The organism is Caballeronia sp. ATUFL_F1_KS39 (genome assembly GCF_023630985.1).
GTDB lineage: Bacteria > Pseudomonadota > Gammaproteobacteria > Burkholderiales > Burkholderiaceae > Caballeronia > Caballeronia zhejiangensis.
The window spans coordinates 57,672-115,342 of record NZ_JALQDZ010000040.1 but is presented as its reverse complement, the minus strand read 5'-3'; the positions used below and the strand labels follow the sequence as shown (position 1 = coordinate 115,342).

At 62.2% G+C, this 57,671-nt stretch carries 53 protein-coding genes (2 of these 53 cut by a window edge); 21 read left to right on the top strand and 32 right to left on the bottom strand.

Annotated features, from left to right (window positions below; all coding sequences use genetic code 11):
* Positions 1–610: the 5' portion of a DUF3348 domain-containing protein gene (locus NCR93_RS20755; RefSeq protein WP_175980727.1), read on the bottom strand. The gene continues 77 nt to the left of window position 1, outside the view; 610 of the gene's 687 nt are visible here — the first part of the coding sequence; its start codon is at positions 608–610; the stop codon falls past the left edge of the window.
* A 107-nt stretch (positions 611–717) separates the two neighbouring features.
* Complete coding sequence (locus NCR93_RS20750; RefSeq protein ID WP_008347896.1) at positions 718–1,803, bottom strand: linear amide C-N hydrolase; 1,086 nt, start codon at positions 1,801–1,803, stop codon at positions 718–720.
* A 245-nt stretch (positions 1,804–2,048) separates the two neighbouring features.
* On the opposite strand from NCR93_RS20750, the gene NCR93_RS20745 reads away from it, so the two are divergent.
* Complete coding sequence (locus NCR93_RS20745) at positions 2,049–2,567, top strand: GNAT family N-acetyltransferase (protein ID WP_175980725.1); 519 nt, start codon at positions 2,049–2,051, stop codon at positions 2,565–2,567.
* A gap of 16 nt (positions 2,568–2,583) precedes the next feature.
* On the opposite strand, the gene NCR93_RS20740 is transcribed toward NCR93_RS20745, so the two are convergent.
* The 12 genes from NCR93_RS20740 to manD form a co-directional block, all read right to left on the bottom strand.
* Positions 2,584–4,053 (bottom strand): alkaline phosphatase family protein, encoded by a 1,470-nt coding sequence (locus NCR93_RS20740; protein ID WP_175980723.1) that lies wholly within the window; start codon positions 4,051–4,053, stop codon positions 2,584–2,586.
* Between the two features lie 142 nt (positions 4,054–4,195).
* Positions 4,196–4,567, bottom strand: coding sequence for a GFA family protein (locus NCR93_RS20735; RefSeq protein WP_175980721.1), 372 nt, complete (start codon positions 4,565–4,567; stop codon positions 4,196–4,198).
* A gap of 28 nt (positions 4,568–4,595) precedes the next feature.
* On the bottom strand, positions 4,596–4,988 hold the full coding sequence (locus NCR93_RS20730) for a tautomerase family protein (protein ID WP_175980719.1): 393 nt from the start codon (positions 4,986–4,988) through the stop codon (positions 4,596–4,598).
* 103 nt (positions 4,989–5,091) lie between these two features.
* Positions 5,092–6,258, bottom strand: a complete 1,167-nt coding sequence (locus NCR93_RS20725) for an ABC transporter permease (protein WP_175980717.1) — start codon at positions 6,256–6,258, stop codon at positions 5,092–5,094.
* Positions 6,259–6,267: 9 nt separating this feature from the next.
* Positions 6,268–7,422: an ABC transporter permease gene (locus tag NCR93_RS20720; RefSeq protein WP_008347884.1), complete on the bottom strand. Its 1,155-nt coding sequence runs from the start codon at positions 7,420–7,422 to the stop codon at positions 6,268–6,270.
* A gap of 6 nt (positions 7,423–7,428) precedes the next feature.
* Entirely contained in the window at positions 7,429–8,121 is a 693-nt protein-coding gene (locus tag NCR93_RS20715; protein WP_008347883.1) for an ABC transporter ATP-binding protein, read from the bottom strand.
* A 1-nt stretch (position 8,122) separates the two neighbouring features.
* Positions 8,123–9,277 (bottom strand): efflux RND transporter periplasmic adaptor subunit, encoded by a 1,155-nt coding sequence (locus NCR93_RS20710; RefSeq protein WP_239294906.1) that lies wholly within the window; start codon positions 9,275–9,277, stop codon positions 8,123–8,125.
* A 132-nt stretch (positions 9,278–9,409) separates the two neighbouring features.
* On the bottom strand, positions 9,410–10,216 hold the full coding sequence (locus NCR93_RS20705; protein ID WP_239294905.1) for a GntR family transcriptional regulator: 807 nt from the start codon (positions 10,214–10,216) through the stop codon (positions 9,410–9,412).
* 65 nt (positions 10,217–10,281) lie between these two features.
* Positions 10,282–11,580 (bottom strand): MFS transporter, encoded by a 1,299-nt coding sequence (locus tag NCR93_RS20700; RefSeq protein ID WP_175980713.1) that lies wholly within the window; start codon positions 11,578–11,580, stop codon positions 10,282–10,284.
* A gap of 91 nt (positions 11,581–11,671) precedes the next feature.
* On the bottom strand, positions 11,672–12,709 hold the full coding sequence (locus NCR93_RS20695; protein ID WP_175980711.1) for an L-idonate 5-dehydrogenase: 1,038 nt from the start codon (positions 12,707–12,709) through the stop codon (positions 11,672–11,674).
* Between the two features lie 55 nt (positions 12,710–12,764).
* On the bottom strand, positions 12,765–14,135 hold the full coding sequence (locus NCR93_RS20690; protein WP_175980709.1) for an MFS transporter: 1,371 nt from the start codon (positions 14,133–14,135) through the stop codon (positions 12,765–12,767).
* A 47-nt stretch (positions 14,136–14,182) separates the two neighbouring features.
* A complete protein-coding gene (gene manD, locus NCR93_RS20685; protein WP_008347871.1) occupies positions 14,183–15,391 on the bottom strand; it encodes a D-mannonate dehydratase ManD in 1,209 nt (402 codons plus the stop codon).
* A 121-nt stretch (positions 15,392–15,512) separates the two neighbouring features.
* Here manD and NCR93_RS20680 point away from each other — a divergent pair, with 121 nt between their 5' ends.
* Complete coding sequence (locus NCR93_RS20680; RefSeq protein WP_175980707.1) at positions 15,513–16,979, top strand: mannitol dehydrogenase family protein; 1,467 nt, start codon at positions 15,513–15,515, stop codon at positions 16,977–16,979.
* A gap of 94 nt (positions 16,980–17,073) precedes the next feature.
* Positions 17,074–17,895, top strand: coding sequence for a hypothetical protein (locus tag NCR93_RS20675; RefSeq protein WP_250532278.1), 822 nt, complete (start codon positions 17,074–17,076; stop codon positions 17,893–17,895).
* 24 nt (positions 17,896–17,919) lie between these two features.
* Here NCR93_RS20675 and NCR93_RS20670 read toward each other — a convergent pair whose 3' ends face one another.
* The 7 genes from NCR93_RS20670 to NCR93_RS20640 all read right to left on the bottom strand — a co-directional run bounded on the left by NCR93_RS20670 (position 17,920) and on the right by NCR93_RS20640 (position 25,328).
* The gene (locus NCR93_RS20670; RefSeq protein WP_175980703.1) at positions 17,920–19,401 is read right to left on the bottom strand and encodes a M81 family metallopeptidase; all 1,482 of its coding nucleotides are present in this window, start codon (positions 19,399–19,401) and stop codon (positions 17,920–17,922) included.
* Entirely contained in the window at positions 19,398–20,657 is a 1,260-nt protein-coding gene (locus NCR93_RS20665) for a Zn-dependent hydrolase (RefSeq protein WP_175980701.1), read from the bottom strand. The genes NCR93_RS20670 and NCR93_RS20665 overlap by 4 nt, the downstream gene beginning before the upstream one ends.
* A gap of 36 nt (positions 20,658–20,693) precedes the next feature.
* Positions 20,694–21,395 (bottom strand): ABC transporter ATP-binding protein, encoded by a 702-nt coding sequence (locus tag NCR93_RS20660; protein WP_175980699.1) that lies wholly within the window; start codon positions 21,393–21,395, stop codon positions 20,694–20,696.
* Complete coding sequence (locus NCR93_RS20655) at positions 21,392–22,159, bottom strand: ABC transporter ATP-binding protein (RefSeq protein WP_008347861.1); 768 nt, start codon at positions 22,157–22,159, stop codon at positions 21,392–21,394. Before NCR93_RS20655 ends, NCR93_RS20660 begins: the two co-directional genes overlap by 4 nt.
* Positions 22,156–23,145, bottom strand: a complete 990-nt coding sequence (locus NCR93_RS20650; RefSeq protein ID WP_235366230.1) for a branched-chain amino acid ABC transporter permease — start codon at positions 23,143–23,145, stop codon at positions 22,156–22,158. The genes NCR93_RS20655 and NCR93_RS20650 overlap by 4 nt, the downstream gene beginning before the upstream one ends.
* 29 nt (positions 23,146–23,174) lie before the next feature.
* Positions 23,175–24,035, bottom strand: coding sequence for a branched-chain amino acid ABC transporter permease (locus NCR93_RS20645; RefSeq protein ID WP_034470975.1), 861 nt, complete (start codon positions 24,033–24,035; stop codon positions 23,175–23,177).
* 84 nt (positions 24,036–24,119) lie between these two features.
* The gene (locus tag NCR93_RS20640; RefSeq protein WP_175980697.1) at positions 24,120–25,328 is read right to left on the bottom strand and encodes an ABC transporter substrate-binding protein; all 1,209 of its coding nucleotides are present in this window, start codon (positions 25,326–25,328) and stop codon (positions 24,120–24,122) included.
* Positions 25,329–25,540: 212 nt separating this feature from the next.
* Between NCR93_RS20640 and NCR93_RS20635 the strand changes: the two genes are divergently transcribed.
* The 3 genes from NCR93_RS20635 to NCR93_RS20625 all read left to right on the top strand — a co-directional run bounded on the left by NCR93_RS20635 (position 25,541) and on the right by NCR93_RS20625 (position 28,897).
* A complete protein-coding gene (locus tag NCR93_RS20635) occupies positions 25,541–26,377 on the top strand; it encodes a FadR/GntR family transcriptional regulator (RefSeq protein ID WP_008347857.1) in 837 nt (278 codons plus the stop codon).
* A 198-nt stretch (positions 26,378–26,575) separates the two neighbouring features.
* Positions 26,576–28,156 (top strand): sensor domain-containing diguanylate cyclase, encoded by a 1,581-nt coding sequence (locus NCR93_RS20630; RefSeq protein ID WP_239294903.1) that lies wholly within the window; start codon positions 26,576–26,578, stop codon positions 28,154–28,156.
* A 96-nt stretch (positions 28,157–28,252) separates the two neighbouring features.
* Positions 28,253–28,897, top strand: coding sequence for a LysE family translocator (locus NCR93_RS20625; RefSeq protein WP_175980695.1), 645 nt, complete (start codon positions 28,253–28,255; stop codon positions 28,895–28,897).
* A 130-nt stretch (positions 28,898–29,027) separates the two neighbouring features.
* Here the strand turns inward: NCR93_RS20625 and NCR93_RS20620 are convergent, their stop codons facing one another.
* On the bottom strand, positions 29,028–29,222 hold the full coding sequence (locus NCR93_RS20620; protein ID WP_008347853.1) for a hypothetical protein: 195 nt from the start codon (positions 29,220–29,222) through the stop codon (positions 29,028–29,030).
* 352 nt (positions 29,223–29,574) lie between these two features.
* Between NCR93_RS20620 and NCR93_RS20615 the strand changes: the two genes are divergently transcribed.
* From NCR93_RS20615 to NCR93_RS20590, 6 genes are all read left to right on the top strand, one after another.
* Complete coding sequence (locus NCR93_RS20615) at positions 29,575–31,518, top strand: sigma-54-dependent Fis family transcriptional regulator (protein WP_175980693.1); 1,944 nt, start codon at positions 29,575–29,577, stop codon at positions 31,516–31,518.
* Positions 31,519–31,724: 206 nt separating this feature from the next.
* The gene (pqqA, locus tag NCR93_RS20610; RefSeq protein WP_008347847.1) at positions 31,725–31,799 is read left to right on the top strand and encodes a pyrroloquinoline quinone precursor peptide PqqA; all 75 of its coding nucleotides are present in this window, start codon (positions 31,725–31,727) and stop codon (positions 31,797–31,799) included.
* A 66-nt stretch (positions 31,800–31,865) separates the two neighbouring features.
* The gene (gene pqqD, locus NCR93_RS20605; protein ID WP_175980691.1) at positions 31,866–32,147 is read left to right on the top strand and encodes a pyrroloquinoline quinone biosynthesis peptide chaperone PqqD; all 282 of its coding nucleotides are present in this window, start codon (positions 31,866–31,868) and stop codon (positions 32,145–32,147) included.
* 240 nt (positions 32,148–32,387) lie between these two features.
* Positions 32,388–34,127, top strand: coding sequence for a methanol/ethanol family PQQ-dependent dehydrogenase (locus NCR93_RS20600; RefSeq protein WP_175980689.1), 1,740 nt, complete (start codon positions 32,388–32,390; stop codon positions 34,125–34,127).
* 74 nt (positions 34,128–34,201) lie between these two features.
* Entirely contained in the window at positions 34,202–35,398 is a 1,197-nt protein-coding gene (locus tag NCR93_RS20595) for a c-type cytochrome (RefSeq protein ID WP_175980686.1), read from the top strand.
* Positions 35,399–35,643: 245 nt separating this feature from the next.
* Positions 35,644–36,693: an FUSC family protein gene (locus NCR93_RS20590; protein ID WP_175980684.1), complete on the top strand. Its 1,050-nt coding sequence runs from the start codon at positions 35,644–35,646 to the stop codon at positions 36,691–36,693.
* Here the strand turns inward: NCR93_RS20590 and NCR93_RS20585 are convergent.
* The 7 genes from NCR93_RS20585 to NCR93_RS20555 form a co-directional block, all read right to left on the bottom strand.
* Positions 36,690–37,838, bottom strand: coding sequence for a DSD1 family PLP-dependent enzyme (locus tag NCR93_RS20585; protein WP_175980682.1), 1,149 nt, complete (start codon positions 37,836–37,838; stop codon positions 36,690–36,692). The genes NCR93_RS20590 and NCR93_RS20585 overlap by 4 nt on opposite strands.
* Positions 37,839–37,931: 93 nt before the next feature.
* Positions 37,932–39,170 (bottom strand): CaiB/BaiF CoA transferase family protein, encoded by a 1,239-nt coding sequence (locus NCR93_RS20580; protein ID WP_175980680.1) that lies wholly within the window; start codon positions 39,168–39,170, stop codon positions 37,932–37,934.
* A gap of 1 nt (position 39,171) precedes the next feature.
* Positions 39,172–39,981, bottom strand: coding sequence for an enoyl-CoA hydratase/isomerase family protein (locus NCR93_RS20575; RefSeq protein ID WP_175980678.1), 810 nt, complete (start codon positions 39,979–39,981; stop codon positions 39,172–39,174).
* Between the two features lie 65 nt (positions 39,982–40,046).
* Entirely contained in the window at positions 40,047–41,336 is a 1,290-nt protein-coding gene (locus NCR93_RS20570; protein WP_008347831.1) for an MFS transporter, read from the bottom strand.
* Between the two features lie 253 nt (positions 41,337–41,589).
* Entirely contained in the window at positions 41,590–44,628 is a 3,039-nt protein-coding gene (locus NCR93_RS20565; RefSeq protein WP_175980676.1) for an FAD-binding and (Fe-S)-binding domain-containing protein, read from the bottom strand.
* 54 nt (positions 44,629–44,682) lie between these two features.
* Positions 44,683–45,447, bottom strand: coding sequence for a 2-keto-4-pentenoate hydratase (locus NCR93_RS20560; protein ID WP_175980674.1), 765 nt, complete (start codon positions 45,445–45,447; stop codon positions 44,683–44,685).
* Entirely contained in the window at positions 45,444–46,664 is a 1,221-nt protein-coding gene (locus tag NCR93_RS20555) for a pyridoxal-phosphate-dependent aminotransferase family protein (protein ID WP_008347825.1), read from the bottom strand. Before NCR93_RS20555 ends, NCR93_RS20560 begins: the two co-directional genes overlap by 4 nt.
* A gap of 164 nt (positions 46,665–46,828) precedes the next feature.
* On the opposite strand from NCR93_RS20555, the gene NCR93_RS20550 reads away from it, so the two are divergent.
* The gene (locus NCR93_RS20550; protein WP_034470980.1) at positions 46,829–47,584 is read left to right on the top strand and encodes a GntR family transcriptional regulator; all 756 of its coding nucleotides are present in this window, start codon (positions 46,829–46,831) and stop codon (positions 47,582–47,584) included.
* 78 nt (positions 47,585–47,662) lie between these two features.
* Positions 47,663–48,025 (top strand): hypothetical protein, encoded by a 363-nt coding sequence (locus tag NCR93_RS20545; RefSeq protein WP_175980672.1) that lies wholly within the window; start codon positions 47,663–47,665, stop codon positions 48,023–48,025.
* Positions 48,026–48,037: 12 nt separating this feature from the next.
* Here NCR93_RS20545 and NCR93_RS20540 read toward each other — a convergent pair whose 3' ends face one another.
* Positions 48,038–48,205: a hypothetical protein gene (locus tag NCR93_RS20540; protein ID WP_167561845.1), complete on the bottom strand. Its 168-nt coding sequence runs from the start codon at positions 48,203–48,205 to the stop codon at positions 48,038–48,040.
* Positions 48,206–48,365: 160 nt separating this feature from the next.
* Between NCR93_RS20540 and NCR93_RS20535 the strand changes: the two genes are divergently transcribed.
* Both NCR93_RS20535 and NCR93_RS20530 read left to right on the top strand, forming a co-directional pair.
* The gene (locus NCR93_RS20535; protein ID WP_175980670.1) at positions 48,366–49,289 is read left to right on the top strand and encodes a DNA-3-methyladenine glycosylase family protein; all 924 of its coding nucleotides are present in this window, start codon (positions 48,366–48,368) and stop codon (positions 49,287–49,289) included.
* Between the two features lie 193 nt (positions 49,290–49,482).
* Positions 49,483–51,453, top strand: coding sequence for an MFS transporter (locus NCR93_RS20530; protein ID WP_175980668.1), 1,971 nt, complete (start codon positions 49,483–49,485; stop codon positions 51,451–51,453).
* Between the two features lie 5 nt (positions 51,454–51,458).
* On the opposite strand, the gene NCR93_RS20525 is transcribed toward NCR93_RS20530, so the two are convergent.
* Entirely contained in the window at positions 51,459–52,568 is a 1,110-nt protein-coding gene (locus NCR93_RS20525; RefSeq protein WP_249798741.1) for a peptidyl-alpha-hydroxyglycine alpha-amidating lyase family protein, read from the bottom strand.
* Positions 52,569–52,713: 145 nt separating this feature from the next.
* Between NCR93_RS20525 and NCR93_RS20520 the strand changes: the two genes are divergently transcribed.
* Both NCR93_RS20520 and NCR93_RS20515 read left to right on the top strand, forming a co-directional pair.
* Complete coding sequence (locus NCR93_RS20520) at positions 52,714–53,139, top strand: hypothetical protein (RefSeq protein ID WP_175980664.1); 426 nt, start codon at positions 52,714–52,716, stop codon at positions 53,137–53,139.
* Positions 53,140–53,202: 63 nt separating this feature from the next.
* Entirely contained in the window at positions 53,203–53,757 is a 555-nt protein-coding gene (locus NCR93_RS20515; protein WP_008347818.1) for a TetR/AcrR family transcriptional regulator, read from the top strand.
* 1 nt (position 53,758) lies between these two features.
* Here the strand turns inward: NCR93_RS20515 and NCR93_RS20510 are convergent, their stop codons facing one another.
* Entirely contained in the window at positions 53,759–54,712 is a 954-nt protein-coding gene (locus NCR93_RS20510) for a D-2-hydroxyacid dehydrogenase family protein (RefSeq protein ID WP_175980662.1), read from the bottom strand.
* Positions 54,713–55,046: 334 nt separating this feature from the next.
* Here NCR93_RS20510 and NCR93_RS20505 point away from each other — a divergent pair, with 334 nt between their 5' ends.
* The 3 genes from NCR93_RS20505 to NCR93_RS20495 form a co-directional block, all read left to right on the top strand.
* Positions 55,047–56,066: a hypothetical protein gene (locus NCR93_RS20505; protein WP_308196632.1), complete on the top strand. Its 1,020-nt coding sequence runs from the start codon at positions 55,047–55,049 to the stop codon at positions 56,064–56,066.
* 171 nt (positions 56,067–56,237) lie between these two features.
* Positions 56,238–57,578 (top strand): TAXI family TRAP transporter solute-binding subunit, encoded by a 1,341-nt coding sequence (locus NCR93_RS20500; protein ID WP_250524216.1) that lies wholly within the window; start codon positions 56,238–56,240, stop codon positions 57,576–57,578.
* 27 nt (positions 57,579–57,605) lie between these two features.
* Positions 57,606–57,671, top strand: the 5' portion of a protein-coding gene (locus NCR93_RS20495; protein ID WP_175980656.1) for a phospholipase D family protein. It continues 1,491 nt past the right edge of the window; the window shows 66 of its 1,557 coding nt (coding positions 1–66); the start codon lies at positions 57,606–57,608; its stop codon lies beyond the right edge, outside the window.

The following is a 57,671-nucleotide window of genomic DNA, read 5'->3' as shown; positions in this document are numbered from 1 at the left end:
GCAGATCCTTGCGAAACACGTCGAGCCATGCATTCGGCGCCGATGTCTCGACAGCGGCTTGAGCGCGCTTCAGACGCTCGAAATGCTTGCCGAGCAGCGCGGGCACGTTGCCGAGCAGACTGCGTTCGCGCGCGCTCAACGCCTGTTCCATCACGGCATCGACGACGGCGAGACGCGCCATGTCCGGCGATTTCGTCGCGAGCGTCGATCGCAGACGCGTGCGCAGCGCACCGATGTCGGATTCCATCGCTTGCTGCAAGGACACATAGCGCTGACGAAAGTCCGCGTAGTCGATGGGCGCATCGTCGGACGACGGCTTCACCGGCGCACGATTCCTGCGGCGCACGGCCGCTTCCTCGCGTGCGAATGCGCCTGCGAGCGAGTTGCGCACGCGCGCGCACTCTTCTTCCACCTCGCGCGCAACGGATCGCGCGCCCGACGCGGCGGGCGGATCGGATGCGAGCGCAGTGGACAGCGCAATCGCATCGGTCCAGCCGAGCCATTGGCTCAGGCGGTCCGCGAGCGATTGAGCGGGTTCGTGAACGTCGAGATCGGCAAAATGTGCCAGCAGGCGAACGAGCGCCGGGCCGCTGAATGCCGTGCGCTTCATGCCTTGCACAGGATCACCGGGGGCAAAAGGACACTATTTTACCTGCGCGGGCGAAATCGATGCCCCGTTTCGTGCGGAGCCGCGACAACGTCGAGGCAAATGCTGGCTCATGGCGCCTTCGCGGGCATGAACGCGAAAGGCTGCGTCGCGACGAAGCTGCCCGCCGTCTCGCCGGAGAAGACCTGTCCCGAATCGATCGTCAGCTTCATCACCGGCGCGCCTGGATTCAGGTTGAGCTTCTTGAGCGACACCCAGAACGTATCGGGCCGCGTCGCTGAATCGAAGTAATAGATCAGGTTCTGCTGATCCGAGACCGTGCGCCATATCGTCGACGACAGATTCGGCTGCTCCGGCGTGCTGATGCCGAGCGGCACGCTCACCGAACGCATGAGACTCATCACGCTCGCGACGGCCTGGAACGCGTACGACTGCTGCGGCACGCCCGCCATGTAATTCGCATCGGCCTGCTTCGGAATCGCATCGAGCAGAAACGACGCGCGCACGAAGCGGTCCGCCGCGCGATTCGTGCCCGGCAAGAAGCCCATGCCGCCGACGCTTCTCCAGTAAGTATCGATAGCAAGCTGTTCATCGTAGATCGGCGAGTTGGTCATCACCTTGTACTTCTTGCCTTGATGAATGATGAGCTTGCCGTTGATGTACTCGAAGATCGCAGAGTCGCCGCGCGCATCGGAAAGAGAAAGATGGATCGTCAGCGGCTTGCCGTTGGGCAGGGGCGGCGCGATGATCTGGAACGGTTCGCGCGACATCACATACACGGCTTGCCCGACGGTCGCGAAGTTATCGAGCGCATACTGCGCCCACAGACTGATCGACATCGGGTCGCGCTTCGGGTCGGGCTTGCCGTAATCGGTCTCCGCGAGATAGAGCGCATTGGCGACGAGCCCGCGCTCGTTCATGCCGTCCACCGTGCCAATTTCATAACCCGACACCACCACGCTGCCGTACTTCGATTTCCATTTGATCGAGCGCGGCCCCGCGTTGCCATCGCGTTCGATGCCCGCGGGCATCACCCAGAGATTCGAACGCATGTCCTCGGACCAGTCCATCGAACGGCCGGTGATGACGAGGCCTTTGTCGCCGACATAGAGCGTGCGCGTGCAGGCAAGCGCGAGCGACGTGGAGAGCAATGCCAGCGCGAAGAGGAAAGCGAACGTTCGAATCAGACGGGTCATGGCCGTGTTCCCTTTTCGTTGGTTCGTGAAGCCGCCTTCAGAAATATTGGATTCGCCCTGCTTTGTAAAGCGCACCGGTGGCAACAAGGGCGTCGTCTTTATGATTACCCGATGGTGACAATTACCTGAAGACATTCGATCGGCGCATGGGCTAAGGATTTATTTCCGATTCGTCCGTCTGCGAAGAGGAGATGTGAGGCGCCCGGCTATCATGGATGTCTGCCCATTTGTTCATTGCATGCGTTATGCAGAATGCCATCATCCCGCCGATCAGACGCCTGACGCCCGCCGACGCACAAGCGTTCCGCGATATTCGTCTCGAAGGCCTGCAGCGTTATCCAACGTCGTTCGGCGCTTCGTATGACGACGAGCGCATGCAGACGCCCGACTGGTTCGGCGCGCGCATCGCGGATCACGCGGTGTTCGGTGGCGACGGCCGCGATGGCATGTTAGCCGGGGTAGCCGGGCTGCTCGTGCCGACGGGCGCAAAGCTCCGGCACAAAGGCGTTCTCTGGGGCATGTACGTGCGCGAGAGTGCGCGCGGCACGGGACTTGCCGCTGCGCTCGTCGATGCCGTGCTTGCGTACGCGCGGGGCATCGTCGACGAAATCAAGCTCGAAGTCGCGCCGGACAATCTCGCTGCAATGAGGCTGTATCGCGCGGCGGGATTCGTCGAATACGCGCGCGAGCCGCGTGCGCTGAAGATCGACGGCACGTATCACGATTCGGTCCTCATGACGCTCGACTTCGCGCGCGGTGCATAGCGCGTCGATCAGGAAATCACGAAGAAGGGAATCCCAGCACAGTTGCCTTGGCGCGCAAGTCGGCGAAGCGCCCGCCGGGCGTCGGCGTCTGCGATGCGCCCTCCGCTGCTTTCGCCGTCCGCGACTTGTCGATGGTCTCGAGACCCGATCCTGTCGACGCCGTGTTCGAGCATTCGAGTCCGAACGGCCCTTGCGCCACCGTAATCGCGGGCGCATCGGTGCGTGGCGCATCGCTCAGATCGAGCGCGTAAGCCATGTTGAACGTGGTCGGATCGCTCGCGCGCACGCCCAGCGGATCGAGCCCGAAGCGCCAGGCAAGCAGTTGATGGATCGAACTCGGATCGAACGGATAGCGCGCCACGTTGTTCGCGCGCACGCGCGGTCCGAGCAATACGCATGGCACACGAAACCCCAAGCGGCCGTCGTTGCCGAGCTTCTGTTCCGCCTCCGACAGCGACTTGACCGGCGGCGCGACATGCTCGAAGAATCCGCCCCACTCGTCGTAGACGACGATCATGAGCGTCTTGCTCCAGTTCGGGCTCGTGCGCAGCGCTTCGTAGATTTGCGCGAGCAGGACCTGGCCGTTGCGGACATCGGCATGAGGATGATCGTCGTTGGACGTGCCGTTCGCCTCGCCGGCAAAGCTCGGATCGACCATGCAGAACGACGGCAGATTGCCGCCCGCCGCATCGGACAGGAAATCGGAAAAGAGCTTCGAGCGGCCGACGTAACGCGTGCCGTAAAGCGCCGTGAACGGCACGTCATGAAAGTAATACTTCGACGACACGTTCTTCGCATCGAGCCGGTCCCAGATCGTCGATAGAGACGACGTATCGAGCGTATCGCTCAAGCGATCCGTTTCGCCGCTATGCAGATAGACGCGGTTCGGAAACGTGTCGGCGAGAATGCCGCTCATGTAGTAATCGCAGACGGTGTATTGCGTCGCCGCCTGTCGATAGAACTCGAGATCGCTGCCCGTGAAGTAACCGATCGGCAGCAGATCGCCGCGCGTCTTGTTCGTATCCGGCGTGAGCAGGAAGCCGGTCATCGCGCCGTTCGCGAGATGCGTGCGGCCTGCGTCGTAGGCGTGATCGGGATCGGCAAACTGGCAGCCTTGATAACCAAACGCAGCGTTGGCCGACAGCGCGAATGTCGATTGCACCGTGCCGAACGCATCGGTGAACTGCTTGCCAGCCTGCACGCCCTCCGCGCCCGGCACCCAGCCGAGCATGTGATCGAAGGAGCGGTTTTCCATCGTCACGAGCACGATGTGATCGATGCCCGAAGTCTCCGGCGCGGGCAACGCCGGACGCGGCAGATTCGCGCGATCGGACGGAATCGTGCCGATGGGACTCGTGGGCGTGACGGTGCCCGAGTCATCGTCGCTGCCGCCGCCACCGCAGGCCGACAGCATCGCCGTGCTGGCGAACGCGGCAAGCAGACGCCGGCGTACCGCGTCGGGTTCGTTGGAAGGCTTGTGTGCCATGACGGCGCTCCATGTGAGTGTTGTTATCGAACGCCGTTCTCGGAAACGCGGTTGCGCCTTGAACATCGAACGCGAACGGCTTGTGGGTGCCGGGTTGTAGCACGCCGCGTTCCCGGCACCCTTCACTCACATGGCGACGCTGCTATGCGCGCCCCACTACCGAACTGCTCGCGCCGTCCTTGACGGGTGCATCGAGCGAATACGCATCCACGCCATCGACACAGCCGAGGTTCACGCGCCATTCAGCAGGATTCGAACGCGTTCGATGGAACGTGTAAATTCCACAGCGCTTGCAAAAGTAATGCTTCGCGACCTGCGTGTTGAATTGATAAAGCGTGAGTTCGTCCTCGCCCGACAGGATGCGCAACTTCTCTTTGACAAAGGGCGGCGACATGACCGCGCCGCGCCTTCGGCAGAAACTGCAATTGCAGCGCGCGGCGGGTTCCGGCGAAGTTTCGACTTCGAAGGTGATCGCGCCGCAGTGACACGCGCCTTTCAGGGTCGTCGGGTTCATCGTGGATACGGCTCCTTGCGGTTTTCGGTCAGGCCGCGTCCTCCACGTACTGCGCGAGTCCGCGTCCGAACGACCAGTCTTCGCGGCGATTCGGCGCGAGCGCGATCATCACGTCGTCGGGCCGCAGTCCGGGCGATGCCGCGAGCTTCGCCACCAGTGTCTTGTAGAACGCTTTCTTCGTCGCCGTGTCGCGCCAGTCGCTCGCGGTGATGTGGATGAACACGACGTCGTCGCTGCGTTCGACACAGAGATAACCGGGATCGTAAATGAAGTGGTCGCGCTCGTGTTCGTCGATCAATTGAAAGCGGTCGTCGGCGGGGACCTTGAACGCTTCGACGAGCGCTTCGTGCACGCCGTTCGAGATCGCGCGGATATGCTCGCGCGGCTTGCCTTTCATGAGCGAGATTCTGACGAGCGGCATGATGAAACTCCTTCGAGATCGAGTTCGGGTGATCTCGACTCTACGCCGCACAATGCATGACGAATATTGAATACTTTTGGATCGACCGTTCGACTAAACGGGATCATCGCGCGCGCAGCGCGTCCACGATATTCATCCGCGACGCCCGCATCGCCGGCAGGAATCCGCCGACGAGTCCCATCGCGAGCGAGAACCCGAGTGTCTTTGCGATCACCGAAGGCGTCAGGATGAAGCGGAACGACAAGTCCGCGAAGGTCTGAAAATTGGTCGTGGAAAACGAAGCGAATTGCATCAGCGCGGCGCACGAAAGTCCGGCCACGCCGCCGACCAGCCCGAGCAACAACGCTTCGAGCAGGAACGCCCCGAGCACGTCGAAGCGCTTGAAGCCGAGCGCGCGCAACGTTCCGATCTCCGCGACACGATTGGCCACCGACGCGTACATCGTGATCATCGCCCCGATCATCGCCGCGATCGAAAAGATGATCGACAGCGTGAAGCCGAGGATATTGATGAACGTCGACAGCGCCTTCGACTGATCGCCGTAGAACACCTGTTCGCGCTTCGCTTCGTCGGCGAGGCGCGGGTCCACGTCGATATCGCCGCGAAAGCGCTCGAATGCATCGCTGCGGGCGAGCCGCACGACCATCGACGAATAACTCGTGCGCCGGAACGATTGCATCAACTGATCGACGTCGCCCCATATTTCCGAATCGAAGCCGCTGCCGCCCGCATCGAAATGGCCGACCACGGTCCAGTCGCGCTGCGCGAAACGCAGGGAGTCGCCGATGCGCGTGCCGCCGAACCCCTTCGCGATGCTGCTGCCCACGATGATCTCCGACGAGCCGCGCCTGAACATGCGCCCCGCCGTGAGCTTCACTTGCGGACGCAATTGCACGCCCATCGGCGAGACGCCGCGAATCACGACGTTGGCGGGCGTGTTGGTGCCGAGCTTGGTGAGCGAGATCAGCACGACGGTTTCCTTCGATGCGAGCGGCTCGCCGTCGCCGTTCATCGCGACCGACGGATGCATCTCCATCACGTTCGCCTGATTGCGGTCGATCGCGCTTTGTATCTCCGTCTCCGCGCCCTTTCGGATCACGACGACGTTGTCCGCTTCGCCCGTCGATACGAGCGTTTTCGTCAGTCCCGCGTCGAGCATCAGCACGGTCGCGAACACGAACACCACGAGCGCGAGACCGCCTGCCGTCAGCATGGTCGTGAGACGGCGCGCCCAGAGATTGCGTGCGACGTAGGAAACGGGAATGGCCATCGCGCGTCCTCAGCCGATCGCCCGCAGGCCTTCGACGATGCGCACGCGGCTCGCCTGCACCGCCGGCACGATCGCCGCTGCCATCGCGACGGCGAACGCGCATGCGGCCTGCAGAAGCATCGTCTCGTGCGACACCATGAAGACCGGGAACACGCCGCCTGTGGCGTGCTTGAAGACTTCGGCCATCGGCGGCGTCGCCAGGATGCCGATGCCACCGCCGATCGCGCAGATTGCCATCGATTCGCCGAACACGAGCACCGAGAGAAACGCGGAGCCGAAGCCGAGCGCCTTCAATGTCGCGTATTCGGTGATGCGCTCGCGCGCGCTCATTGCCATCGCGTTCGCCATCACCGCCATGATGATCAGGATCACTACATATGACACGACGCGTATCGCCGCGATGATCTGATTCGACATTGCGACGAAGCCGAGCTGAAACGCCTGCTCCGTTTCCGTCAGCGTTTCGGCGAGCGAGTTCTTGAAGACATTGTCGATCTTGCGCGACACGACAGCCGCTTCGTCCGGATCCTTGATGCCGACCACGTACACGCCGACCTGATCGACATTGCGCTTGGTCGTCTTGCGGATCGTCTCGTTCAGATAGTCGTAGTGAAAAATCAGTTGCCGCGTAATGGTCGATTCGTCGCGCCCTTCCATGATGCCGCGCACGACGAAGTCCCATGTTCCCGGATAGATCGTGCCCTTGAGCGGAATGACGTCGCCGACCTTGAAGCCGTATTGATCCGCGAGCTGCCGGCCGATGAGCGCGCCTTTGCGATCGCGTCGATAATCGGCGCGTTGCTGCTCGGGCACGATGAACTCGGGATAGAGATCGAGATAGTTGTCGGACACGGCGAACTGCGCGAAGAAGTTCTTCGGATCGCGATACACGCCGCCGAACCAGTTCGAGCGCGCAACGAGCGTCACGCCCTCGACGCCGCGTATGCGGTTCTCATAGGCGAGCGGCAACGGAAACACGAGCGAGATTGCATTGCGCGTGACGAGCCGCGCGTTCGATGCAGCCGCGGCGCCTGCATACCACGCATCGACGACGGTATGCAAAAGACCATATGCGAGCACCGCGATGGTCAGCCCGAGCACCGTCAGCGTGGTGCGCAGCTTGTGCCGCATCGCGTTGCGCAGGATCAGCTTGAACACGAACATGATGGCTTAGCCCACGGTTCCATCGATCAGCTCGCCTTTCTCCAGATGCACGAGCGCCTTCGCCGCGCCGGCCGCGTGCGCGTCGTGCGTCACCATGATGATGGTCTTGCCGAGCTTGTCGTTGAGACGTTGCAGCATCGCGAGGACATCGGCGGCGGAGCTGCGGTCGAGATCGCCGGTCGGTTCGTCGGCGACGATCAGCTTCGGGTCCGTGATCAGCGCACGCGCGATCGCGACGCGCTGCTGCTGCCCGCCCGACAGCTCCGACGGATAGTGACTCATGCGATCGGCCATGTTGACCATGTCGAGCACCATCGCGACGCGTTCCTTGCGCTCGTGGCGCGTGAGGCGCGTGAGCATCAGCGGCAACTCGACGTTCTCGAACGCGGACAGCACCGGCATCAGGTTATAGAACTGGAAGATGAAGCCGACGTTCGCCGCGCGCCAGTCGGCAAGCGCGGCTTCGGGCAGGCGCGTGATATCGAGTCCGCCGACGAGCAACTCGCCGCTATCGGGCCGGTCGATGCCCGCGATCAGGTTGAGCAGCGTGCTCTTGCCCGAACCCGACGGCCCCATCAACGCGACGAAATTGCCTTCCGCGATGGACAACGTGATGTCGGTGAGCACCGGCACGGTCTGCACACCGCGCCGATACGACTTCGCGACGTGGCTGATCTGAACGAGAGGCGTCGTGCTCACGTTATTTCTTCGCCAGCGTGACTTTGGCGCCGTCCTTGATCTTGTCGCCGGGCGCGAGCACGAGCACGTCGCCGGGCTTCACGCCCTGCACGGCCAGCAGATCGCCGATGCGCTCGCCCGTCGTCACCGGCACTTCGCGCGCGGCGTCGTGATCGACCACGTAGACCACTTTCCTGCCATCGCGCGTGACGACCGCCGATGGCTGCACGGCGACAACCGCCTTCTTCTCCTCGGGCGGCACCGGCTTCGACAGGAACGCGACTTTCGCGGACATATCGGGCAGCACGCGCGAATCGCGTTCGACGAAACGCACTTTCACGAGCACGGTGGCTTTGGATCGATCGACCGTCGGCACGATGCGCGACACGCGGCCCGCAAAGCGCGCGTCGGGCAGCGCATCGAGTTGAATCTCGCACGGCTGATCGACAGCGATGCGCGCGATGTTCGACTCGGCGACATCGGCTTCGACTTCGAGCGTCTTCATGTCAGCGATGGTGACAACCGCGCCCTTGCTGTCCGACGCCGATGAGAACGGCGTGATGTTGTCGCCGACATTCGCGTGCTTCTCGATCACGACGCCGTCGAAGGGCGCGCGAATCACGGTTTGATCGACGGCTACTTGCGCTGCCTGCGCGTTGGCTTGCGCGGAGACGATCGCGGCTTCGTCGCTGTTGATCGACGCCTTGGCCTTGTCGAAGCGGGCGAGCGCGGCATCGTACTGTGTCGCCGGAATCGCGCCTTGCGGTGCGAGGATCTTGTAGCGCTTGAGATCGACTTCCGCGTTCTTCAGTTCGGCGCGCTGCAGCTCGAGATTCGCCCGCGCGACCTTGACCTGCGCCTGGGCCTGCGCGAGCGACGCAGCCACGTCATTGCTCTCCAGCCGCGCGATGATCTGCCCTTCCTTCACCGGCGTGCCTTCGAGCACGCCGAGCCATTCGACGCGCCCTTGTCCTTTCGATGCGACTGCGGCCTTGCGTTGCGGCACGACATAGCCCGTGGCGTTCAGAAGCGTATAGCTCTGCGACGGATACACCGACGTGACCGTGGCGGTTTCGACGGCCTGCGGGCCGGTGAGACGAAACGCCACGCCGATGAGCGCGAGCAGAATCGCAACGATGATGGCGTAACGAAGCCAGTTGCGCCGGCGCCGCGGCATCGCGGCAGACGGACCCCGGTCGATCTTGAGTTTTTCTAAGTTGTGTTCAGCCAATTTTGGACGTGCGCCGCGGAATGGGCCCGCGGATCGGCATGCGGTGAAAGGATGGTCAGTATAGCGCTGTCCTTTCAATCAGCTTCCCAAGGCCACCCGCTCCGGCTCGTCGGGCTCGAACCAATCGGGATTGCGTTCCGCGATCGGATGCAACGACACCAGAATCTCGCGCAGATGCGCGCGCATCGCTTCCTCGGCGCCATCGGGATCATGCGCCTTCAACGCGCTCACGATGCGCGCATGCTGCTTGATGAGCAGATCGAGCGGCGATACATCCGGCAAGCTCAGATAACGCACGCGATCCATCTGCGCCTTGATGTCCTGGATCGTGTCCCATGCAGCGACGCAGTCGATCGATTGCGCGATCTGCATGTGGAACTGTTCATCGAGTGCGAGAAAGGCAGTGGTGTCGTTCACTTTCGATGCGCTCTTCTGCTCGCGAAGATTCGCGGCGAGATCGTCGAGTTGCGAATCGGTGATGGCGACCGCGGCCTTGCGCGCGACCGCCGTTTCGATCGCCTCGCGAATGAAACGCCCTTCGCGCACCTGACGCGGCGATATTTTTTTCACGAAGGTGCCGCGCTGAGGCAACACTTGCAGCACGCCCGCCTCGACGAGCTTGATGAAGGTCTCGCGCACCGGCTGCCGCGAAACCTGGAACATCTCCGCGACTTCCTTTTCGGAAAGCGGCGTGCCGGGCACGAGTTGTCCCGCGAAGATAGCCTGACGCAGCGCCCGAAAAATCTGCTTGCCGATGGGCTCATGCGAGTCGTGCGATATCGCCGAAGTCAGATCGGGCAATTCGAACTTCTGCGATGCGCGCGGCCTGCGTACGCGCGCACGCCGCACTGCAGCCGAGCCATTCGACACGATACCGTCTTGCATGATTGAACCTGAACGCAAATGAGGAGAAAGCGAGCCACGTTCGCGCGCCTCGCTTCCCGATACTATCACGCAGCACTCGCCGCGCTTTCACGCTTCGCGCGCGCTTTCGGCTCGCGAATCCATACGAGCGAACACAGCGCGCCGAGCACCGCGATCGCGCCCGCCAGAACGAAGGCGCTGCCATACGCGCCGTGCGTCGCCTCGACGATGAAGCCCGTCACCGCCGGTCCGATCACGCCCGCGAGATTCGCGAGCAGATGCACGAAACCGCCCACGCCGCCGACGTTTTCGCGCCGCACCGTGTCCTGAATCACGGCCCAGTACACGGACCCGGTTACATAGAGGAAGAAGATCGTCACGGACATCAACGCCACCGCGCCCTGCGTGCTCTCCACACGCCCCGCGAACGCGACGCACAGCGCCGCCATGCCGAGACACACGGTCAGCACGATGCGGCGCGACATGAGCGGCTTGCCTGTGATACGCAGAATCGCATCGGTGATGAAGCCGCCCGCCGCGAGCCCGATGCTGCCGAGCAGCCACGGAATCACCGTCGCAAAGCTCATGTCGCGCAGCGACATGTGATGCGCTTCGGTCAGATACGTCGGGAACCACGAGAGAAAGAAGAACAGCACGTAGTTGTATGCAAAAAACGCGAATGCCGTGGCGAGGATGATCGGCTGACGCAGATAAAAGCCGAGATTCGCCTGCTTGCCGTGCGTGCCGTGCTCCATCGACGCGGCGTCCTGCTGGCCCGCGACGATCAGATCGAGTTCGGCCTGCGTGACGCGCTTGTTCTGTTGCGGATGCTCGGTCGTCGAAAGCGCCCAAAGCACGAGCCACGCGAAGCCGATCATCATGATGATGACGAACGCCCAGCGCCAGCCGAACTGGATCGCCATGTAACCGACGACCGGGCCGGCGAGCGCGCCGCCCAGCGGCGTCCCCGAACTGATGACCCCGATCGCGCTCGCCACTTCACGACGCGGAAACCAGTTGTTCACCATCTTGCTGTTCGACGAGCTGAACGGTCCCTCTCCCATGCCGAAGAGCACGCGCAGCACGATCAGCGACACGAGACTGCTCGCCAGCGCAGTCGCACCGCAAAACAGCGACCAGATGCCCATTGCGCCACCGAAGACTTTCTTCGCGCCGACCCTGTCCGACAGCACGCCGCCGACAAAATTGAATAATGCATACCCGATGAAAAAGCTGCTGAACACGATGCCCATCTGTGCATGCGTGAAATGCAGGTCTTTCTGGATGAGCGGAGCGGCGATGGAAAGCGCCGCGCGGTCGAGATAGTTGACGACGCCCGCGAGGAACAGCAGGCCGACGACGAACCACCGCTGACTTTTGATCATGTCGAGTCTCCGATGCACCGCTTCTTGTGGCCTTCCGGTCCGGCGGTTTCATGAATGATGAATTTTGAATGCCGATGCCAAGTGGCGCCCGTCAGTCGAACTGGAGATGCACCTTCATCGATTGAGAGCGATCCAGCGCGACTTCGAATGCACGATTCGCTTCGGCGAGCGGAAATGCGTGCGTCATCAGCGGACGAAGGTCGATGCGCTGCGAGGCGATTTCATCCGCGGCGATCGCGTATTCATCGGTGAAGCGGAACGAGCCCTGATAACGCAGCTCTTTCGCCATCACGAGGTTCGCCGCGACCGGCGACTGACCGGCCGGCAGATTTCCGAGCTGGATCACCGTGCCGCCCGCACGCACCGAGCGCAACGCGGTGTCGAGACCGGCGGGGCTGCCCGATGCCTCGATCACGACGTCGAAGGTGCCGCGTTCGCGCGACCAGGCATCGATGCGCGCCTGATCGTTCGCGAGCACGGTCTCGTCGGCGCCGAGCGACGCCGCCATCGCGAGCGCCTTGTCAGCAAGATCGAGCGCGACGATGCGATGCGCGCCCGCGCGCCGCGCGGCGGCCAACACGATGCAGCCGATCGGCCCGCAACCCACGAGCAGCATCTTCGCGCCGACGAGCGGGCCGGCGAGCTTCAACGCGTGCAGCGCGACAGCAAGCGGCTCGGCCATCGACGCCTGCGCGAAATCGAGTGTATCCGGCACCGGAACGCATTGCCGCGCGGCTGCCGTGATGTATTGCCGGAACATGCCCTGCATATGCGGGAACGTCGACGCGCTGCCCATGAAGCGCATGTTCAGGCAATGGTTCGGCATGCCTTTCACGCAAAAGCGGCACGTTCCGCAATTCAGGCCCGGATTCACCGCGACCCGCTGGCCGACTGCAAGGCCCGTCACGCCCTCGCCCAGCGCGGCAATCTCGCCCGCGACTTCGTGACCGAGCACGAACGGCTCGCGCACGGCGAAGTCGCCGCTTTTGCCCTTGAAGTAATACGAAAGATCCGACCCGCAGATGCCGCCCGCGCGCACGCGAATCTGCACCTGTCCGGGTGCTGGTTCGGGCGTGTCGATCTCGTCGATGACGAGCTTCTTCGGTTCGTGTAGAACGGCTGCGAGCATGATCTATGTCCTGGAATCTGCAGTTTGCACTTTGTATAAAGCGTTTCGCATGCAATCAACGGCGGGCGGCGAGCGCCGGTTCTGCGTTCGATCCGGCGATCGCGGCATCGTGTTGCGGCGCGCCCCAGTCGTGCAGATCACGGCCGACGCGCGCCGGCGCGGTCTCGGGCAGAAGCAGAAGCGAGATCGTCGAGACGATGCCGAGCGCGGCAACGTACACGATGAGACCGATCGAGCTTCCGCCCGTCGCCTGAATCAGCTTCACCGCGACGAGACCTAGCACGCCGCTGCCGATCAGCGAACCGATCTGCCAGATGAGCGCAATGCCGCTGCATCGCACGCGTGCCGGAAAGAGCTCGGGAAAGAGCGATGCTTGCGGCGCATAACAAAGGCTGTGGCCGACGGTGATCGCGAGAATCATCACGGTCTGGATCGCGAGGCGGCTGCCGCTATCGATAGCGTGAAAGAGCGGCATGACGAGCAGCACATGCAGCACTGCGCCCGCGATGAATGTCGCGCGCCGACCGATGCGATCCGACAGTGCGCCCGCGAGCGGGATCGCAATCAGTTCGAGCACGACCGCGACGATGATCGTCTGCAGAAGCAGCGAGTCGGCGATGCCGTGCGCGCGGCCGTAGGCGAGCACGATCATCGTGTACATCGCGAACGTGCAAGCCTCGATTAGCTTCGCGCCGACACCCTTCACGATCGTCGCGCCGTGCTGCTTCACCACTTCCACGACGGGCCGCGATTCGACCGCCTTGGTCTCGCGGATCGCCGCGAACACCGGCGATTCCTCGGTGCGCAGTCGAATATAAAGCCCGACGACGACAAGCACGATGCTGCCGAGAAATGGCAGACGCCAGCCCCAGTCCATCAGTTGTTCGTGCGTGAGCATCGCGGTCAGAACGGCGAAGATGCCCGATGGGATCAGAAAGCCCGCGGGCGCGCCGAGCTGCACGAGGCTCGCGAAGAAGCCGCGTTCGCGCGGCGGCGCATATTCGGCGGTGAGCAAGACCGCGCCGGCCTGCTCGCCGCCGACGCCGAAGCCTTGCAGCACGCGGATCAGCACAAGCGCCGCCGGCGCCCAGATGCCGATCTGCGAGTAATCCGGCAACAAGCCGATGGCGAACGTGCCCAGACCCACGATCAGAATGGTGACAATCAGCGCTTTCTTGCGGCCGATCTTGTCGCCGAAATGCCCGAACACGATACCGCCCACAGGCCGCGCGACGAACCCGACCGCATACGTGGCGAACGCGGCCAGCGTGCCGATCAGCGGATCGTGGCTCGGAAAGAATTTTGCGCCGAACACGAGCACCGCTGCCGTGCCGTACACGAAGAAGTCGTAATACTCCGCCGCCGTGCCGATGGTCGATGCCGCTGCCACCCGGCGCAGCATCGCGCTGGTTTCCCTGTGTGCCATGTCTGTCTCCGGTATCTTGTGTTTTGAATGCCTTAAACCAAACGCGATTACCAGTTCCAGAGCGTGCCGTCTTCGAGGCGCGCCACCGGCAAGTACGCCGGATCGTACGGATACCTTGCGGCGAGCTTTTCGTCGATGTCTACACCGTGCCCCGGCGCTTCGCCCGGGTGCATCATCCCGCGATCGAACGACCATGCATGCGGGAACACATCGAGCGCTTCCTTCGGAAAGCCCATGTACTCCTGCACGCCGAAGTTGGGCACCCACAAGTCGAAGTGCAGCGCTGCGCCCATGCAGACCGGCGACAGATCCGAAGGACCGTGGCAGCCCGTGCGGACCTGATACAGCGATGCGAAATCGGCGATGCGCTTCAGATGCGTGATGCCGCCCGCATGCGTGAGCGTCGCGCGGATGTAGTCGATCAGTTGCTCTTCGATCAGCTGCTTGCAGTCCCAGATGCTGTTGAACACCTCGCCCACCGCAATCGGGGTCACGGTGTGCTCGCGGATCAGACGGAAGCCGGCCTGATTCTCGGCGGGCGTCGGATCCTCCATCCAGAACAGGCGATACGGCTCGACCGATTTGCCGAACCGCGCCGCTTCGATCGGCGTAAGCCGGTGATGCACATCGTGCAGCAGATGCGTGTCGAAACCGAACTTGTCGCGCACGGCTTCGAAGAGTTTCGGCACGAAATCCAGGTACTTTTCGGAGGACCAGCTCTGCTCCTCGACCGCACCCTTCGTCGCCGGCTCATACATGCCGTCGCCCTTCGCGACGCCATAAACCGAACGCATGTTCGGCACGCCGCACTGGATGCGAATCGCCCTGTAGCCCTCTTCGATATGCTCCGCGTAGCGGTCGAGCGCTTCGGGGATGTCGCGGCCGGTTGCGTGTCCGTAGACCATCACGCCGTCGCGCGACGCACCGCCGAGCAGCTTGTAGAGCGGCATGTTCGCGGCCTTGCCGAGGATGTCCCAGAGCGCCATGTCGACGGCGGCGATTGCGGTCATCGTGACGGGGCCGCGTCGCCAGTACGCGCCCTTGTAGAGAAACTGCCAGGTGTCTTCGATGCGGCCCGCTTCGCGCCCGATCAACAGCGGACATACGTGATCCTTCAGATACGACGCGACAGCGAGTTCGCGGCCATTGAGCGTCGCATCGCCGATACCGTAGATGCCCTCGTCCGTTTCCACCTTCAGCGTGACGAAGTTGCGGCCGGGGCAAGTCACGATCACGTCGGCGCGGATGATCTTCATAGGTATTTCCTTGAATGGGCATTCGATGTGCCGGATACTACCATACCAGTATGTTACGTCGTCAATAACGGGTTTTCCCCATTCCTAATTCAAAATGCCATCGAAAAGGCCTGAGAAATCAATGCTCTCCCGTACATCGCTCACTGCACTCGAAGGCCATTGCCTGTCGCGCGAGTGGCACGAGCCAGCTATCGGCATCGTGCATCTGGGCATCGGCAACTTTCATCGCGCGCATGAAGCGCTCTATACCGAAGAGGCGATGCTCGCCGAGCCGGGCGATTGGGGCATTTGCGGCGTCACGCTGCAGGGCGACGTCACCAAGCGTGATGCGTTGATGGCACAGGACGGCCTCTACAGCGTCGTGGAACGCGGGCCGGACGGCGTGCGCGTGACGGTCGTGCGTGCATTGCGCGAAGTGCTGGCGATGCCCTTCGATCGCGCACGTCTCGTCGAGCTTTTCGCCGACGAACGCGTCCGCATCGTGTCGCTGACGGTTACGGAAAAAGGCTACTGTCGCGATCCGCGAACCGGCGATGCCGACTTTGCGCACGCGGGCGTCGCGCACGATCTCGCGCATCCGGACGAGCCGTCCACCGTGCCGGGCATACTCTGCGCCGCGTTGCGAGCGCGACGCGACGCGGACGCCACGCCCTTCACCGTGCTTTCCTGCGACAACCTCTCGCACAACGGCGATGCATTGCGTCAGGCGGTGTGTTCGTTCGCACGCAGGCTGGACCCGACGCTCGCGACGTGGATCGAGACGCGCGTCGCGTTTCCGTCGACGATGGTCGATCGCATCGTCCCCGCCACGACCGACGCGGATCGCGAAGCCGCCCAAGCGGCGCTGGGCGTGGGCGATGAAGTGCCCGTGCCGTGCGAGCCGTTCAGGCAATGGGTCATCGAAGATCGCTTCCCCGCCGGGCGTCCTGCGTGGGAAACGGCAGGCGCGCAACTTGTCGACGACGTCGCGCCCTTCGAGATCGCGAAACTGCGCATGCTCAACGCGACACACTCGACGCTCGCGTATCTGTCCATGCTCGCCGGTTTCGACACGATCAGCGACGCCGTCGGCCACCCGCCGCTGAAGTCACTGATCCACGCGATGATGACGCGCGAGATAGCGCCGACGCTCGCGGTACCGGCATCGTTCGATCTCGCCGCATACCGCGACGCGCTCCTCGACCGCTACGCGAATCCCGCGCTGAAACACCGTTGCAGCCAGATTGCGATGGACGGTAGCCAGAAGATGCCGCCACGAATTTTGTCGACCATTCAGGCAAGGCTCGACGCGGGTCAGCCGTTCGAACGGCTCGCGCTTGCGGTGGCGGCATGGTTCACGTTTCTGCGCGGACGAGCGGACGACGGCACCCGTTACGCGATCAGCGATCCGCTGGCCGAACGTCTCACGAAAGCGGCGGAGGATGCGACCACGCCGGCAGGCCTCGTCGATGCGCTCGTCGGCGCAAGCGATGTTTTCCCCGCATCGCTGGCACGCAATCCGGTTCTCCGGGAAGCGCTTCTGCGCGCCGCGACAAGGCTCGCGAACGGCGCGCTCACGGCGATCGACGAATATGTGCGGTTGGATTGAATTCATTATCACGCACGCAAAATGCCGAACAGTCCGCTTCGTTTTAAGATAGCCACTTCCATCATGAGCGGCCCTGACGCGCCAGGAGTGGCAGGTGTATTTATTGAAACGTGGATGTAGCTCTGCTCTGTGCATCGCATGCGCGCTGTCGTGGGTATCGGTATCCGCTCTGGCGGCCGCGCCGCAGCCTGGCCGTGCAGCGAGCGCTGCCGACATCGCGAGCGGCGCCAAGGCGCAAGGCATCATGTCGGCCGACGCGCTTGCACCGAACTTTACCGGCGACGATCCGGAACACGTCCGCGATGCGCTGGCAGGTCATTCCGCACCGGAACAGCCTGCATCGATAACCGGCCGCGTAGGGGCGTTTCTTTCGCGGCCCTTCACCAAGGCGCAGCATGCCGCGAGCCAACCCGGCGCGCAGACAGATCGCACCTTCACGTTCGTCATTCCGGTTTCATACGGCGTGCGCTATCTGTCGAAGAAGAAGGTGCTGACGGTGAACGTCTCCCTGGCGGCGTCTCACGATCCGGATGCCATCCTGCTGAAGGAAACGGTAAAGGGGCAAAGCGGCCGCAAGCTCGTTGTTGCGCCTGAAGCCAAGGAAAAGGGTTTCGTTCAGACCTTCGACAGCATTGAACTGAAGCAGGAAGGCAGCGCGAGAACCACGGTCAGAGGCAGCATCGTGCTTCCGAACTTCGACCGCGCGCATGGCAGCGATGACTTCGCGATCGTGCTCATCTGCACGCTCGCGCCACCCTACCTGACGGACGACATCGAGCATAACGCGCCCACCGATGAAGAACCCACGGATATCACGCGCAGAACATCGACATTGATGGGCCATGTCGATGCAGCGTGGCTCATCGATCGCAAGGAAGGCACGATCATTACGAAGCGGCTGCGCCTCGTGAAGTGAAAGGCGCGCCGCTCTTCTGTTCGATCAATATTCGACGTTCGGATCCAGCGGATAGACGGGCCGCTTCAGGTTCTCGAATGCGAAGAGTCCATAGTCCGAACTCGTGACACCGCGGCTATCGCATTCGACGAGGCCACCCGATATCGGCACGAAGACGGGGCGGCAATACATGCGCGACTTGAGAATCAGAAAGCGCGCGCCGCGTGGATCGATGCCGACACTCTCGAACACGCCCAGGTCCCACGGCTCGTGCGTGCGTTCCGTTACAAGGATGCGCGCCGCGGCGGTCTCGATCACGGCCGCGCGGCCCATGAACGCGCGCTGCCCCGTATACGTCGGTCCGCTGATGATGTATTCGCCATCGGTCAACGCCCGCACTGTGCCGGTAACCTCGAGCGGCGGCTTTGCTCGCGACGCCACGCTCGCTAGCTTGTTGCCGACGCCGATCGTGACCGTTGCGCCCTCGCCGGCTGCGAAGAGTTGCGCGACAGCTTCGGGATCGCATAAAGGTCCGACGACGATGCCATCGAGTCCTTGCTTCAACGCTTCTTCGAATGCGTCGGTCGTGTCGCACGTTCCGCCCGACATGCAGTTGTCGCCGTGGTCGAGCAGCAGCACGGGCTTGTCCGTTTCGCGTGCGAGCGCAGCGCCCTCGCTGATCGATTGCGTGAGCGGCACGCTGCGATAAACGAACGCGTCACGCTCGTTCCAGATTTGCCGCGCAATGCGGTCCGCCACGCACTGCGCCTTCGCGCGCTCGCCATCCGCCACCACGACCACGCTGATGCAAGGCGCGGCGATATCCGCCAGCGAGAAACCGGATAGCACCGACACGGCCAGCACGCCATCTTCAGCTTCGGCTGCGCGCGCGGCATCGACTGCACGTTTCATTGCACCGTCCGCTGTCGAACTCCTCAGCGTATGCGTGAGCAGCGGCGGCTGCGCCCAAGCGATCACGGGCTTCGCCTTGTCATGAATCAGATCGAGCAGCAGTCGCGCCGCATGCTCACCGCTCTCGTACATATCGACGTGAGGATAGGTCTTGAAGCTCGTGATCACGTCCGCGTTGTCGATCATCTTCTGCGTGACGTTCGCATGCAGATCGAGCGATACGGCAATAGGCGCATGTGGCAGCGCGCGTCGCACGCGTTCCAGCAAATCGCCTTCGCCATCGGGCGAATTCTCCGCGACCATCGCGCCGTGGAGGTCGAGCATCACGGCATCGCAGCCTTCTGTTGCATCGACGATCGACTGGCAGATCGCGTCATAAGCGGCGGCAGCGACGCGACCGCTCGGATTTGCCGAAGCGGATATCGGCGTCACGATGTCCGCATGTTCGCGCTTCGCAGCATCGATGAATGCGGACATCGCCGTACGCATGCCGGCATTCTCGTTATACGCTTCGGCGCCATGACACGGACCGTCGCGCCCGAATGCTTCGAGCGGCGTCGCAACGGGCGAGAACGTGTTGGTCTCGTGGTTCATGCGGGCGATGAGTATCTTCATGCTGCGTCTCCTTCGGACGCGTTGGCTGCGCGCAGCATCGCTTGCAGAAGCACATTGCAGCCTGCTTCGAGATGATCGGCGCGCGCATCCTCGATCTCGTTGTGGCTGATGCCGTCCTTGCACGGCACGAAGATCATCGCTGCCGGCGCCACGCGTGCGAGATAGACGGCGTCATGACCCGCGCCGCTCACGACATCCATCGACGTGAAGCCGAGCGCATCGGCGCTCTCGCGCACCGACGCAACCAGCGATGCGTCGAACGGTTGCGGCGCGAAGTAGACAACTTCGTCTACCTTGACCGGCAGATCCGCTTGCTCGCATGCGTCGCGCATTGCACGGTCCATTGCGAGAAGCGTCGCGTCGTCTGGCGCGCGCAGATCAACGGTCAGCTTGACGCGCCCCGGAATGACATTGCGCGAGTTCGGATGCACGTCGACCCAGCCGACCGTTCCGCGTCCATGCGGCGCATGATCGATTGCGATGCGATTGACGGCGCGAATGAGATCTGCCGCGACGAGCAAGGCGTCGCGGCGCAGTTCCATCGGCGTCGGACCCGCGTGCGCTTCCATGCCTTCGATCGTCACGTCGTACCAGCGTTGACCGAGCGCGCCTTGCACGACGCCGATCACCTTGTCCTTCGCCTCCAGCACCGGACCCTGCTCGATGTGCGCTTCGAAATACGCACCCACGTCATGCGCCTCGACGCGATCTCCCGCATAACCTATCGATGCCAGCGCGTCCCGCACGGACACGCCGTCGCGATCCTTCTGCGCGAGTGCATGATCCAGCGTGAACGCGCCCGCGAATACACCGGAACCCATCATCACCGGCACGAAGCGCGAGCCTTCCTCGTTAGTCCAGACGGCAACTTCGAGCGGCGCAACCGTACGCACGTTATTGTCATTCAGCGTGCGCAACACTTCGAGGCCCGCCAGCACGCCATAGTTGCCATCGAACTTGCCGCCCGTCGGTTGCGTATCGATATGGCTGCCCGTCATCACAGGCGGAAGATCGTCACGCGTGCCCGCACGGCGCGCGAAAATGTTGCCGATCGCATCCACGCGCACGGTGCAGCCGATTTCCTTTGCCCACGCGATAAAAAGATCGCGGCCTTGCTTGTCGAGTTGCGTCAATGCGAGACGGCACACGCCGCCCTTCTCCGTCGCGCCGATGCGCGCGAGATCCATCAGACTGTTCCAGAGACGCGCACCGTCGATGCGCAGAGCGGCCTGCGCCGGCATATCATGAGCTTGCATTCGAGGTTCCTGAGCTGAGTGATGCAGATATGAGGTTCAGACGACGCCCACGCCAAGATAGCGATCCTTGATCGATTCATCGGCGATGAACGCATCGTTCGTTCCTTCGTACACGATGCGCCCTTGCTCGATGATGTAATGGCGGTCGGCGAGTTGCGTGCAGACTTCCAGATTCTGTTCGACGAGCAGAATCGTCACGCCCGCTTGGCGAATCAGCTTCAGTTGCGCGACGATTTCCTCGACGATCACAGGCGCGAGTCCTTCCACCGGTTCATCGAGCATCAGCAAGCGCGGATGATTCATCAATGCGCGGCCGATCGCGAGCATCTGCTGCTCGCCGCCCGAGAGTTGGCCACCGCCGTTCGTCCGGCGCTCCTTGAGACGCGGAAAGATGCGATAGATATCCGCGAGTTGCCATGGAGAATCTTTGCGCGCGCCGAGCCGCAGATTCTCTTCGACGGACAAGAGCTTGAAGATACCGCGATGTTCCGGCACGAAGCACACGCCGCGCGCAGCGATCTTGTGCGGCGGCATCTTCGCGAGCTCGACGCCCTTGAACTTCACGCTGCCGCGCTGCGGCGCCACGACGCCGGCGATGCTTTTCAGCGTGGTCGATTTTCCCGCGCCGTTACGGCCGAGCAGCGTGACGGTTTCGCCTTCGCCCATCGTGAGCGAGACGCCTTGAAGAATATGGCTCTTGCCGTAATAGCCGTGAATGTTATCGACATCGAGCATCATGCGCGTCCTCCGGTGATCATGTTGCCGAGATAGGCGCTGCGCACACGTTCGTCCCCGCGGATATCGGCGGGCTTGCCTTCGACAAGCACGCGGCCTTGCTGCATCACCGTGATGATGTCGGAGATGTCCATCACGATATCCATGTTGTGCTCGATCAGCACGACCGTGTAGTCATCGCGCAGACTGCGGATCAGATGCTTCATGTCGTCGAGATCGTCGATGCCCATACCCGAGGTCGGCTCGTCGAGAAAGATCGCCTTGGGCCGGGCGGCGAGCGCCATGCCCACTTCGAGACGCCGCTGCTGGCCATGCGATAACGCGCTCGCCTGCGTCGACGCCAGGCGTTGCAGCGCGAGACGTTCGAGAATGCCATCGACCGTATCGCGATGTTCCAGCGCGCCGCGCGGCGGCGTCCATGCGTTGAGTGCGCGCTTCGAGTCCACGCCTTGCGCGGCGAGCCGCAGATTCTCACGCACCGACAGATTCGTGAAGAGGCTCGTCACCTGAAACGATCGTGCGATGCCACGCTTCACGCGACGATGATCGGGTTCCTGTGTCACGTCGTGACCATCGAACACGATATTGCCCGCGGTGATCGGCACGGTCCCGGTCAACACATGAAACAGTGTGGTCTTGCCCGCACCGTTCGGTCCGATCACGGAATGCACCGTGTTCCTTGCGATGCGCAGATTCACATCGGTTAGCGCGGCGAACTTGCCATAGCGCTTCACGACGCCCTTTGCTTCCAGTATCGACGCGCTCATGCCGGCTCTCCTCGATCGCGCTTCATCGCGCGCCAGATGCGTTCACCCAGACCCCACAAACCGCGCTGCATGAAGAGACTTACCGCGATCAGCACGAGTCCGAGCAACAGCAGCCAGCGCGGCCATAGCGTTGAAAGCCAGTCGGCGAATAGCACATAGAACGCTGCGCCCAGTACGGAAGAAAAGAGATTGCCCGTACCGCCGATAACGGTCATCACGAGAATCATCTCGCTCGTGTGGTAGTCGATGTTCGATAACGGCGCGATGCCCGTCATCATCGCGTGCAATGCCCCGGCCAGGCCAGTGACCGCACCCGATACGACGAACGCGGCCAGCTTGAAACGCTTTACGTCATAACCTACGGCAGCGGCGCGCGCCTCGTTATCGCGGATTGCGAGCAGCGTGCGGCCGAAGACCGAATGCGACACGCGCAACATGAACCAGAATGCGATCAAGAACAATACGGCGACGAACGCGTAGTACTGCCACGGCGACACGAGCGAAACGAGTGGCTGCCCGAAGAATGACAACGCGGGCCGCGGAATATCGAGCAAGCCGTTGTCGCCGCCGGTGAGATCGGGTGTCGTATAGGCAAGGAAATAGAACATCTGCCCGAATGCGAGCGTGAGCATCACGAAGTACGCGCCGCGCTGACGAATGGAGAACCATCCGACGAGAGCCGCGGCGAGCGCACCCGCGATGATGGCGCCGAGCAATGCCGCAGGAATCTGAAGCCCTGACTTCGTGAGGATCAGACCCGCGGCATAGCTTCCTAGACCGAAGAATATGCCTTGTCCGAACGACAGCAGGCCCGTATGCCCGAGCAGCAGATTACAGCCGAGCGCGGCGAGCGCATAGACGAGCACTTCGGTTGCGAGCGATCCGGAGCGGATCGTCAGCGGAAGAACGCAGACGACGATGGCCGCGAGCAACAGAAAGCGATAGCGATGAAGCGACTGCCTGAGGGATCGCGGTGGCGCGCTCATGTCCAGTGTCTTCGAATCCAGTTTGGAATTCACGCGGTCCTCCCGAGTAATCCGTTCGGACGCAGCAGCAGCACCGCGGCCATCGCCACATAGATCATGAGACGCGCGCCTTCCGGCCACAGCGTACTCATCACGCTCTGCACGATGCCGACGAGCAGTCCGCCGACGAGCGCACCCAGAAAATTGCCCATGCCGCCCACGACCACGACGACGAATGCGACGCCGAGTGCTTCGATCCCCATGAACGGATCGACGCCGCGTATCGGCGCGGCAAGCACGCCCGCGAGTGCCGCTGTTCCCGCACCGAGCGCGAATACAAGACTGAAGATGCGCGTCACGTTGATGCCGAGCAGCGATACCATCTCGCTCGATTCGCTGCCCGCTCGCACAGCGCTGCCGAGCCGCGTGCCTTCGAGCACCCACCATAGAATGCCCGCCAGCACCGCCGTGAACGCGATGACGAAGAGGCGATACTTCGGGTAGATGAAGCTGCCCCACATCACAACGCCGTTGAGAACATCCGGCACCGGGACGTTATCGCCGAGCGGTCCCCACGCGATGATCGCGCACTCCTGAATCACGAGCGCAAGGCCGACTGTCGCGAGAATATGGAACTCGTGTTGCTGTGCATAGACGTGGCGCAGCACGACTTTCTCGACGATCCATGCGATCACGGCGACGACGATGGGCACGACGACGAGCGCACTCCAGAAGTTCATCGACCACTGCATCGCCTGATAACAGAAGTACGCGCCCAGCAGATAGAAAGCGCCGTGCGCGAAGTTCACGAAGCGCAGCAACCCGAACACGATCGACAACCCGACCGCGAGCAGAAAATACAGCATGCCCACGCCGATGCCGTTCACGACCTGCAACAGATAAACGTTCATGGCCTTGCATCAGAAGAGTGGCAACGCGAATGCAGAACTCGCCCGCATTCGCATGAAAACAACGCGCGTCACAAGATCAGGCGATCACGCAAGCTTGCATTGCGTCTTGTCGAGCGGCAGGAACGACTGGCCCGAACTCACGATGTCGGCGTAATCGTCTTTATCCTTCATCTTGCTCTTGGGCTTGCCTTTGAGAAGATAGTAGTTCTTCAACACCTGATGATCGCCCGCGCGAATTTCCTCCGGCCCGGTCAGGCCCGAGTACTTCATGCCTTGCAGCGCAGCGACGACTTTTTTCGGGTCGGCGGTGCCCGCTTTTACGATGCCGTCGAGCAAAATCTTCGTGCAGATGTACGAACCCGCGAGGCTATAGTTAGGGTTCGATTTATAAGCCGCATTCACACGCTTGACGAGGTCCTGATTGAGCGGCGTATCGACCGCATGCCAGTATTGCGCGCCGAAATAGACGCCCTCGCAGATTTCCGGTCCGAGTGCTTCGAATTGCTCCAGCCCCGACGCCCATGCCATCAGGATCGTGCAGTTGTTCTTCATGCCAAAGCTCACGGCCTGACGCAACGTGTCCGATGATTGCGAGCCGAAGTTGAGGATAAGAAGAACATCGGGCTTCGCCGCGACAGCATTCGTCAAATAACCGCTGAACTCTTTTTCATTGAGCGAGTGATAGCTGTTGCCCACATGCTCGATACCCTTCTCTTTGAAGATGTTCTTCGCCGCCGATAAAAGCCCGTCTCCGAACACGTATTGCGGCGTGATCGTGTACCAGCGCTTTGCATTGGGCATCGACTGAATGAGCGGCCGCACCGTTTGCTCGATCGCGCCGAAAGTGGGCACTGACCAGCGAAACGTCGCGCTGTTGCAATCCTTGCCGGTGAGTTCGTCGGCGCCCGCAGTCGTGATGAAGATGCCGCCGGCCTTCTCCGCTTCCTTGCCCATCGCGAGTGCTTCCGACGAAAGAATGCCGCCCGCGAAATAACGTGCGTTCTTCTGCTGCGCGATTTCCTGCACGCGGCGCACGGCCGTTGCGGGTTTTCCCTCGGTGTCGAGCGTCGCATAGGCGAGCGGTTGACCCAGCACCTTGCCGTATTGTTCGATAGCCAGCTTCATGCCGAGATCGGCGTACTTGCCATTGGCCGCGAACGGACCGGACATCGGCACAGGGCATGCGAACTGGATCGGCGAGCCCTGCGCAAAGGCGCTTCTTGCGACGAGCGCTTCGAACGATCCTGGAATGGCCGACAGCGCGGCCAGCTTCAACATGTTTCGGCGATTCAAAATTGACGCTCCTTGAGAAGATGACCCGCGCAGCCGCCCCGCTTTTTTTCGTGGTAGGTTCAAACCTCGGCTCGCTTCATTCTATTTATCATGATAAATAGAATGAACCCGATGCTAGGAACAATAAATTCGGGTGTCAATAAGGCAATATTCCAGTCTGCGAATTCGCGACACGCACGCGTATAAAGCAGACAAAGACAGGGAGCATCGACATGGTGATGGAGCGTGCAAAACGCACCGGGGCGGCAATCGAAATCGCGCAGCAGCCGATCAAACAGCCCAAGCGCGCGGATCTCGTCGCCGAAGAGATCAAGCGGCTGATCACGGAAAAGAACCTGAAGCCCGGCGACAAGCTGCCGCGTGAAGTGGAATTGCAGCAGCTCTTTTCCGTCAGCAAGAGCACGACGCGCGAGGCGCTCAAATCGCTGGAAGTGCAAGGGCTGATCAAAGTGACGACGGGACCTTCGGGTGGCGGCACGATCGTCGAGGTGCCGCTCGATCGCACCTTGCAACTCTTGCAGAACTATCTGTTCTTCAAGGACGTGACCATCGACGATATCTATACGGTGCGTCAGTTGCTCGAACCGGAGCTCGCTGCGGGCGCAGTGCCGCATCTCACCGACGATGACTTCAACGCGCTGGAAGCGAACATCGCTTGTTGCGACGAGCCGGCCTCGGCGCACGCGAATCGCGACATCGTCCGGCAACGACAGGAAGACGTGAACTTCCACGATATTCTGGCCGCTGCGAATCCCAATCCGTTTTTGCGCTTCACCTGCGAGTTGATCAACGAAATGATCCGGCAACTCATCGAGTTCAGGAACGACACGCCGCAAGCCGAACATGAACGCTTCGGCCGCGCGAACGTGAAGATTCACAAGGCGATCACCGAAGCGGCGCGCGCGCGGGACGCGGACAAGGTTCGAGAACTGATGGTGATTCACATGACCGAGGCGCCGCGCTATGTGAAGCGCATGAAGGGCAAGCTGCGCGGGCGGCTCATTCTCGACTCGGAGATTCGCAAGCGCATGGGCGGGCGCGGCGGGTGATTCGAGGATGGCCGTGCAGAAAGGATTGAGCCTGAGCGACTACAATCGGGGTGCAAATACGCGCGGCGCTGTTCACCACATAGCGCATAAGATGCAAACCAATCCATAAGATACGGAGTTTTTCGACGCATAGCGCAGTCGCGCCGCACATCATGTCGTGCCCGGATGTGCGGAAATCGCGCCGCGCGGAGAACCTGAATGCCCGCCAGATTAAAAGCCGTTCGTAAGACCGGACGCATGGTCAGTCGCCGGTTGATGCGACGCAACAGCACCGCCGCAATCCGCTTCGCCGAAGTGTTTTCGCACTTTCCGGCGCTCGCTGGTCTTATCGGCACCGCCATCGCCATTTGTATGGCCGTGTTGTCGTTTGCCGCGCTGTGGCAGGGACGCGCGCAAGCGCTGCAAAACGCGCATCAGGCTGCGGCCAATCTCGTCGCCACCTTGAGCGCCGATATCGCGCGCAATATCGAATCGAGCGACCTGTCGCTGCGCACCATCGTCAATGGCGTTAGAAACCCTGCCGTAATGGGGCTTCCGCCCGATCTTCGCAAGCTGGTTCTATTCGATGGCGCCACCGGCATGAACTCCGTCGGCGGCGCATTCGTGATGAATCGCGAGGGACGCATCGTCATGGAACGCGATCCTTCCGATCATGCCGACTTGCTCTTCAACGATCGCGACTACTTCAAGGTCCACGCCGAACACCCCGACGCCGGTCTCTACATTTCCGGACCCTATGCGTCGCGATTGCGCAAGGGCGCGGCTTCGCTCGCATTGAGCCGGCGCATCGATGCATCGGATGGCTCGTTTGCGGGCGTCGCCGTGATCGCCTTGAACGTCTCCTACTTCAAGGACCTGCTGTCGCGCGTGAAGCTCGGCACTTCGGGCGCGGTGTTCATCGTACAGCAGGATGGCGTGATGATCGCGCGCAAGCCTGCGCTGCCAGGCGATAGCGACGGCTACGTCGCGAAGTCACCGACCTTCTCCGCGATGCGCGACGCGGCTTCAGGCTCATACATCTCACGGTCTCCGCTCGATGGCGTCAGGCGGCTCTATACATTCCAGCACGTACCCGGCACCCGATTGATCGCGGCGGTCGCGCCCGCCGAGGATGACGTCCTCGCGGCGTGGCGCGAACGCAGCCTCGTCATCGGCGGATTGACGATGGCGTTCGGAGGCGGCTTCATCGTCATCTCATGGCTGCTCGCAATTTCACTGCGCTCGCGAGCAATTGCGCAAGAGAAGCTGCAACGGCTCGCGGGTACCGATGCGCTCACCGGACTATGCAACCGCCGCGCGCTGGACCGGCAGCTCGACGAAGAATGGCGGCGAGCGCGCCGCGTCGATCAGCCCCTGTCCGCGCTGTTCATCGACGTCGACCACTTCAAGCTCTATAACGACACCTACGGTCACGCGATGGGCGACGACGCGCTCATCGCCGTGGCCGACTGCATACAAAATGCCGCGAAGCGCCCCGGCGACATCGTCGCGCGCTATGGCGGCGAAGAATTCGTCGTGGTTTTGCCGGGCGCCGCGGCGAGCGGCGCGCTCACATTTGCCGAGCGTCTGCGCGAGAACGTGGAACAACTCGCCATTCCTCACAGCGCGGCGCCAAGGAGCGTGCTGACGATCAGCATCGGCATTGCCACAGCCTCGCCACGCCATAACGACGACGCGCTCAAGTTGCTGAACAATGCCGACGCCGCGCTCTATCTCGCCAAACGCAGCGGGCGCAATCGCGCCATCCACGAAGACAGCGTCGCCGGCAGCGGCGCCTGACGCGATGCACGTGAAGTCGGACGTATCATGCGTCGTGAATGCAATCCGGCGTTTTGCATGCCGCATTCAAACTGCACATCCGAAGGAGTTATTCCGATGACCGCTTCGACCGCCGTACTCGCGATTCTCTTTTCACTGTTGCTGGGCGCGATGATTCCGGGCCCGAGCTTCGTAATCGTGGCGCGCAATGCCATCGGCATATCACGCACCGATGGCCTCGCGACCGCGCTCGGCATGGGCGTGGGCGGCATCTTCTTCGGCGGCGTCGCCCTCGCGGGACTGTACACGCTGCTCGTTGCCGTCGAGTGGCTCTATCTCGCGCTGAAGGTCGCCGGTGGCCTGTATCTGATTTATGTGGCGTCGAAGATTTGGCGGGGCGCCGCGCAGCCGATGGAGATGCCGGCAACGGACGGCGCGTCCCGGCTCACCGGGCGCGCTCGAAAGTCCTTTTGGCTTGGCCTCTCGACGCAACTGAGCAATCCCAAGACAGCCATCTGGTACGGCAGCATTTTCGCGGCGCTCTTGCCGCAGCATCCTCCGCTGTGGTGCTACTTCGTATTGCCGCCTATGGTCTTCGTGATCGAGACGGGCTGGTACACCATCGTCGCGCTTGGCTTCTCAAGCAAGCGTCCGCGCGAGATGTATCTGCGGGCGAGGAAGTGGATCGACCGTTTCGCAGCGAGCGTCATCGCGATGCTCGGCCTGCGCCTCGTGCTGACGGCGGGTCGAACCGGCCTTTGATTTCGCATGCAAAACGCGTAACTCAAAAAGCCTTCGGAAACTCTGAATGCAAAAGGCAAAAGGCAAAAGACAAAAGGCCGGCCGCGCCGCGAGGCTCGTCCGGCCTTCAAGCAGCATCGATGTGCGCGAATCACAGCGGATGCAGCTTGCCGTCAAGATCCATCGTCCACTTCGAGCCGTCCTTGAACGTCAGCACGCCGCTCTGAGCGTCGATATGGATGGGTCTGCCGGCTGGCTCCTTTTTGTCTCCGCCGATGATGCGCTTCATCTCGGAAGCGGAAAGCTCCTGACTATGTTGCAGATCGTCGAGCTTCAGGTTCGTCATGGTGTTTCTCCTTACGGTGCGTGAGCAAGCGTTCGTTTGAGTCGAATCGAGCGTGTGTCGGCGCTCGCCTGGTCTTTTGCATTGGATATGCCAACGCGCGGGTGCAACGCTCGAATGCCCGCAGGGCCTTGCGCGGCGCGCTCGCAAGGTGCAGACACACCTGCTCCGTCAGCGCGTCGAGTCATCCGCAGCCCAACACAACGTCCGCGGAGCTGTCGGCGTCACGATGACATCCCGCATCCTTTCGATTAGCCAACAACAGCCGTCGACGGCGCTCATTGGCGCAGGACTTGCTTTTCTCCCCGCTCAAATATCCGGCGACATGACCGGCACTTGCACAACGGAGGAGACGATGCAAGACGACATCCACGAGATCGCGGCTACCCACGATGAACGACAGAGCGCCTGGCTGATTCCCGCGATACGCAAGGCGCACGAACGCTCCGAGACATTCGGTCTGAACGCCTCGACACGACCCGACTACGACGTGCTTACCGAAGGCGAGTTGCTCCTCAAGCTCGAGCAGAACCGCGTGCTATGCGCGCACGCGACGCCGGTGATGGAAACGCTGCGTGAACAGATCGTCAACACGCAAAGCATGATCGTACTGACCGACGCACAAGGGCTCATCCTCCACTCCACAGGCGATGACGACTTCCTCGCACGCGCAGAAAAGGTCGCGCTCAGGGCGGGGGCGAACTGGGCCGAGGAACGGCAAGGGACCAACGCCATCGGCACGGCCATCGCAGAGCGCTCGCCGACGGTCGTGCACGGCGATCAACACTATCTTGCGGCCAATCGTTTTCTGACCTGCTCCAGCGTGCCGATTCTCGATCCGTACGGCGATCTGATCGGCGTGCTCGACGTCACCGGCGATCATCGCAGCTACCATCGACACACGATGGCCCTCGCGCGCATGTCCGTCCAGATGATCGAAAACCACCTGTTTTCCAGCACTTTTCAGGGGATGTTGCAGATCGCATTTCACAGCCGCCCCGAGTTTCTCGGCACGCTGATGGAAGGGATCATGGCCTTCACCTGCGATGGACGCTTTCTCTCCGCCAATCGCAGCGCGCAGTTTCAGTTCGGCTTGCCGCTCTCGGCGCTGCGCGCGCATACGCTGTCGTCGCTCTTCGGACTGACGAGCGCGCAACTGATCGATCGTTCGCAAGCGAGCCGCGCGCCGCACATGTCGCTCGATCTCAACAATGGCGCAGTCGTATGCGCGCGCGTGCGCCTTAACCGCGCGCCTTTCGTCGAACCTGCGTCCACGTCCGTGCCGATGAGATCCGCGCCGCGCGCATCGGCTGCGATCGATTCATCGTCGAAGCTCGCATCGCTCGACACGGGCGACCCGAAAGTGGCCGCGGTCATCGGCAAGGTACGCAAGGTCATCGGCAAGGACATACCGATACTCATCACCGGCGAGACCGGCACCGGCAAGGAACTGCTCGCACAAGCCATTCACAGCGATTCGCCGCGTCGCGCGGGGCCGTTCGTCGCGGTGAACTGCGCATCGATCCCGGAGAACCTGATCGAATCGGAACTCTTCGGTTATGAGGAAGGCGCGTTCACGGGCGCACGGCGCAAGGGCGCGGCGGGCAAGCTGCTACAGGCCAATGGCGGCACGCTCTTTCTCGATGAAATCGGCGACATGCCCTACCCGCTGCAAGTGCGCCTCTTGCGCGTGCTGCAAGAGCGCGTCGTCGATCCGCTCGGCTCCAGCAAGTCGATTCCTGTCGATGTCGCCATCATCTGCGCGACGCACCGTAACCTGCGCGAGATGATCGAGCAGAGTCGCTTCCGTGAGGACTTGTACTACCGTCTGAACGGGCTCGTCGTCAAACTACCGCCATTGCGCGAACGCACTGATCTCGCAGCCGTGATCACGAAGATGCTCCACGCCGTAAGCGCCGATGATGGGAGCGGCATCCGCCTGTCCATCGACGATGACGTAATGGCGCTCTTCGAGCGCTATGCGTGGCCCGGCAACTTCAGGCAACTGTGCAACCTGCTACGCACTGCTGCAGCGATGGTCGACGACGACAGCTGCATTCGCCGGCAACATCTACCGGAAGACTTCTTCGATGAACCTCGCGCCAACGTGCATCGCGTGTCTGAAGCATGCGCTCCATCGGCGCTCGCTTCGGGACGCCTGCAGGAAGTCACGGCATCCGTGATCGCGGCGGCGCTCGCGCAACATCGTGGCAATGTCTCCGCGGCCGCGCGCGCCTTGGGCATATCGCGCAACACCATCTATCGAAAGATGCCCGCATGTTCATCGATGGAGCAATGAGTTGTTCAGTGCAGTGTTTCACTTCGGTACACCCTTGTTGCGAAGCGGAACAACATCGTCACATCCATTGCGCGTCATCGAAATCGAATTGAAAGGCAAAGAGCGTGCACGTGCACTGTCGATGATCGAAGGCATGGACCTTGCATTTCGAGGTCCGGTCGCGAAACGGCTCGCGATCCAACTCGAACATCATCAAGGAGATGAACATGCAATGGACGACACCCGCCTTCACCGACCTGCGCTTCGGCTTCGAGATCACGATGTACATCGCTACACGTTGATCCTTCGATGACGGCAAGCCTGGGGCGAATCTGCCCCGGGCCTGCACCCTTCCCTTTCCGTCCCACATGAACTCTACGACCGCGCATGCGGACGCATGCACGCGCCCGCGCCTGCGTGCGTCATTCAAGCTGCATTGGCATGCGGACATGCAAACGTGCGAGATCGTTCATCGGCACGGCAGCGTCGAACTGAACCGCAGCGCGGGCGAGATACTCGCACGCTGCGATGGCACGCGCGCGCTCGACGAGATCATCGGCGAACTGGAGACGCGCTTCGGCATCGCAGGTCTCGCCGCGGATGTCTATCGCTTCGTCGATGCAGCACGTCGACTAGGTTGGCTCGACTGAGCTCGCGTTGTCACATCGGGCAACACGTCAAACGTCCCACTGCTCCACGATGCAACACCTCTTCAATAACGCCTCAATGCGCCCGCATCGAGCGCTTTGGACGCGACAACCGCGTACAGCAAGGCGATTGCGCGTATCGGTCGTCGATGGCACATGACTTGCCTTGATGACGTCGCAACTGTTTCGCATCGCTATCGAGTTTCAATAAGACGTTGCATCGACAATATCCAGGAGACAACGATGAACATTCGCTTCAGTCCGGCCCTGCGCGTCGCGGCCCTTGCAGCAGGTGCCGTCGCTGCGTTCGGCGTGGCGCAGCATCTTGCCATCGCGGCGGAAGGCACACCGGCGCAGTACCCGGACGTCAGCTATGAACGCCTCGCGAGCGCGCAAGACGACCCCGGCTGGCTCACGTATTACCGCACGTATAACGGTCATGGGCATTCGCCGCTCAAGCAGATCGATACGAGCAACGTGAAGAACCTGAAGCAGGTGTGGAGCTACAAGTTTCCAAAGGACTTGCAGCAAGGCTTCGAGGCCACGCCCATCGTCAACGGTCGCTTTCTCTTCGTGACGACGCCCAAGGACAACGTCTATGCATTCGATGCCGCAACGGGCAAACAACTCTGGAAATACGAGCCGAATCTCGATGCGAAATCGTTCAAGACCGCATGTTGCGATGTGGTCAATCGCGGAGTAGCGTTATACGGCAAGAACGTTTATGTCGCGATGTTGAACGGCGAAGTGGCCGCGCTCGATGCGCAAACGGGCTCGCTCGTGTGGAAGAAGGCGATGTTCGATCCGGGCGTCGGATATGCGTTCTCGCTCGCACCGCTCGCACTCGATGGCGCGCTCGTCGTCGGCAGCTCGGGCGGCGAGTATGGCGCGCGCGGCTTCATCGCAGCACTCGATCCCAACGACGGCAAGGTGCTGTGGAAACGATATACGGTGCCCGGCGCGAAGGAGCCCGGCGGCAACACATGGCCCGATGGCATGCAGGAGCATGGCGGCGCCCCCGCGTGGCTCACCGGCACCTATGATGCGGCGAGCAAGACGCTTTATTGGGGCGTCGGAAATCCGGGACCGTGGCTCGCCGATCTTCGTCCTGGCGACAACCTCTATTCCGACTCGTTGCTCGCGCTCGATCCGAAGACGGGCGACCTCAAGTGGCACTATCAATACACGACGAATGACACGTGGGACTATGACGGCGTCAATACGCCGGTACTCGCGAACATCAAGTATCAGGGCAAGGACTACGACGCGATCATTCACGCAGACCGCAATGGCTTTTTCCATGCGATCGATCGCAGCAACGGCAAGCTAATCTATGCGCGGCCCTTCGTCACCGCGACATCGGTCACAGGCTATACGGACGATGGCAAGCCGATTCAGGATCCCGCCAAGTATCCGAAGACCGGCACGACCATCGAAACGTGTCCGAGCTTCCTCGGAGGCAAGAACTGGTGGTCCGTTTCATACGATCCGCAGAAACATATAGCCTTCGTGCCGGCGCTGCATGCGTGCATGTCCCTGTCCGGCAAATCGGTGAACTACATGGAAGGCCTGCCCTATCTCGGCGAAGGCTTCGAGATCAAGCCGGAACCGAACAGCAAGGGCTACGGCGAACTGCAGGCGATCGATGTCGACACCGGCAAGAAGATCTGGAGCCACTGGACCAAGCTGCCTTGGAACGGCGGCGTCGCGACGACGGCGGGCGGCCTCGCATTCAGCGGCTCGCTCGACGGCCATCTCTACGCGTTCGATGAAAAGACCGGCAAGGTCTTGTGGCAAAGCCCCAAACTCGCGAGCGGCATCATCGCCCAGCCTTCGGTGTACGAGATCGACGGCAAGGAATACGTTGCCATTCTCGCGGGATACGGTGGCGCCAATCCGATCTGGGGCGGACCGATGGCGAAGGCCGCGGACAAGGTGCCGCGCGGCGGCACGCTCTATGTGTTCGCGCTCAATCGCGCCTGACCCATGCTGATCGAACCGCGAGCGCGCATCGCCGCGCGCTTGCGGTGCTCACCGACATCACCGGACGCTTCGACATGAATCATTCGCTCAACTCCATTCGCGCAGCAGGCATGCTGGCCGCATGCATCGCGCTCGCACCATCGGCTTCCGACGCGGCCGTGAAGATCTGCACGTTTCCCGGCAGTCCTTCGGCCGCGCTGGACCGCAGCGTCGCGCAAGCGGTCTTCGCCCGCGCCAACATCGCAGCAACGTTCGTATCGCACGGTATCGGCGAAGGCGACGACGACGGCGTGTCGCTTCACGAACTCGACAAGACGCTCGCGCGCGATTGCGATGTGATCGCTGGCTTTCCCCGTTCCACCGTCGCCGATGCATCGGGTGGCAAGATGCAATTCTCGCGCGGCTATCTGCGTGCGGGCTACGTCAGCATCGAAGCGCCTGACGTGGTCCTGAACGATGCCGCAAAGCGCACGGTCGCCGCGACCTATGCAAGCCCCGCACAACTGATCGCCGTGCAGCAGCGCGACGTGACGCTCGATCTGGAGAACACGTCGGCATCGACCGTCGATGCAGTCGCGAACGGACGCGCTTATCGTGCGATCGTGTGGTATCCCGCTGTCGTGGCTTATCGCATTGCGCATCCGCAACAGAGCTTCACCGTCGCAGCCGCGAATTCGCCCTACGCGGACTGGCATCTGGCATTCGCATTCGGCGACAGGAGCGCTGCGTTGCGTCCGCGCATCGACGATGCGCTCAAATCGATGATCGACGATGGCCGCCTTCAGGCGCTCACGAAACAGTGGGCGTTGCCCGTGCAAACTGCATCGTCTTCTGCAGCACCGTCGAAGCACTCCGGCATCATGCTCGCCGACATGAATGGCGCGCGCGCCGGCCGCTTCATCAAGGTCGCGAATGAGGGAACCGTCGAGCCGCCGACGTTCGAACAAGCGCAAACGACGCACGGCAAGGCGCTTTATTCGAGCTCGTGCGCGAAGTGCCATGGGGCACAGTTGCAAGGCATCACAGCGCCCGCGTTGCAAGGTCCGTCGTTCGCACCGCCGTCGAATTCGCATCTCACCGTGGGCGGCATCTTCACCTACATGGCCACCAACATGCCCGCGGACCGTCCAGGCAAGATGAAGGACCAGGACTATGCCGACATCATGGCCTTCCTGCTGATGTCGAACGGCTACAAGCCCGGCGGTGCAAAGATGACAGCCGACAGTGCCCGCGCGTCGAAACTCCCGCTCAACGCCGGGCCGGCCCGATAAGGTCGCCATGCCAGCACCGGCCACTCAGGCTCATATAGCGACGCTGGTGGAAGCCGTGCCGATGCTTACGTCGCGACACGAAGGCGGCACATGTGCCCCGGAAACATCGGGCATATGTGCTGCCTTGTCTTTCCCTTCCTGAACAGCTTCATTTTTTCGCACCGTGCACATTGGCATAATGCAGCACGGGCGCGCATGCTTCGCGTCTCCTTCGCTTGTCCCGTTTCGTCAACGACCGAGACCGCATGACTTCGATCACTCGTACTCGAGTTCAGGTGCGCGCCTTCTTCGGCGCACCCGAAGCAAGACGCCTTCTTCGCACACTGATGAGTTGCGCGATCAGCTATGCCGCCGCAAGACTGGCCGCACTGCCCGAAGGTTACTGGGCACTTATCACGACGCTCGTCATCGTGACGCAACCGAGCCTCTCGCAGGCGGTCGATATTGCTCGCGATCAGATCATCGGCGCATTCATCGGCGCCATCGCGGGCGTGCTCGGCATTGTCGCGATGAACCGCGGCGCGCCGCCGCTCGCGGTGTTTTCGGTCGCGCTCGTGCCGCTTGCCGCGTTGAGCGCGAAGCGGCCTGCGTTCAGGCTTGCGTGCGTGACGCTCGTGATCGTCGTGCTGATTCCGGCGGGACCGGGATCGCCTTTCGAGCGGCCGATGCATCGCGTGCTGGAGATTCTGATCGGCGCCGCTTCGTCCTTCGTCGTGTCGGCGCTCTGGCCCAATCGTGCGCTTACGGCCGCGCATCGCAGCGTCGCCGATACGTTGAAGAGCCTCGGCCAGTTGATCGCGCTCCATCTTTCGGGCGAGCGGGATGATGCTCGCGCGACGCGCCTCGAAACGCAAAGCACCGACGCGCAAAAAGCCTTCGACGATGCGTTGAAGGAAGCCGAACGCGAACACATCATCGTGCTCGTGCAAAACCGCCGCTCGGATGCCATCGACAAGGCCGCACCGTTTCTGCGGCGTCTCCATAGCGATGCGCTCTTTCTCGCGAAAGCTGTATCGCGCCTCGATCGCGATACTTGCGCGGCTCGGCTCGGCGCGGCCGGTCGCGAATTGCAGGCTTTGTTCGAGACGCTCGCGAGCGTGCTTGCAGCGAATCGTCAGGACGATGAGAAGCTCGCGCGCGCACGTTCCGCCGTGAACGAACTCAAGGCCATGCTCGAGCAACAGGAAGCGACGCACGGCGCGCAGGAAGTGGCGCAGTTCGTGATCGGACTGATCGTTGCCGACGTCGATGCGCTGATCGCCACGATCTATCCGCCGAAGGAGTCACGGGCTTAGCGCGAAAGACCGCGCGCGTCGATCGGCCATATGTCGGTCACGCGTTCGCCTCGATAGCAGACGTATTCATCGTAGAGATTCACGGTCGGATCGCAATGACCCGGCAGCAACAGCACACGCTTGCCGACGAGATCAGCGAAATCGCCTTCAGCATCGTGCTGGGCTTGCAGCATGCCGTGCTCATCGTTCGCGGAGATATAACTGAACGTGGGCTTGGCGCCCGCACCGAGCCAGTTCACGCTGCGCGGCAAGCCCGAATCGACCGCGAGCCCTTTCAGGCCGACATCGCATACGGCCATGCCGGGGCGCGTGGCGCTCATGACCGTCGACAGCACGAAGAGACTGTGACGCCAGCGCAATTCGCCGCCCCAACCGATGCCGCCATAGTCGCCGTCCATGAACAGATACGAGCCCGGCTGCAATTCGGTGAAGACGCCACTCGCAGCATCGAACTCGACAGTGCCTGTGCCGCCGCCCGTCACGATGCCGCAACGCACGCCGCGAACATCGAGCGCGCGGACGTAGCGCGCGGCGATATCGGCGGCGCGGCTTGCTTCGGCCTTGCGTGCAATCCAATCCGCGACGTGCTGGATGCCGCCGTGATACGCCTGCAGTCCTGCGAAGCGCAGCGCGCTCTGCGCTGCGATGCCGTCGACGAGCGCGAGCAGCGCATCTTCGCTCGTCACGCCGCAGCGATGCTGACCTGCATCGACTTCCGGCAGCACGTCGATCGTGACGCCCGCGCGTGCCGCTGCGTCGCCGAGGGCCTGAACTTGCGGCAACGCATCCACGCATACCGAAAGATGCACATGCGATGCGAGTTCGACGGCCATCGCGAGTTTGTCCGCGCCGACGAACTCATTGCTGACATGAATGCTCGCGATGCCCGCCGCCGCGAACGGATACGCCTCCGACAGCTTCTGACAACACACGCCGACCGCACCCGCGCCGACCTGACGCTTCGCGATCTCGCTGCACTTGTGCGCCTTCGCATGCGGACGCAACGCGACGCCATGACGCGCGGCGAACGCCGACATCGCCGCGAGATTGGCGTCGAAGGCATCGAGATCGATCATCAGGGAAGGCGTGGCGACCGAAGCGAGCGAATCGCCCGCGCGAGCGGCGGGAGGAGGTGCGAGCGTCATGGCAGAGGGTGTCGATGAAGTTGGATCAGACATCGATCATAGCGCTGCATATTGCATGATGAATGCATAAAACCATTTGCTCGCCCGTCGCTTTCACGCGGGAACCTCCGTTTCCAGAATCGCGCCTTCGTCCTTGAGCGCCTGAATGCGCGCCTCGTCGAAACCGTATTCGTCGAGCACTTCGCCGGTGTGCTGACCGAGCAGCGGCGCGGGACGCGAAGCCTTCGTGCAGCCTTCGGAGAAGTGAATCGGCAAGCCGATGCCGCGCATCGGGCCGGCAAGCGGATGCTCCGTTTCGACGATCATCCCGCGCGCCATGGCCTGCTCGTGCGACGACGCTTCCGGCACGCCCAACACCGCGCCGCTCGGCAATCCGATGGCATCGAAGGAAACGAGCCACTCGTCGGTCGTGCGTTCGATGAGACGCGCCGTCAGGATATCGACGAGCGCCTCGCGATGCTTCAGACGTCCCGCGTTGGTCTGGAAGCGCTCGTCCTCAGCGAGTCCCGGAATATTCAACACGCCGACGAGACGCTCGTAGTTGCTCTGGTTCGCCGCGCCGATGTTCACCCAGCCGTCGCGCGTGCGAAACGCCTGATACGGCGCGCTCGTGGGGTTGGCCGAGCCGGCTTTAGGCAGGACGGTGCCATCGGCGAAGTAGTTGGCGAAGGCCCAGTACATCTGCTGCAGGCCGGCTTCGAAGAGCGACGTATCGACCATCTGCCCGAGACCGGTCGCCTGCTTGCGCGCATAAGCCGCACTGATGCCGAGCGCCGCAAGGATGCCCGCGTTGATGTCGGTGACGGGCGAGCCCGCCTTGATCGGCGCCTGCCCCGGCTCGCCCGTCATGCTCATCAAACCGCTCAGCCCTTGCGCGATGAGATCGAAGCCGCCCTTGTCGGCCATCGGCCCGCTGCGCCCATAGCCCGATATCGCGCAGTAGATGAGTCCCGGATTCACGGCCTTCAGCGTTTCGTAGCCCATGCCGAGCTTTTCCATCGTGCCGCGCCGATAGTTCTCCGTCACGACGTCCGCGCTCGCGAGCATCTTCCTCAGCACTTCCTTGCCGCCCTCGGTCTTGAGATTGAGGGCGATGCCGCGCTTGTTGCGGTTCACGATCATGAACGACGCGGATTCGCCGCTCGCAAGAATGGGTGCGAAACGACGGCAATCGTCGCCGCCGGGGATCTTCTCCACTTTGATGACATCGGCACCCATGTCCGCGAGCATCATCCCGCAGATGGGCCCCGACATGATGTGCGCGAGTTCGATCACGCGCATCCCCGCAAGCGGTCCCGCGCCGGGCGCTACTGTCGATTTCGTGTCTGCCATGTCAACGTCCCTTGAATTGCGGTTTGATCTTGTCGAGGAAGGCCTGATAGCCGATGTGAAAATCCTCAGTGCCGAAGCATGCGAAGCCTTCATCGCGCTCTTCGTCGGTAAGCGGCTGAGGCTCCATCACGCGGCGCACGAACTGCTTGTGCCAGCGCGCGACGAGCGGTGCGCCGTCCGCGATGCGCCGCGCGGTTTCATACGCGTGCGCCGTCACTTCCCCATCCGCGACGACACGCGTGACGAGTCCTTTTGCAAGCGCTTCCTTTGCATCGAAGATGCGTCCTTCGAGAAGAATCTCGAGCGCGACGGCAGGCCCCGCAAGACGCACGAGCCCTTCCATTTCCGCATGCGCCATCACGAGGCCGAGATTCTTGATGGGGACGCCGAAGCGGCTCGATTCGCCGCAAATGCGCAGATCGGACATCGCCGCGATTTCGAGACCGCCGCCGACGCAGATGCCATGAATCATCGCGACGATAGGATGCCGGCACTCGCGTAATGCATGCAAAGTGCGATGCATGATCGCGCCGTACGTACGCGCCTGTTCGACGTTCGAGCGATCCGTGCGGAACTCCGCGATGTCGTTGCCCGGCGAGAACGCTTTCTCGCCCGCGCCGCGCAGCACGATGCAGCGCAGCGTGTCGTCGCCGGAAAGCATCTCGATGGTCTCTCCGAGCGAGCGCCACAAGTGCTTGGTCATTGCGTTGAGCTTCTCGGGCCGGTCGATCACGACTGTCGCGATATCGCCGTCACGCTCGATCAGGATGGATGGTTCCGCCACGTCGCCTCCAAGAATTGAATGCTGCATGCTGAATGCATTATTCGATGCGGTTCAATGCATGCAAAATGCACCGAACCGCCGCGTGCGCAGAGTCAGACGAACTTGCGGGTGTCTGCCGCGTCGCTCTTTTCCTCCTCGACTTCCAGAGCACGGTCCGGGCGCATCATGAACGAAAGGACGATGCCGGCCGCCATCAGGATCATCGACACGGTGAACGGCAGGTTCCAGTTGCCTGTGCGGTCGATCAGCCAGCCGCCCACGACCGGGCTGATGATCGCCGCAAGCGCCGAACCGGAATTCATGATGCCGGCCGCGGTACCCGAATGCTTGGGCGCGATATCCATGGGCACGGACCACATCGGGCCGATCGTCATTTCGTTGAAGAAGAAGCCGGCCGAGAGGCACACCGCCGCGAGCGTGATGGAGATATTGGAGATCAGCATGATCGGCGCGAGCGAGAGCAGCGTCAGCAGCATGCACACGCCGACCATCACGTTGCGCGCAAGCCGCACGTTGCCGCTCTTTCTCAGGATGCGATCGGTGAGCGAGCCGCCGAGCCAGTCGCCGAGTACGCCAGCGAAGAACACGCCCGAGGCAAACAGCGCCGATTTGCCGAGCTGCATGTGATAGCTGTGCAGAAAGTATTGCGGAATCCAGCCGAGAAAGAGCCACAGGACCCAGCCATAGCAGAAATACACGGCCGTGACGGGCGCCATGCGGCCGAGCAGCGTGCGCCACGGCACAGGCGTGCGTTGCTTCACACCCGAATACGTCGCGAGCGTCGCGCATTCTGTTTCCGTGATGCGCGGATGATCGCGTGGGTTATCGCGGAAATAGAAGACCCATGCGAGCGCCCAAAGGAAACTGATGACGCCGGTGATGATGAACGCGCCGCGCCAGCTCGTCGCGACCATCAGCCAGACGATGAGCGGCGGCGCCACTGCATTGCCGATGCGTGATGCTGCATGCGTAATGCCTTGTGCAAAACCACGCTGATCGGCGGGCATCCAGTTCGACATTGCGCGCGTCGCGGTCGGAAAGGTCGCGCCCTCACCGAGGCCGAGCAGCACGCGAGCCACGATCAGCGACACGAAGCCGCCCGCGAGACCGGAGAGGACGGTGGCTCCCGCCCAGATGATCGCGCATAGCGTGAGCGTTCGCCGCGGTCCGAACCGGTCGCCGACCCATCCGCCGATGATCTGAAACACGAGATACGGATACGCAAAGGCGGAAAACACGAAACCGACTTGCGTGTGCGAGAGGCCAAGCTCCGCGCCGAACTGGGCCGCCGCCGTGCTGACATTGACCCGGTCGATATAGGTGATGAAATACATCGCGCATAGCAATAGTAGAACGCGCGTCGTGGCTCGACGGAACATCATCGTCTCCTTGTTGGCCGCGTGCGTGCGCGAGCCACCTTCGAATGTCGAAAGGCGCCCGATGTCACGGCATGCGGAACTTCACGTGAATACGTCGGATGAGGACTGCAGCTCGGTATGAGCCTGCCTATTGCGTTCTGCGGCGCAGTTTGCGAATGCGTGGTTTGCGCGGTGATGTCATGGTTCGTCTCCTGATCGCGGCTCGTCGATGTCCGCTTTTTTTGCTTCGGTGAATGAAACGCTTGTCCTGCTCTTTTCAATCCTTCGCATCGAGCGCCATGGCGAGAACTCGCGCGACATGAAGCGCCTCACGTTGTGCACCATCCGCGATCTGGTGACGGCAACTGGTGCCGTCCGCCACGATCAGCGCATCGTGTGCGGCGCGAACAGCCGGCAGCAGCGACAACTCCGCCATCGCCTGCGATGCGTCGTAATGTTCCGCTTCATATCCGAAGCTGCCCGCCATGCCGCAGCATGATGATTCGATCGTTCTCACATCGAGCCCCGGAATCCAGCCGAGCACTTTCTCGATGGGACGCACGGCATCGAATGCCTTCTGGTGACAATGTCCGTGCAACAGAGCCTTGGATCGACCGAGCGGTTTGAGCTTCGGTTGCAATCGCCCTTCCGCTTCTTCGCGCACGAGAAATTCCTCGAACAGAAACGACGCTTGCGACAGCTTGCGCGCGGCATCGCCATAGCCGTACCCGAGAAACTCGTCACGCAGCGAGAGCAGACATGAAGGCTCCAGGCCGACGATCATCACGCCGCGCTCGACATAAGGCATGAGTGCGTCGAGCGCGCGGCGTGCTTCGACCTTCGCTTCATCGACGAGACCGGCGGAAAGAAACGTGCGCCCGCAACAGAGCGGCCGCTCGCCCGCCTTCACGTTCAGATGAACCGCATAGCCTGCCGCTTCGAGCACGCGCTTGGCTGCGCGCGCGTTCTCGGGTTCGATGTAGTTGTTGAACGTGTCGACGAAGAGCAGGACTTCGTTAGTTGCAGACGCAACCGGTTTGTCCGTTGCATTCGCGAGAAACGGTTTTTCGAAACGTGGAAACGCACGTTGCCGCGCGAGACCGAGTTTCGACTTCAGCCAGCGCGCCACGCCCGGCATGTTCGATTCGAAAACATGCGACAGCGCAGGCATGCGGCTCGCATACGGCGCATAGCGCGGCAGGAACGCAATCAGGCGCTCACGCAATCGAACGCCATGACGCTGCGTCCATGCGGCGCGTGCCTCGATCTTGATGCGCGCCATGTCGACACCGGTCGGGCAATCGCGCTTGCAACCCTTGCACGAGACGCATAGATCGAGCACGTCCTTCACATCCTGACTCGCGAGGCCGTCATCGCCCAATTGTCCCGACAATGCGAGCCGCAACGTGTTCGCACGGCCGCGCGTGAGATGCTGCTCGTCCTTCGTGATGCGATAGCTCGGGCACATCGTGCCTGCATCGAACTTGCGGCAATGGCCGTTGTTGTTGCACATCTCGACCGCTTTCGCGAGCCCGCCCGACAGATCGCCGCCCGATCCCGGCACGCCGTGCTCGCCCGTCAATGGATCGCGGGTGACGTTCCATGCCGACCAGTCGAGACGAGGGGTCAATCCACGCTCGCGATAAGAAGGCGGAAAGCGGAAGTTGCGCGCATCATCCATCTTCGGCGGCGCCACGATGCGATCAGGGCTCAGCCGGTTCTCCGGATCGAAGAGCCGCTTGATCTCGCGAAATGCCTCGTTGATGCGCGGGCCGTATTGCCACGCCACCCATTCGCCGCGGCACAGACCATCGCCGTGCTCACCCGAGAACGCGCCCTTGTATTCGCGCACCATCGCCGCGGCTTCTTCGGCGATCGCGCGCATCTTGATGGCCCCGTCGCGGCGCATGTCGAGGATCGGCCTCACATGCAGCGTGCCGACGCTCGCATGCGCGTACCACGTTCCTTCGGTTCCGTGCTTCCTGAATACATCGGTCAATCGGCTGGTGTATTCGGCGAGATGTTCGAGCGGCACCGCGCAGTCTTCGATGAAGGACACCGGCTTGCCATCGCCCTTCATGCTCATCATGATGTTGAGACCGGCCTTGCGCACTTCCCACAGGGCCTTCTGCGGCCCCGCATCGGGCATTTGCACGACCGATCCCGGCAAGCCGAGATCGCTCATCAACGCGACGAGCTGCGCAAGCTTTGCTACTTGCGTATCGCGATCCGCGCCCGCGAACTCGACGAGCAGAATCGCTTCCGGCTCGCCGACCAAAGCCTTTGCGATGACGGGACGAAACGCCGGATTCGACATCGCGAGGTTGATCATCGTGCGATCGACCAACTCGACCGCCACCGGCCCCAGCTTCACGATGTGCTGCGTCATGTCCATCGCATCGTAGAAGCTCGGGAAGTTCACGACGCCGAGCGTTTTGTGCGCGGGCAACGGCGCGAGCGTCAATGTCAGTTGACGGCTGAACGCGAGCGTGCCTTCGGAGCCGACCAGAAGGTTTGCAAGATTCGGCTCGCCGTCGTTGGTGAATGCAAGCGGGCTCTGACAATCGAAGAGATCGAGGTTGTAACCCGCGACGCGTCGCAGCACCTTCGGGATGCGTTCGCGCATCTCCTGTTGCTCGCGCATGGCGATGCCCCGCACGCCATCGACGAGATCGCGCGTGCGTGCATCGGTCGTCATCGACGACAGCTTGCCGAAGCGCGCTTCGTGACCGTCGGCGAGGATCGCGTCGATCGCGTCGACGTTATGCACCATGATCCCGTATTCCATCGATCGCGAGCCGCACGAGTTGTTGCCCGCCATGCCGCCGATCGTGCATTGCGCGCTCGTCGATACGTCCACCGGAAACCAGAGGCCATGCGGCCTGAGCCACGCATTCAGGTGATCGAGCACGACGCCCGGTTCGACCGTGACCGTGCGCGCGTCCTTGTCGAAGTGAATGATGTTGTTGAGCCACTTCGTCGTGTCGATGACGAGCGCTTCGCCCACTGTCTGCCCGCATTGGCTCGTGCCTGCGCCGCGCGCCAGCACGCTCGCGCGGCTGTCGCGGGCAATCTGCAACGCAACGCGCAAGTCGTCCTGATCCTTCGGCACGACGACGCCGAGCGGCACGATCTGATAGATCGACGCATCGGTCGCATAGCGTCCGCGCGATGCGCGATCGAACAACACATCGCCTTTCAGCTCGCGCTGCAATCGCGCCTGCAGCGGTGTCGCCGTTGACGCGACCCGCGCACGCGCGGAAGCGGGCATCAGATGAATCGGCTTGACGAGCCGGTCTGTGGGGGAATTGAGCATCGTCGCTGTCGGTGAGTGCCGGAGTGCCTTGCGGTTCCTGGCCTTATGAATGCGTTATGCGAAATGCAATTCGACGGCGGGCAAGCCTTCGATCGCGCCGATGGCCGTGCCGGGCACATCCGGAAACGCGATGCCGGTGTAAGAACCCGCCGTGAGCACGGTCCCGCGTTCGACCGCGAGCCCGCGCGCCACGCTGTGATTGACCGTCCACGCGAGCAGGCGCCGCGGGTCGCCCGCAGGATTCGCCGGAACGCCGTCGAAAAGCGACGCGCCGTCGAACGTGAACGCCATCGCGGGCGATACGAACGGGAACGCCGCGTCGTAAGGCACGCCCTCGCCCACGATCAACGCGCCGTGATTCTGCAAATCGGCGAGTTGCCACGGCTTTTCGACATCGGGCCACGCGGCGAAACGGCTCGCGACCACTTCGATGGCCGCATGCACGGACTCGATCGCAGCGACCACGTCTTCATCGCTATACGGTCCGCTGTTCGGTTCGAAGCGCCGGCCGATCCTGAATGCCACTTCGAGTTCGAGACCGGCCTTGCCGAACGCGAGCATCGAGAGACGCGCACCGGTTTTATGCATGCCATCGGCGGGAAGCGGTGCACCCTGGATCGGCCCGTCGTGCGTCTTCGCGCCGACCTTCCATCCGCCGATGTCTGCGTTCAGCGCACGCAGCGTCGCGTCCTGCGCCGTGTAGGCATCGTCGGCGTCGGACGGACGTGCGCCCAAGGGCAGCGCGTCGAGCTTCGCCCGATGCGCGCGCGCGTCGACGAGAAGCCGCGCGAGCGCATCGGCGTCGAACGCGGCGCTCATGCGGCCGCCTTCAACGCGGGCTTCGCGACGTGGCTCGTCAGATAGTCCATCGCCGCCGCCACGCCGCTGTCCTTCAACGCGATACCCGAGAGCTTCAGTCCCATCTCGCAACCGGTGAGCGCGGCCATCAGCGTGAGGTCGTTGCAATCGCCGAGGTGACCGATGCGGAACATGCGGCCCTTCGCCTTGCCGAGCCCCGTACCGAGCGACAGATCGAAATGCTCGTAGATGAGCTTGCGCACCGCATCGGCATCGACGCCTTCGGGTGTCATCACGCCCGTCAGCACCGGCGAATACACGGCGGGATCGGCGCATTGAATCTCCAGTCCCCACGCGTTCACCGCCGCGCGGCACGCGGCCGCGAGCCGTTGATGGCGCGCGAACACGTTGTCGAGCCCTTCGCCAAGGATCATGTCGAGCGCTTCCGAGAGGCCGTAGAGCAGGTTCGTGTTCGGCGTGTAAGGCCAGTAGCCTTGCTTGTTCATCTCGATGATGTCGGTCCAATCCCAGAATGCGCGCGGCAACGTGGCGCGCTTCGACGCCTCGCGCGCCTTCTCCGATACCGCATTGAAGCTGATCCCCGGCGGCAGCATCAAACCTTTCTGCGAACCGGAAACGGTCACGTCGACGCCCCATTCATCGTGACGATAGTCAGCCGATGCCAAACCCGAGATCGTGTCCACCATCAACAGCGCGGGATGCTTCGCGGCGTCGATCGCGCGTCGCACGGCGGCGATATCCGACGTCACGCCCGTCGACGTTTCGTTATGGACGACACAGACGGCCTTGATAGCGTGATTCGTGTCGTCACGCAGACGCTTCTCGATCATGTCGGCCTGTACGCCGCGCCGCCAGCCTTCGATGCCGGGCAGACCGAGAAACTCCGGCTTCAGCCCGAGGCTCTCGGCCATCTTCTTCCATAGCGTTGCGAAGTGGCCCGTCTCATACATCAGCACCGTGTCGCCGGAACTGAGCGTGTTGCAAAGCGCCGCTTCCCATGCGCCCGTGCCCGATGCCGGATAGATCACCACCGGTTGGCTCGTCTTGAAGATCTTCTTGATGCCATCGAGCACCTTGAGACCCAGCGCGCCGAACTCCGGCCCGCGGTGATCGATCGTCGGATAGCTCATCGCGCGCAGGATGCGATCGGGCACAGGGCTCGGCCCCGGGATCTGCAGGAAGTGACGGCCAGCAGGATGGAAATCGAGCTTCAACATGGGTCCGCGTCCTTGTAAATGTAATTTTGCATGCAAAATACAATAACGCAGCGACAACCGCAGGTAAAGGAATACATAGACCGAACGGCCTAGGGATAACCCGCTGGCGGTTTTTTCCGCTGGCACTGCGTTAAAATTGCCGCAAATAGATTGCGAGGTATTGAATGCAAAATCCCGATTTACCAGACGTGCACGTTTCGTCCTCGCTTCCGAAGTTAGAGCGCCTGCGTCTGCACGACACCGTCGTCGATCACTTGCGCGGCTTCATCGTCGAAGGCTTGCTTGCTCCCGGCGTCAAGCTCAACGAGCGCAAGCTGTGTGAGACGCTCGGCATTTCGCGCACGCCGCTGCGCGAGGCGTTGAAGGTGCTCGCGGCCGAAGGACTGATCGAGATTTCGCCGAACCGGGGCGCGTCGGTATCGCAGATGAGCGAGTTCGAAATTCGCGAGATGTTCGAATTGATGAGCGGGCTGGAGGCGTTCTCAGGCGAACTCGCGTGCGAGCGCATCACGCCGCTGGAGATCGCCGAGATCAAGGCGCTGCATTACGCGATGCTCGCGTGCCGCGCGCAGAACGATCTCTCTGGCTACTACAGCCGCAACCAGGCCATCCACGACAAGATCAACGAAGCGGCGCGCAATACGGCCTTGCGTCAGACCTACGTATCGATCAACCGGCGTCTCATGGCATTGCGCTTTCGTTCGAATTTCCAGACACCGAAGTGGGACAGCGCGATTCGCGATCACGAAGAAATGATCGAAGCGCTCGAAACGCGCGATGGCCGACGCATGGGCGAGATCCTGCGCAAGCATTTGCTCTCCAAGCGCGATGCGGTGCTCGCGGAGCGCACGTTGACGACGGTGAAGCCGGCGCCATCGAGAAAGCGCTCAACGGCCAAGCCGACGCCGGACGGGCGGTAGCGAATAGAACGGTCGCGTGATTTCGCGGAAGGTAAGGTATGGCGCGAAGGGCGTCAGAGCCTACCATCGGGGAAAACGATGACCAAGATTCGAGGGGCATGCATCGCACTCGGCGCGGCGTTCGTCATCACGGGCGCTACTTTCTATCACTCGACGGACTTCGACACTGCCCAAGCGGGAATGGACCGCGAGACCGTCGACTGTCTAACACGCGGACTCACGCGTGACGAGAAAGTCCGCATCGCCCGACTCACCACGGCGCACGACCGCGAAGGGCTTGATGCGATCTACGGCGATGTGCTCGCGCGCTGCGTCGTGCGCTCCGATCAGTGGGAGCGTCGCCCGCAACTGCTCACGAGCGCGCGCCAGATTCTTTCCCACGATCCCGAATTCAGACAGATGCTCAACGCGAGCACGATGGAACTGGCGACGCGCCGCTGATCGGCGCATCGATCACGCCGTCAGTCCGCTACCCGAACCGATTTGGACTTCGGCGCGCGTGTTCGCGGCATGGGCGCTCAGCACGGCGATCTCACGCTGCGTGAAGTGCGTGACCGGCGCGATGGCCGCGAGCGCAGCGGTGATGACGATGGCGACGATGCTGATCGAGATGGCGTTCATGTTCGGCTCCTTCGGTTGGCTGAGATGGACTAGCTGCTGTCGATGTGAGGCATTGTCGTCGCCGAGGGTTAGCGAAGAATGAGCTTGGCGCCGCGACGGGCATCCGGTTCGCCGGAGTAACATTCGCATTCATTCGACCATCGCGCATTCGGCATTCAAAATGCATTCGACCATCAGCACATCGACCGCCACGCTCGAGCTGCCCTTCAAGCGGCCTTTCGACTGGACGCGGATGCTGGAATTTATCGGCGGTCGCGCGTCGGCGGGCGTCGAGTCGGTCGAGGACGGCGTGTATCGGCGCGCGATCGAATGGCAAGGCGCCGAGGGCACCGTCGAAGTCCGGCCGCATGAACGCAGGCATCGGCTCGTCGTGAATGTCGAGGGTGCGGTGGCGCAGCACGCCGGCGACCTCGCCGCGCCCCTCGCGCGCATGTTCGATCTGCACGCCGATCCGCAAGAAATCGCTCGCTGTCTCGCCGGCGATCCGGTGCTCGCCCCGCTCGTCGAAGTCGCGCCCGGCCTGCGCGTGCCGGGTGCGTGGTCCGGCTTCGAACTTGTGGTGCGGACCATCGTCGGGCAGCAGGTGAGCGTCAAAGGCGCGTCGACGATCATGAACCGCATCGTGCAGCGCGCGGGCAAAAAGATCGAAGGCCATCCGCATGGGGGCATCGGGTGGCGCTTTCCGACGCCCGCCGAACTCGCCGCAGCGGATCTGGAGAAGATCGGCATGCCGACCAAGCGCATCGAGACCGTGCAGCGTTTCGCGCACGCGGTCGCAACCGGCGCGCTTCCTCTCGATGAACCCGGCGCCGATCCCGAACGCGTGAAGCGCGACATGCTCGCCATGCCAGGCATCGGCCCGTGGACCGTCGGCTATGTCGCGATGCGTGCGCTGCGCGATCCCGACGCCTGGCCCGAAGCCGATCTCGTCCTGATGCAGGCGATCGCGCGCCGCGACCCATCGCTTGTGAAGCCCGCCCAGCAGCGCGCGCGTACCGAACGCTGGCGGCCCTGGAGAGCGTATGCGGCGATGCATCTGTGGAACGGCGTGGCAATGGAAACAGGACTTGCACACGGCGGCTGAACTCTCGGGCATGCAATCGACCGCTGTTGCATCCTGCATTCGGCATCACGCATGCAAAGTGCAAACACGGCGCCGATCATTTCGCACTATTGTCTAAAAAATGAACTAATCTGCTTCGAGCGGCCGGGCCGCTGCCGAAGCCGCAAAGCCGTGTACGTGAAAAGCGCTGACGAACCGCCATCGGGAGACGCTCATGGACGCATCATCGCAAACGACGCCCGCGCCCGAACTGCCGACAGCGCCGCGCGTGCAGAAGATCGTCGTCGCGATACACGGCATCGGCAATCAGTTGCACAGTGACACGGTGCGCTCGGTCGCGAGCCAGTTCGGCGCGCGTTATGACCCGCCGCTTCCCGTGATGCCACTCGGCTACTTCGATATCGCGGGCGTCGGCGAAGTCGACGTGCGCCAGCTCGATCTGCCGCCGGGCGGTCCCTATACCGCGGAGCAACGCGACTTCTATTCGGCGCTCGGTTTCGCGGAAGTGTATTGGGCCGACATTCCGCGCGAAGTCGTGAAGCAGGACGACACGCTCGAAGAGAGCAAGGCGTGGGGACTGTCGATCGTGAGTCGCGCGCAAGCGACCTACATGCTCAACGTCGATGAACGCAAGCTCGAACCCGCGGACTTTTCGCTCGCGTCGGGCGTCGTCGAAGAGATCGTCGAAACGGTGGCCGTCATGCAAAGCCTGCTCGCGGTGACGGAGAAAGCCGGCATTTTCAAGTTCGATCTCGCGCCGATGCTGCGCGATTATGTCGGCGACGTGCAGCTCGTCGCGGATTTCAGGCAGCATCGAGAGACCATCGTCTTTCGCTTTCATCGTGTGATGGAGCGGCTTGTCGCGCTCGCCACCGCGCGTTGTCAGTGTGCGCCCGAGGTGTATATCGTCGCGCATAGCGAAGGGACCGTGATCAGTTTTCTCGGCATCCTGCAGGCGCTATCGAGACCGACCGTCACCGACCCGAAGGACGGCAAGCAGATCATCGGTACTGACTGGGTGCAGAGTCTGCGTGGCTTCATGACCATCGGCTCGCCGATCGACAAGCACATCCTTTTATGGCCGAAGCTATGGGAAGGCATGGCGCTAAAGAGCGAACGCAAAGGCGATGCCGTCACGCAGATCGAGCGTCCCGGCGGTCCGATCACGCTGCCTTCACGCATCAGGTGGCGCAACTATTATGACTTCGGCGATCCCGTCGGCTTCGCACTCGATACGGCGCGCGCCTATCTCGGTCGTCATGGTTGTCTCGCATTCGAATTCGAGCCGGTGCATGACATTGGCTTTTCGCGCTACTGGCTGCCGGGGAAAGCGCACACCGATTACTGGACCGACGGCGATGTCTTCGGCCACTTCATCGAGAACGTCGTGCTCGACAGAAGCACCGCGAAAACCTCTCAAAACAGGCATTTTCGCGGCATCGTGAGCACGGCAATTCCTTATCTTCTGAGCTTCGCGCTGCATCTGCTCGCGGTGTTCTTCATCTATAAAGCTGTCACCGCAACTTCCGATTCGGGCGCGGGCGGCACGAGCACCGCGCCCGAATTCATCTATCTCACGCGCTCGGTGTTCGCGCTCGCCTGCCTTTTGATGGGAACGACGGTTGCCGCACGCCTTCCGCGTCTCGTCAAGGCGCGAGGCACAAATCGCACGGCCGCATGGCTGCGTTGGCGCATCGTCGCGCTACTGTCGTTCGTCGCGGGTGCGCTGATCTTCTGGTTCGTGCTGTTGAGCGGCGTGGCGGCTTTTCTCGCGAGCCCGTTCGCCGATATCCTGCATCGCGATAGCGCCGATCCTGTCGTCGGCAAGGCGGTCTTCGTACTTGCGGGCCTCGTCTGCGCAATAAGCGGCTGGCTCGCGCCGCGCAAACCGCATTGGGGACGGCGTATTCTCGTCGCGCTCGGCACGTTGATGATGGTGCTGATCGTGGGCGTCAGACTATGGGGCGATCTCGCGGGCAAACCCTTGTGGCCCGTCGTGCTTGGTGGCGCTTTCTTTCTCTATGCGTGGTGGCTCGCGATCCTGATCTTCGATCTCGCATTCGTGTGGCATCGCTATGTGCGCAATTCCGTCGCGCTCGATACGTTGCGCGCGTGGCGCGAAGATCGATGCGACGCGCAGCCCAAGCCCATTATGTCGATGCGATCCAAGCCCTCGAAGCAGTGATGCGATCACCCATGCAGTAGGAGCTTCTGCACGCGCCAATTGAGCAACTCCGCGACGAACAAAGTGCCTTCTGAAGGACACGCCATTTCATGAATCCATCCGAACTGCTTCAATTGCTTGCCGGATCGTCCGAGTACGCCGAGCAATTTTCCGTCGAGCGATAACTTGTAAATCCGGCCGGGAAACGCATCGGCGGAATACAGCACTTGATTCGGCCCCGGCGAAATGCAAATGGCCCAAGGTGAACCCGGCGCAAATGTTCCCGCTGCTATCGCCGCTTCGTCGGGCATGTTGCCGATAGCCGGACGCGCATCGGGCGGCACGGGTACATCGATCGTGAATTGCCGCTGAAAATTGCCTTCGTCGTCGAATACCTGAATGCGCCGGTTGCTTCGATCGGCGACATAGACAAGCCCGTTTCTATCGACAGCAATGCTATGCGGCGTATGGAATTGCCCCGGCTCCTTCCCGCGCTCGCCCCACGACTTGAGCCAGTTGCCGTCCTTGTCGACCTTCGCGACGCGCGAGTTGATGTATCCGTCGCTGATATAGGTATTTCCCGATGCGTCCCACGCGACGTCGGTGACTTGCCGGAAACGCCCCGGCTCCGAAGGCAGCGGCGGATTCGGATGCTTGAGCGGCGCAGTCTCTTCGTCCGACGCTTCCTGCTTGCGACCGAACACCATCGCGACGCGGCCTTCAGGCGTGAACTTGATGATCATGTCCGAGCCCTTGTCCGTTACCCAGACATTGTCTTGCCGATCCACTTTCACAGTATGGGCGAACGACCAGGCATAAAGGTTATGGCCGATTTCGCGCACGAAGCGTCCATTGCGATCGAATTCGAGCAGTTGCGCGGCGGCGGCGCCATAAGCGGGACCCGTGCTATTGCCGCGGGATAACACGAAGATATGCCCGGCCGAATTCAACGCCACGCCCGAGCATTCGCCGAAGTACATATCGCGAGGCAGGCGTACAGGGTCGGGGACCGAATCGTAGGCGATGGACGGTACGTCGTTATCGGCGTATGCGAGATGCGGAAAGAGCGCGAGCGCGGCGGCGCTTTGACCCGCGAGCGCAAGAAAGCGGCGGCGGCTTGCGGCGTTCGGCGCCATGTCGCAACATGGGCAATAGATCGAATGTCGAAGACTCACTGTTACTCTCCTCTTGTTCGATTCGCGATGCGAGAGGAAGTGTAGTGCATGAACTGCATTATTCACACGCGAAGTTATCAATAGCTTTCAACATGAAAAGGGCGTTATGACTGAATCCTTGCAATATCAAGTTCGAATCCGTCTCGCGCCCGAGTATGCGATGCTGGCGCGTCGAGATCCGGCAAACGAAAAGCTCGCGGCGATCAATGCGCTGCTGATCGAACACGACGCTCAACTGAAATGCCAGTACGACGCCTTCGTGGATTACGTCGCGCAGGCCGAAAGGGATGGCATCGAGCACTATCCGCTTTATCGGTGGACACGCGAAACCATCGAAAACCCGGCTAAAAAAGCGAAATATCTCGAAGCGTTCACGCTCTACGTGAATGGCGACGAAGTCTATGACAAGGCACTCGCCGATGCGCTCGAAGCCGATCTTCGATCGCTCGCGAGCGCTGCGATCACCAATATCCGCAAGTTCGACACGAACCCCGCGCATAATCCGCAACCACCGTCGTATGACAATTCATAAGGTTGACGCCGTGCATCGCCCGCGCTAAGGTTTGGTAATTCAACCAAACGTGGATCGCGCCCTGTGCAGGATCGTCGACAGACCATACTCGAAGCCGCCCTTGCCACTCTGCGCGAAGAAGGTTATTCGGGCTTCACGCAACCGCGCGTCGCTGCACGCGCGGGTCTGCGCCAGAGTCATCTGACTTATTATTTCCCCACGCGCCTCGCGTTGATCGAAGCTGTCGCGCGTACGGCCATCGATGGCCAGCTCGCCGCCGTCGATGCCTTCGCGGGCGAAGCATCGCCCAAGATCACAGCTGCATCGATCGCCAATGTCGCGATGCGCCACGAAAACACGCGCGTATTGATGGCGCTCGCGCAAGCCGCCGACGAAGAGCCAACCATTCGCAGCCTCTTTCGCGAGCTCGCGGAAGGCGTCGCGGTACGCATCACGCGCATGCTCGAAGCAATGGGTCTCGCCGTCACGAAAGAACATGTGTCGATGGTGCATGCGCTTGTCGTCGGGCTTGCGGTCATCGATCTCGCGATGGGCCGCGCGGATGGCAAGCGCCGCGCGAGCGCCGCTATCGAAACGTTGTTCTCGCTTCTGCCATCCGACAAATCGGGCGCGTCGTGATTCAACCCTGACGCGCATCGAGCCATTCGACGATATTGCGCACCGTATCGCCATAAAACGTGCGATACAACTCTTCCGCCACATAGCCGATATGCGGCGTCGCGAGCACGTTCGGCAGTGAACGCAGCACGTCGTTCGCAGCGAGCGGCTCTTCATCGTAGACGTCGATTGCCGCGCCCGCGAGCTTGCCCGACTTCAACGCATCGACGAGCGCGGCGCTATCGACGATCGGTCCGCGCGACGTGTTGACGATGCGGCTCGTCGGCTTCATCTGCGCAAATTCCCGTGCACCGACGAGATGATGCGTGCGCTCGCTGAGGCGAACATGAATCGAGAGCACGTCGGAGGTCTTGAAGAGCGTGTCCTTGTCCACTAGTTGCACGCCCTTTTCTTCCGCGCGCTCACGTGTGAGGTTCTGGCTCCACGCGACCACGTTCATGCGAAACGCGCGGCCGATCACGCCGACGGCCGACCCTACGCGACCGAGACCGAGCAAGCCGAGCGTCTTGCCCGCGAGTTCGGTGCCGAGCGCAATCTGCCAGCCGCCCTCCTTGAGCGAGCGATTCTCGGCGGGGATGTTGCGCATCATCGAGAGAATGAGCGCCCACGTGAATTCGATCGTCGGTGTGGACGTATAGCCCGTATGCCGCACTTCGACGCCGCGTTCGGATGCGGCATCGAGATCGATCGATGCATTCGCCGCGCCCGTCGATGCAATCAGCTTAAGGTTAGGCAGGCTCTCGATGATGTCGCGCGAGAACGGCGTGCGTTCGCGCATCGCGCAGACAACATCGAAGGGGCGCAGACGTTCGAGCAACGCGCCGCGCTCCGCGATGTGATCGTTGAACACGGTAATTTCAGCGCGAGCCTCGAGCGGCGACCAGTCAGCCATCGAGAGCGCGATGTTCTGATAATCGTCGAGAACGGCGACTTTGATCGGAGTAGATGTGGCCATGATGATTTCGATTGTTATGACGATTAAGCCGGACGGCAGCAGCAAGTGTGACGCAATGCGCGAAATCGTGTTGCGCGCGCACTTCGCAAAGTTATTGGAAATGCTGCAAAAGCCCGTGTCATAAGGCATAGCACGATGCCATCAGCCATGACATGGCGTGAAACAAGTTACCGCGGGACTTCGCAAGACCGTTTCTCTATAGTCACTTCCGTCGCCACTCGAAACGCAACGTGGCCTAAAGAACCGAGAAGGACATCCCGTGAAAAACAGATCGACTTTCGCTTCAAACGCCCACGTTGCGTTCGCCTCCGACGCGCCTTCAAGCAAGCGCCGCGTGCGCAAGTTGCTCGTCGTCGCGGCGGCCGCCGCGCTTACGCTGTGCAGCAGCTCCGCCTTCGCGGGCTGGGCGCGTGGCGGCACGGCCTACACCGGTCGCGGCGAATACCAGGGCGCGCACGTCGGCTCGTGCGGCGGCGGCAGTTGCTCGCATGCGGGCGGCGTCGAGAATCCATGGGGCCGCGTCGGCACCAACTCCGGAACCGTTACGCGTACCGCGCCGGGCCAGTTCTCCAACTCCGGCACCGCATACGGCCCGAACGGCCGCTCGGTGCAACATGCGGGCGACACGAGCTGCGCCGGCGGCAGTTGCTCGCACACCGGCAGCGCGACCGGCCCGAATGGCAAGACCGCCACCGGCAGCGATACCGTGACGCGTACTGCGCCCGGCCAATACTCGTCATCGGGATCGGTGACGGGACCGAACGGCAACACGTCGACGCACTCAGCATCGACGAATTGCGCGGGCTACACCTGCAATCGCTCGGGCACGGTCAACACGGCCAACGGCGGCACCGTCACGCATTCAGGCAGCGCGACGAGCGTCGCGCCCGGCGTGGTCACGACGTCGGGCACCGCGACGGTCTCGAACGGGTCGCATAGCACGACGGTAGTCGGCGGCGGCACGGTGACGTCGAGCACGACGGTGGTCGCGACGGCGCCGGTCGTCACCGGAACGACCGTCGTCGCTGCGCCCGTGATCGTGCCGCCGCCCCCGCCGCCTGCGACGACCGTGGTGGTCGCACCGCCCCCGGCTTCGTCGACGGTCGTCGTCACGCCGCCTCCGCCGCCGCCCGCCAAGACGGTCGTCGTCACGCCGCCTCCGCCGCCGCCCGCCAAGACGGTGGTCGTCGCTCCGCCACCGGCCAAGACCGTGTACGTCGCGCCCGCGCCGGCTCCAGTCAGGACGGTGTATGTCGCGCCGCCCGCGAAGACCGTCTACGTGGTCCCGCATCGCGCGGTCCTGATTCCGGGCCACTGGGTCGGCAGGTTCTGGATTCCCGCACACTGGGCTTGATCGAGGATCGATTGAAAGCGAAGGCCGGCCGCATGCGAGCCGGCCTTGTCGTTTTGACCGCGCCGCGCGTTACACTGCGAAGCAACGCCGCTTCCGACACAGGCACGACATGCTCGATGTCTTTCCAGTCACGCAAGCAGTCACGAACGCACGCTCATGACGAGGCATCGCATGAAACGCCCGCATCTGCCTCGCGATCATGCGAAAGGCGTCCTGCATGACATTACATGGACGGCCGGTCCTGTCTTGCTGGTCATTGCGATCGTCGTCGCGCTCGTCTACTGGCTCGTCGATCCGGCGCCGCCCAAAACCATCACGATGAGTGCGGGTCAACCCGACAGCTCGTTCTACGTCATCTCGCAGGAATACGCGAAACTGCTCGCGCGTAACGGCATCACGCTGAACGTGCTGCCTTCGGATGGCTCCGTGCAAAATCTCGAACGCTTGCTCGATCCGAAGCAGCACGTCGACCTCGCGCTCGTGCAAGGCGGGATCGCGACGAAGGAACAGGCATCGCAACTGATGTCGCTCGGCAGCGTGTCGTATGTGCCGCTTGTCGTGTTCTATCGAGGCAAGGGTCTCACCCTCCTCTCGCAACTGGAAGGCAAGCGCATCGCGATAGGCCGCGAAGGCAGCGGCACGCGCACGCTGTCGCTCAAGCTGCTGGAAGCGAACGGCATCTATCCTGGCGGCGACACGCAGCTTCTTCCGAGCGACGGCCTGCAAGCCGCGACGCAACTCGTCAGCAACGAGGCCGACGCAGTGTTTCTCTCCGGCGATTCCGCAACGCGCGGCCTGATGTTGCGCCTCTTGCGCGTGCCCGGCATCTCGGTGATGGACTTCAAGGAATCGGGCGCCTATACGCGTCTTTTTCCCTATCTCGACGATATCGAATTGCCGCCCGGTGTGCTCGATCTCGGCCGCCGCATCCCGCCGGAGACCGTGCATCTGATCAGCCCCACGGTCGAACTCGTCGCGCGGCCAAGCCTGCATCCGGCGCTATCGGACTTGCTCATCGAAGCCGCGCAGGAAGTGCACGGCTCTGCCGGTCTGCTGCAACGCGCGGGGCAATTTCCGAGTTCCGTCGCGCATGAGTATCCGATCAGCGAAGACGCGAGCCGCTATTACCGCTCGGGCAAGAGCTTCCTCTATCGCACGCTGCCGTTCTGGCTCGCGAATATCGCGGACCGCGCCCTTGTGCTGTTGCTCCCGGTCGCCGTGCTCATCTTTCCTGCGCTGCGGCTCGTGCCCGCGCTGTATCGCTGGCGCGTGCGCTCGCGCATCTATCGCTATTACGGTGCGCTGATCGCGGTGGAACGCGGCGCGATGCGCGTCACCAGCGAAGACGAACGGCGGGCGCTCGTCATCGAACTCGATTACATCGAGGAATCTCTCGATACGCTCAAGCTGCCGCTCGCCTACGCCGATGCACTCTATGTGCTGCGCGAGCATGTCAGCTTCGTGCGCGCGCGTTTGAACGAAAATTCGCGGAAGGAAAAGAACATGGCATAGTACGGACTCCATAATTGAGGTCACGCAATGAAACTTCGCACTTGGATCGCCTTTGCTTTGACACTGTTGATGAGCGCATGCGCGAGCCTTCCG

Coding starts and splice junctions, on each gene's coding strand:
- NCR93_RS20650 (WP_235366230.1), bottom strand. CDS start 23,145: ATGAGCGCGCCACCGCGATCCCTCAGGCAGTCGCTTCATCGCTATCGC.
- NCR93_RS20520 (WP_175980664.1), top strand. CDS start 52,714: ATGACTGAATCCTTGCAATATCAAGTTCGAATCCGTCTCGCGCCCGAG.
- NCR93_RS20545 (WP_175980672.1), top strand. CDS start 47,663: ATGACCAAGATTCGAGGGGCATGCATCGCACTCGGCGCGGCGTTCGTC.
- NCR93_RS20745 (WP_175980725.1), top strand. CDS start 2,049: ATGCAGAATGCCATCATCCCGCCGATCAGACGCCTGACGCCCGCCGAC.
- NCR93_RS20600 (WP_175980689.1), top strand. CDS start 32,388: ATGAACATTCGCTTCAGTCCGGCCCTGCGCGTCGCGGCCCTTGCAGCA.
- NCR93_RS20585 (WP_175980682.1), bottom strand. CDS start 37,838: ATGACGCTCGCACCTCCTCCCGCCGCTCGCGCGGGCGATTCGCTCGCT.
- NCR93_RS20510 (WP_175980662.1), bottom strand. CDS start 54,712: ATGGCCACATCTACTCCGATCAAAGTCGCCGTTCTCGACGATTATCAG.
- NCR93_RS20695 (WP_175980711.1), bottom strand. CDS start 12,709: ATGCTCGCAGCCGTTCTACACGAACCGAAGAAGCTCGTCATCGACGAG.
- NCR93_RS20670 (WP_175980703.1), bottom strand. CDS start 19,401: ATGAAGATACTCATCGCCCGCATGAACCACGAGACCAACACGTTCTCG.
- NCR93_RS20625 (WP_175980695.1), top strand. CDS start 28,253: ATGACCGCTTCGACCGCCGTACTCGCGATTCTCTTTTCACTGTTGCTG.
- NCR93_RS20720 (WP_008347884.1), bottom strand. CDS start 7,422: ATGTTCGTGTTCAAGCTGATCCTGCGCAACGCGATGCGGCACAAGCTG.
- NCR93_RS20750 (WP_008347896.1), bottom strand. CDS start 1,803: ATGACCCGTCTGATTCGAACGTTCGCTTTCCTCTTCGCGCTGGCATTG.
- NCR93_RS20550 (WP_034470980.1), top strand. CDS start 46,829: ATGCAAAATCCCGATTTACCAGACGTGCACGTTTCGTCCTCGCTTCCG.
- NCR93_RS20700 (WP_175980713.1), bottom strand. CDS start 11,580: ATGATCAAAAGTCAGCGGTGGTTCGTCGTCGGCCTGCTGTTCCTCGCG.
- NCR93_RS20525 (WP_249798741.1), bottom strand. CDS start 52,568: ATGGCGCCGAACGCCGCAAGCCGCCGCCGCTTTCTTGCGCTCGCGGGT.
- NCR93_RS20590 (WP_175980684.1), top strand. CDS start 35,644: ATGACTTCGATCACTCGTACTCGAGTTCAGGTGCGCGCCTTCTTCGGC.
- NCR93_RS20665 (WP_175980701.1), bottom strand. CDS start 20,657: ATGCAAGCTCATGATATGCCGGCGCAGGCCGCTCTGCGCATCGACGGT.
- NCR93_RS20680 (WP_175980707.1), top strand. CDS start 15,513: ATGCTCTCCCGTACATCGCTCACTGCACTCGAAGGCCATTGCCTGTCG.
- NCR93_RS20540 (WP_167561845.1), bottom strand. CDS start 48,205: ATGAACGCCATCTCGATCAGCATCGTCGCCATCGTCATCACCGCTGCG.
- NCR93_RS20570 (WP_008347831.1), bottom strand. CDS start 41,336: ATGATGTTCCGTCGAGCCACGACGCGCGTTCTACTATTGCTATGCGCG.
- NCR93_RS20500 (WP_250524216.1), top strand. CDS start 56,238: ATGAAACGCCCGCATCTGCCTCGCGATCATGCGAAAGGCGTCCTGCAT.
- NCR93_RS20690 (WP_175980709.1), bottom strand. CDS start 14,135: ATGGCACACAGGGAAACCAGCGCGATGCTGCGCCGGGTGGCAGCGGCA.
- NCR93_RS20535 (WP_175980670.1), top strand. CDS start 48,366: ATGCATTCGACCATCAGCACATCGACCGCCACGCTCGAGCTGCCCTTC.
- NCR93_RS20710 (WP_239294906.1), bottom strand. CDS start 9,277: ATGCCGCGGCGCCGGCGCAACTGGCTTCGTTACGCCATCATCGTTGCG.
- NCR93_RS20730 (WP_175980719.1), bottom strand. CDS start 4,988: ATGCCGCTCGTCAGAATCTCGCTCATGAAAGGCAAGCCGCGCGAGCAT.
- NCR93_RS20635 (WP_008347857.1), top strand. CDS start 25,541: ATGGTGATGGAGCGTGCAAAACGCACCGGGGCGGCAATCGAAATCGCG.
- NCR93_RS20630 (WP_239294903.1), top strand. CDS start 26,576: ATGCCCGCCAGATTAAAAGCCGTTCGTAAGACCGGACGCATGGTCAGT.
- NCR93_RS20620 (WP_008347853.1), bottom strand. CDS start 29,222: ATGACGAACCTGAAGCTCGACGATCTGCAACATAGTCAGGAGCTTTCC.
- NCR93_RS20740 (WP_175980723.1), bottom strand. CDS start 4,053: ATGGCACACAAGCCTTCCAACGAACCCGACGCGGTACGCCGGCGTCTG.
- NCR93_RS20655 (WP_008347861.1), bottom strand. CDS start 22,159: ATGAGCGCGTCGATACTGGAAGCAAAGGGCGTCGTGAAGCGCTATGGC.
- pqqD (WP_175980691.1), top strand. CDS start 31,866: ATGAACTCTACGACCGCGCATGCGGACGCATGCACGCGCCCGCGCCTG.
- NCR93_RS20615 (WP_175980693.1), top strand. CDS start 29,575: ATGCAAGACGACATCCACGAGATCGCGGCTACCCACGATGAACGACAG.
- NCR93_RS20575 (WP_175980678.1), bottom strand. CDS start 39,981: ATGCAGCATTCAATTCTTGGAGGCGACGTGGCGGAACCATCCATCCTG.
- NCR93_RS20595 (WP_175980686.1), top strand. CDS start 34,202: ATGAATCATTCGCTCAACTCCATTCGCGCAGCAGGCATGCTGGCCGCA.
- NCR93_RS20645 (WP_034470975.1), bottom strand. CDS start 24,035: ATGAACGTTTATCTGTTGCAGGTCGTGAACGGCATCGGCGTGGGCATG.
- NCR93_RS20560 (WP_175980674.1), bottom strand. CDS start 45,447: ATGAGCGCCGCGTTCGACGCCGATGCGCTCGCGCGGCTTCTCGTCGAC.
- NCR93_RS20530 (WP_175980668.1), top strand. CDS start 49,483: ATGGACGCATCATCGCAAACGACGCCCGCGCCCGAACTGCCGACAGCG.
- NCR93_RS20725 (WP_175980717.1), bottom strand. CDS start 6,258: ATGGCCATTCCCGTTTCCTACGTCGCACGCAATCTCTGGGCGCGCCGT.
- NCR93_RS20580 (WP_175980680.1), bottom strand. CDS start 39,170: ATGGCAGACACGAAATCGACAGTAGCGCCCGGCGCGGGACCGCTTGCG.
- NCR93_RS20565 (WP_175980676.1), bottom strand. CDS start 44,628: ATGCTCAATTCCCCCACAGACCGGCTCGTCAAGCCGATTCATCTGATG.
- manD (WP_008347871.1), bottom strand. CDS start 15,391: ATGAAGATCATCCGCGCCGACGTGATCGTGACTTGCCCCGGCCGCAAC.
- NCR93_RS20735 (WP_175980721.1), bottom strand. CDS start 4,567: ATGAACCCGACGACCCTGAAAGGCGCGTGTCACTGCGGCGCGATCACC.
- NCR93_RS20555 (WP_008347825.1), bottom strand. CDS start 46,664: ATGTTGAAGCTCGATTTCCATCCTGCTGGCCGTCACTTCCTGCAGATC.
- NCR93_RS20705 (WP_239294905.1), bottom strand. CDS start 10,216: ATGCAAGACGGTATCGTGTCGAATGGCTCGGCTGCAGTGCGGCGTGCG.
- NCR93_RS20660 (WP_175980699.1), bottom strand. CDS start 21,395: ATGATGCTCGATGTCGATAACATTCACGGCTATTACGGCAAGAGCCAT.